This window comes from Deinococcus sp. LM3 (assembly GCF_002017875.1).
GTDB lineage: Bacteria > Deinococcota > Deinococci > Deinococcales > Deinococcaceae > Deinococcus.
Window position 1 is genome coordinate 25,001 of the sequence record NZ_MUFV01000006.1, and the last position, 57,671, is coordinate 82,671.

At 60.3% G+C, this 57,671-nt stretch carries 45 protein-coding genes and 1 pseudogene (2 of these 46 running past the window's edge); 24 read left to right on the forward strand and 22 right to left on the reverse strand.

The features are described 5' to 3' along the window. Window positions 1-1,239, forward strand: partial view of a Tn3 family transposase gene (locus BXU09_RS19120; protein ID WP_240501534.1) — the 3' portion only. The gene continues 921 nt to the left of window position 1, outside the view; only the last 1,239 of its 2,160 coding nucleotides appear in the window; the start codon falls outside the window, past its left edge; its stop codon occupies window positions 1,237-1,239. A gap of 39 nt (window positions 1,240-1,278) precedes the next feature. Here the strand turns inward: BXU09_RS19120 and BXU09_RS19125 are convergent, their stop codons facing one another. The 4 genes from BXU09_RS19125 to BXU09_RS20690 all read right to left on the reverse strand — a co-directional run bounded on the left by BXU09_RS19125 (window position 1,279) and on the right by BXU09_RS20690 (window position 7,512). Next, complete coding sequence (locus BXU09_RS19125) at window positions 1,279-4,302, reverse strand: Tn3 family transposase (protein WP_078305906.1); 3,024 nt, start codon at window positions 4,300-4,302, stop codon at window positions 1,279-1,281. A 5-nt stretch (window positions 4,303-4,307) separates the two neighbouring features. After that, entirely contained in the window at window positions 4,308-4,865 is a 558-nt protein-coding gene (locus BXU09_RS19130; RefSeq protein ID WP_078305907.1) for a recombinase family protein, read from the reverse strand. Window positions 4,866-5,469: 604 nt separating this feature from the next. Next, window positions 5,470-6,581, reverse strand: a protein-coding gene (locus BXU09_RS19135; RefSeq protein WP_144012423.1) for an IS630 family transposase whose coding sequence is annotated in 2 segments (ribosomal slippage) — window positions 5,470-6,155 and window positions 6,155-6,581 — 1,113 coding nt in all. Because the reading frame shifts where the segments join, the coding sequence is not laid out codon by codon here. A 307-nt stretch (window positions 6,582-6,888) separates the two neighbouring features. After that, complete coding sequence (locus tag BXU09_RS20690) at window positions 6,889-7,512, reverse strand: hypothetical protein (protein WP_144012407.1); 624 nt, start codon at window positions 7,510-7,512, stop codon at window positions 6,889-6,891. Between the two features lie 155 nt (window positions 7,513-7,667). Between BXU09_RS20690 and BXU09_RS19140 the strand changes: the two genes are divergently transcribed. Continuing rightward, complete coding sequence (locus tag BXU09_RS19140) at window positions 7,668-8,153, forward strand: winged helix-turn-helix domain-containing protein (RefSeq protein WP_078305908.1); 486 nt, start codon at window positions 7,668-7,670, stop codon at window positions 8,151-8,153. A gap of 746 nt (window positions 8,154-8,899) precedes the next feature. On the opposite strand, the gene BXU09_RS20695 is transcribed toward BXU09_RS19140, so the two are convergent. Continuing rightward, window positions 8,900-9,583 carry a hypothetical protein gene (locus BXU09_RS20695; protein ID WP_144012424.1) on the reverse strand — a complete coding sequence of 228 codons (684 nt, stop codon included), beginning with the start codon at window positions 9,581-9,583 and terminating at the stop codon, window positions 8,900-8,902. A 335-nt stretch (window positions 9,584-9,918) separates the two neighbouring features. Here BXU09_RS20695 and BXU09_RS19150 point away from each other — a divergent pair, with 335 nt between their 5' ends. Both BXU09_RS19150 and BXU09_RS19155 read left to right on the forward strand, forming a co-directional pair. After that, on the forward strand, window positions 9,919-10,470 hold the full coding sequence (locus BXU09_RS19150; RefSeq protein WP_078305857.1) for a recombinase family protein: 552 nt from the start codon (window positions 9,919-9,921) through the stop codon (window positions 10,468-10,470). Window positions 10,471-10,477: 7 nt separating this feature from the next. Beyond that, a complete protein-coding gene (locus BXU09_RS19155; protein WP_078305856.1) occupies window positions 10,478-13,423 on the forward strand; it encodes a Tn3 family transposase in 2,946 nt (981 codons plus the stop codon). Between the two features lie 198 nt (window positions 13,424-13,621). On the opposite strand, the gene BXU09_RS19160 is transcribed toward BXU09_RS19155, so the two are convergent. The 4 genes from BXU09_RS19160 to BXU09_RS19175 form a co-directional block, all read right to left on the reverse strand. Then, window positions 13,622-14,686, reverse strand: coding sequence for an IS4 family transposase (locus BXU09_RS19160; protein ID WP_078305910.1), 1,065 nt, complete (start codon window positions 14,684-14,686; stop codon window positions 13,622-13,624). A gap of 532 nt (window positions 14,687-15,218) precedes the next feature. Then, window positions 15,219-15,713 (reverse strand): hypothetical protein, encoded by a 495-nt coding sequence (locus tag BXU09_RS20700; protein WP_144012425.1) that lies wholly within the window; start codon window positions 15,711-15,713, stop codon window positions 15,219-15,221. Window positions 15,714-16,157: 444 nt separating this feature from the next. Continuing rightward, window positions 16,158-17,033 (reverse strand): thioredoxin fold domain-containing protein, encoded by an 876-nt coding sequence (locus BXU09_RS19165; RefSeq protein WP_078305911.1) that lies wholly within the window; start codon window positions 17,031-17,033, stop codon window positions 16,158-16,160. A 660-nt stretch (window positions 17,034-17,693) separates the two neighbouring features. Continuing rightward, window positions 17,694-17,969 carry an HNH endonuclease signature motif containing protein gene (locus BXU09_RS19175; protein ID WP_221587398.1) on the reverse strand — a complete coding sequence of 92 codons (276 nt, stop codon included), beginning with the start codon at window positions 17,967-17,969 and terminating at the stop codon, window positions 17,694-17,696. A 95-nt stretch (window positions 17,970-18,064) separates the two neighbouring features. Between BXU09_RS19175 and BXU09_RS19180 the strand changes: the two genes are divergently transcribed. Next, window positions 18,065-18,688 carry a ParA family protein gene (locus BXU09_RS19180; RefSeq protein ID WP_078305913.1) on the forward strand — a complete coding sequence of 208 codons (624 nt, stop codon included), beginning with the start codon at window positions 18,065-18,067 and terminating at the stop codon, window positions 18,686-18,688. Here BXU09_RS19180 and BXU09_RS19185 read toward each other — a convergent pair. Further along, complete coding sequence (locus tag BXU09_RS19185; protein ID WP_078305914.1) at window positions 18,685-19,992, reverse strand: RNA-guided endonuclease TnpB family protein; 1,308 nt, start codon at window positions 19,990-19,992, stop codon at window positions 18,685-18,687. The two genes, BXU09_RS19180 and BXU09_RS19185, sit on opposite strands and share 4 nt — an antisense overlap. Window positions 19,993-20,111: 119 nt before the next feature. On the opposite strand from BXU09_RS19185, the gene BXU09_RS19190 reads away from it, so the two are divergent. From BXU09_RS19190 to BXU09_RS19200, 3 genes are all read left to right on the forward strand, one after another. After that, window positions 20,112-20,435: a hypothetical protein gene (locus BXU09_RS19190; protein WP_078305915.1), complete on the forward strand. Its 324-nt coding sequence runs from the start codon at window positions 20,112-20,114 to the stop codon at window positions 20,433-20,435. Window positions 20,436-20,623: 188 nt separating this feature from the next. Next, on the forward strand, window positions 20,624-21,325 hold the full coding sequence (locus BXU09_RS19195; RefSeq protein WP_078305916.1) for a competence protein CoiA family protein: 702 nt from the start codon (window positions 20,624-20,626) through the stop codon (window positions 21,323-21,325). Between the two features lie 33 nt (window positions 21,326-21,358). After that, window positions 21,359-21,958, forward strand: coding sequence for a hypothetical protein (locus tag BXU09_RS19200; RefSeq protein WP_078305917.1), 600 nt, complete (start codon window positions 21,359-21,361; stop codon window positions 21,956-21,958). Between the two features lie 403 nt (window positions 21,959-22,361). Here BXU09_RS19200 and BXU09_RS21235 read toward each other — a convergent pair. Both BXU09_RS21235 and BXU09_RS20705 read right to left on the reverse strand, forming a co-directional pair. Next, window positions 22,362-23,361 (reverse strand): IS630 family transposase gene (locus tag BXU09_RS21235; RefSeq protein ID WP_205684195.1). Its coding sequence is split into 2 segments (ribosomal slippage): window positions 22,362-22,889 and window positions 22,891-23,361, totalling 999 coding nucleotides; the frame shifts between segments, so codons are not numbered across the junction. A 37-nt stretch (window positions 23,362-23,398) separates the two neighbouring features. Continuing rightward, window positions 23,399-23,602, reverse strand: a complete 204-nt coding sequence (locus tag BXU09_RS20705; protein ID WP_144012426.1) for a hypothetical protein — start codon at window positions 23,600-23,602, stop codon at window positions 23,399-23,401. 98 nt (window positions 23,603-23,700) lie between these two features. On the opposite strand from BXU09_RS20705, the gene BXU09_RS19210 reads away from it, so the two are divergent. The 6 genes and pseudogenes from BXU09_RS19210 to BXU09_RS19225 all read left to right on the forward strand — a co-directional run bounded on the left by BXU09_RS19210 (window position 23,701) and on the right by BXU09_RS19225 (window position 27,361). Then, on the forward strand, window positions 23,701-24,132 hold the full coding sequence (locus tag BXU09_RS19210; RefSeq protein ID WP_144012395.1) for a hypothetical protein: 432 nt from the start codon (window positions 23,701-23,703) through the stop codon (window positions 24,130-24,132). A 291-nt stretch (window positions 24,133-24,423) separates the two neighbouring features. Next, window positions 24,424-24,642 (forward strand): hypothetical protein, encoded by a 219-nt coding sequence (locus BXU09_RS21770; protein ID WP_240501509.1) that lies wholly within the window; start codon window positions 24,424-24,426, stop codon window positions 24,640-24,642. A gap of 69 nt (window positions 24,643-24,711) precedes the next feature. Further along, on the forward strand, window positions 24,712-25,233 hold the full coding sequence (locus BXU09_RS21775) for a transposase (protein WP_276205856.1): 522 nt from the start codon (window positions 24,712-24,714) through the stop codon (window positions 25,231-25,233). 86 nt (window positions 25,234-25,319) lie between these two features. After that, window positions 25,320-25,559: pseudogene (locus tag BXU09_RS21780) on the forward strand (IS5/IS1182 family transposase); the annotation flags it as partial. A 46-nt stretch (window positions 25,560-25,605) separates the two neighbouring features. Beyond that, a protein-coding gene (locus tag BXU09_RS21240) for an IS630 family transposase (protein WP_205684196.1) occupies window positions 25,606-26,605 on the forward strand; the annotation gives its coding sequence in 2 pieces (ribosomal slippage) (window positions 25,606-26,073 and window positions 26,075-26,605; 999 coding nt in all). A gap of 234 nt (window positions 26,606-26,839) precedes the next feature. Next, window positions 26,840-27,361 (forward strand): hypothetical protein, encoded by a 522-nt coding sequence (locus BXU09_RS19225; RefSeq protein ID WP_078305918.1) that lies wholly within the window; start codon window positions 26,840-26,842, stop codon window positions 27,359-27,361. Window positions 27,362-27,413: 52 nt separating this feature from the next. Here BXU09_RS19225 and BXU09_RS19230 read toward each other — a convergent pair whose 3' ends face one another. From BXU09_RS19230 to BXU09_RS19240, 3 genes are read right to left on the reverse strand one after another with little or no spacing between them, the layout of a single operon-like run. Next, window positions 27,414-27,641, reverse strand: coding sequence for a helix-turn-helix transcriptional regulator (locus tag BXU09_RS19230; RefSeq protein WP_168174691.1), 228 nt, complete (start codon window positions 27,639-27,641; stop codon window positions 27,414-27,416). Next, window positions 27,631-28,368 carry a DUF2442 domain-containing protein gene (locus BXU09_RS20710; RefSeq protein ID WP_168174692.1) on the reverse strand — a complete coding sequence of 246 codons (738 nt, stop codon included), beginning with the start codon at window positions 28,366-28,368 and terminating at the stop codon, window positions 27,631-27,633. Before BXU09_RS20710 ends, BXU09_RS19230 begins: the two co-directional genes overlap by 11 nt. Then, on the reverse strand, window positions 28,365-28,655 hold the full coding sequence (locus BXU09_RS19240) for a hypothetical protein (RefSeq protein ID WP_144012428.1): 291 nt from the start codon (window positions 28,653-28,655) through the stop codon (window positions 28,365-28,367). The genes BXU09_RS20710 and BXU09_RS19240 overlap by 4 nt, the downstream gene beginning before the upstream one ends. A gap of 1,211 nt (window positions 28,656-29,866) precedes the next feature. Here BXU09_RS19240 and BXU09_RS20715 point away from each other — a divergent pair. The 7 genes from BXU09_RS20715 to BXU09_RS19260 all read left to right on the forward strand — a co-directional run bounded on the left by BXU09_RS20715 (window position 29,867) and on the right by BXU09_RS19260 (window position 37,196). Continuing rightward, window positions 29,867-30,820 carry a hypothetical protein gene (locus tag BXU09_RS20715; protein WP_144012429.1) on the forward strand — a complete coding sequence of 318 codons (954 nt, stop codon included), beginning with the start codon at window positions 29,867-29,869 and terminating at the stop codon, window positions 30,818-30,820. 287 nt (window positions 30,821-31,107) lie between these two features. Next, window positions 31,108-32,907 (forward strand): hypothetical protein, encoded by a 1,800-nt coding sequence (locus tag BXU09_RS20720; protein ID WP_144012430.1) that lies wholly within the window; start codon window positions 31,108-31,110, stop codon window positions 32,905-32,907. Beyond that, a complete protein-coding gene (locus BXU09_RS20725; protein ID WP_144012431.1) occupies window positions 32,862-33,605 on the forward strand; it encodes a hypothetical protein in 744 nt (247 codons plus the stop codon). The genes BXU09_RS20720 and BXU09_RS20725 overlap by 46 nt, the downstream gene beginning before the upstream one ends. A gap of 312 nt (window positions 33,606-33,917) precedes the next feature. Continuing rightward, window positions 33,918-34,514, forward strand: coding sequence for a hypothetical protein (locus BXU09_RS21785; RefSeq protein WP_240501536.1), 597 nt, complete (start codon window positions 33,918-33,920; stop codon window positions 34,512-34,514). Continuing rightward, complete coding sequence (locus tag BXU09_RS21790; protein WP_240501541.1) at window positions 34,499-35,029, forward strand: transposase; 531 nt, start codon at window positions 34,499-34,501, stop codon at window positions 35,027-35,029. The genes BXU09_RS21785 and BXU09_RS21790 overlap by 16 nt, the downstream gene beginning before the upstream one ends. Before the next feature lie 641 nt (window positions 35,030-35,670). Next, window positions 35,671-36,453, forward strand: coding sequence for a hypothetical protein (locus BXU09_RS19255; RefSeq protein ID WP_078305924.1), 783 nt, complete (start codon window positions 35,671-35,673; stop codon window positions 36,451-36,453). 23 nt (window positions 36,454-36,476) lie between these two features. Continuing rightward, on the forward strand, window positions 36,477-37,196 hold the full coding sequence (locus tag BXU09_RS19260) for a hypothetical protein (RefSeq protein WP_078305925.1): 720 nt from the start codon (window positions 36,477-36,479) through the stop codon (window positions 37,194-37,196). Between the two features lie 277 nt (window positions 37,197-37,473). On the opposite strand, the gene BXU09_RS19265 is transcribed toward BXU09_RS19260, so the two are convergent. From BXU09_RS19265 to BXU09_RS19275, 3 genes are read right to left on the reverse strand one after another with little or no spacing between them, the layout of a single operon-like run. Further along, window positions 37,474-40,875 (reverse strand): DEAD/DEAH box helicase family protein, encoded by a 3,402-nt coding sequence (locus tag BXU09_RS19265; protein ID WP_078305926.1) that lies wholly within the window; start codon window positions 40,873-40,875, stop codon window positions 37,474-37,476. Window positions 40,876-40,905: 30 nt separating this feature from the next. Further along, complete coding sequence (locus tag BXU09_RS19270; protein ID WP_078305927.1) at window positions 40,906-42,144, reverse strand: restriction endonuclease subunit S; 1,239 nt, start codon at window positions 42,142-42,144, stop codon at window positions 40,906-40,908. Further along, window positions 42,141-43,607 carry a class I SAM-dependent DNA methyltransferase gene (locus BXU09_RS19275; protein WP_078305928.1) on the reverse strand — a complete coding sequence of 489 codons (1,467 nt, stop codon included), beginning with the start codon at window positions 43,605-43,607 and terminating at the stop codon, window positions 42,141-42,143. The genes BXU09_RS19270 and BXU09_RS19275 overlap by 4 nt, the downstream gene beginning before the upstream one ends. A 64-nt stretch (window positions 43,608-43,671) precedes the next feature. Between BXU09_RS19275 and BXU09_RS19280 the strand changes: the two genes are divergently transcribed. Then, entirely contained in the window at window positions 43,672-44,286 is a 615-nt protein-coding gene (locus BXU09_RS19280) for a hypothetical protein (protein ID WP_078305929.1), read from the forward strand. Here the strand turns inward: BXU09_RS19280 and BXU09_RS19285 are convergent. From BXU09_RS19285 to BXU09_RS19300, 4 genes are read right to left on the reverse strand one after another with little or no spacing between them, the layout of a single operon-like run. Then, window positions 44,247-45,353 (reverse strand): endonuclease NucS domain-containing protein, encoded by a 1,107-nt coding sequence (locus tag BXU09_RS19285; protein ID WP_078305930.1) that lies wholly within the window; start codon window positions 45,351-45,353, stop codon window positions 44,247-44,249. The genes BXU09_RS19280 and BXU09_RS19285 overlap by 40 nt on opposite strands. A 7-nt stretch (window positions 45,354-45,360) precedes the next feature. Next, complete coding sequence (locus BXU09_RS19290; RefSeq protein WP_078305931.1) at window positions 45,361-47,991, reverse strand: SNF2-related protein; 2,631 nt, start codon at window positions 47,989-47,991, stop codon at window positions 45,361-45,363. After that, window positions 47,988-50,840, reverse strand: coding sequence for a hypothetical protein (locus BXU09_RS19295; protein WP_078305932.1), 2,853 nt, complete (start codon window positions 50,838-50,840; stop codon window positions 47,988-47,990). The genes BXU09_RS19290 and BXU09_RS19295 overlap by 4 nt, the downstream gene beginning before the upstream one ends. After that, the gene (locus BXU09_RS19300) at window positions 50,837-55,351 is read right to left on the reverse strand and encodes a hypothetical protein (protein ID WP_144012433.1); all 4,515 of its coding nucleotides are present in this window, start codon (window positions 55,349-55,351) and stop codon (window positions 50,837-50,839) included. Before BXU09_RS19300 ends, BXU09_RS19295 begins: the two co-directional genes overlap by 4 nt. A gap of 444 nt (window positions 55,352-55,795) precedes the next feature. Here BXU09_RS19300 and BXU09_RS19305 point away from each other — a divergent pair, with 444 nt between their 5' ends. Both BXU09_RS19305 and BXU09_RS19310 read left to right on the forward strand, forming a co-directional pair. After that, the gene (locus BXU09_RS19305) at window positions 55,796-56,797 is read left to right on the forward strand and encodes a nucleotidyltransferase (protein WP_078305934.1); all 1,002 of its coding nucleotides are present in this window, start codon (window positions 55,796-55,798) and stop codon (window positions 56,795-56,797) included. Further along, window positions 56,794-57,671: the 5' portion of a ThiF family adenylyltransferase gene (locus BXU09_RS19310; RefSeq protein ID WP_078305935.1), read on the forward strand. It continues 817 nt past the right edge of the window; only the first 878 of its 1,695 coding nucleotides appear in the window; it begins with the start codon at window positions 56,794-56,796; its stop codon lies off the right edge, out of view. The genes BXU09_RS19305 and BXU09_RS19310 overlap by 4 nt, the downstream gene beginning before the upstream one ends.

The following is a 57,671-nucleotide window of genomic DNA, read 5'->3' on the forward strand; positions in this document are numbered from 1 at the left end:
ACCTCCGGTAAGGACCGCCTGTTCGAGAGATTGCTGGAAGCGGCACTGGACAACCCCGAAGGGACGGTGCGGGAGGTGCTGTTCCCCGTCATGGGGGAGGAGCGTCTGCGCGACCTGCTGCGGGAGTTCCGGGCCAGAGGGTCGTACCGCCAAGAGGTGCATATGCACCTCCGGTCCTCATACAAGCAGCACTACCGTCGCATGACCCCGGGGCTGCTCACCGCTCTGGAGTTCCGCTCCAATAATTCAGCACACCAGCCTGTCATTGACGCCCTGGCGCTCGTCAAACGCTACCTGAACAGCAAGGCGCTCAACTATTCCACTTTTGAAGAAATCCCCGTGCAGGGCGTGATCGCCAGGAACATGCAGGACCTCATCCTGGAGACGAACGAGGACGGCGAGGTCCGGCTGAACCGGGTGAACTACGAGGTCTGCGTCCTCGACGCCTTGCGGGACGCCCTGCGTTGCCGGGAGGTCTGGGTGGTAGGCGCCGACCGCTACCGCGACCCGGACGCCGATCTACCTGCGGACTTCGAGCAGCAGAAGACCGAATATTTCGCGGCCCTGAAGCAGCCCCAGGAGGCGACCCAGTTCGTGACGGGGTTGCGCGAGCGGCTCCATGACGCCCTGGTGCGTTTCCATGCGGATCTGCCGAAAAACGAGAAGGTTCGCGTCGTCTCCAAGGACGGGGGACGCTTCGGTGTGACGCCGCTGGACCCGCAGCCCGAGCCGCCCACCCTGGGGGCGATGAAAGGGGAGCTGGGGCGACAGTGGCCGGGCACCGGCCTGCTGGACATGCTCAAGGAGGCTGACCTGGACGTGGGCTTCACCGACCTGCTGCGCAGCGTGCTGACCCGGGAGATTCTTCCCCGGGCGGAGGCGCAGAAGCGCCTCCTGCTGTGCCTGTTCGGGCTGGGAACGAACATGGGCCTCAAGCGCGTTGCCTCCGGCGACACCATCACCCCCGATCAACTGCGCTATGTCCGCAAGCGGTACATCACCCGCGAGGGCCTGCGGGCGGCCAACGCCCAGCTCGTGAACGCCATCCTGGCGGCGCGCCGCCCCGACCTCTGGGGCGAGGGGACCACGGCGTGTGCCTCGGACAGCAAGAAGTTCGGGGCGTGGGACGGCAACCTGCGCACCGAGTGGTCGGTGCGCTACGGGGGCCGGGGCGTGATGATCTACTGGCACGTCGAGCGCAAGGCCACCTGCATTCATTCGCTCCTGAAGACGGGGTGACCTGAGATCAGGAACAGCGGATTACCCTAGTGACTCAGGCTACAATTTGATCTGTTCCAGATAGGCCTCAAGGGTGTTCGGATCGCGCAAGCGCCGTAAGCGGCCCTGCGCGATCTCCTCGGGCAGGCTGAAGTCGTATTTGCCGAGCATGTTCACATGCTCGTGCAGCAGTGGGGTCAAGCGAGCGACATCCTCCTCCAGCACGGGTGCACCGGCCTGACGCAGTTCCGTCAAAGCCACGTCGATGTAGCGGGTGTTCCAGAGCACGATGGCATTCACCACCAGCCCCAGAGCGCCGAGCTGATCTTCCATCCCCTCCCGGTAGCGCTGGCGAAGTTCCCCTTTGTGCCCGTGAAAGACCACCCGCGCCACTCCATGCCGCTGTTCCCCGCGATTGAGTTGCCGCAGGATACGCCCCCGGTACGCCTCGTCGTGGACATAGTTCAGCAGATACAGCGTCTTCTCGATCCGGCCCAGCTCCGCCACGGCGCGGCCCAGGCTGGACAAGCTTCCCCCGCGCTGCAATGTCCGCATCACGCTGGCCGCGCCCACCTTGCCGAGTTTCAGTGATCCGGCGAGTCTGAGCATGTCCTCCCAGTGAGCGGCGATCAGCCGCTCATTCAAGGTGTGTCGGCTCAGGTCATTCAGCGCTCCATAATCCGCATCCCGATCGAGCCTCCAAAAGCGTTGATCAGGGAGATCGGCCAGCCTCGGGCTGAACTTGTACCCCAGCAGGGCGAACAACCCGAACACCACGTCGCTGTAGCCGTGGGTGTCCGCCATGATCTCCCGCGGATCGAGGCGGGTCTGCTGTTCCAGCAGGCCCGCCAGGATGTACAGCGAGTCCCGCAGCGTCCCCGGAATCACGATGCCGTGAAAGCCCGTGAACTGGTCACTGGTGAAGTTGTAGTAGGTCACGCCGCGCTGAGCACCGAAATACTTTCGGTTCCACCCCGCGTGAATGGTGCGAACTGGGACGACGAACCGCAAGCCGTCGGCGGAGGCGACTTCGCCGCCGCCCCACGCTCGCGCGAGGGGCAAGTCGTCTTGCGCATTCACCAGCCGGGCATTCGCGGCAGTGATGGTATCGGCCCGCACGTAATTTTGCTGAATCCATGACAGCCGGGACAGGGTCAGCGCTGAAACGTCCGGCCTCGCCACGGCCTTCAGGCCGATGTTGCAGGCCTGAGCGAGCAAGACGGCGCAGATGCTCAGCGGCAGGTCCGTCACACGCGATTTCCCGTCGGCGACATGGGTGAACGCGTCGGCCAGGCCGGTGAAGGCGTGGACCTCCATCAGCAACTCGGCCAGATCGATGACCGGCAACCGCGCAGCGACCTGCGCCCGCAGGTGTTTGAGGCTCGGCGGCTCGTCCAGCGCTTCGGGTGCGGTCAACCTCACCTGAGGTTGACCGTCCTGCACCGTCAGCGTCAGCGCCTGATTCTGGGCAAGATGCTGTTCGACTTCGCGGTAGGCGCTGTCCAGTTCCAGTCGCAGCACGTCCAGTTCACCGCGCACCTCCAAGGAGCGGTCCAGCGCCCGGCACACGTCGGCACGTACGTCTTCCCAGGCGGCTCCCTGCAACAGTTCGGCCCTTGGGTCACCGTAGCTCTGACTCCGCTCCACGAAGACCTCGCGGCGTTTCAACGCGTGTTGCAAGCGGTCGAGGGCACACAGGGTGTACGCCTGATGGTCCACCTCGCCCTTGTGCGGAAAGACCCGGCGTTCCCAGGGTTTGGTGACGAAGCCCCGAGGGGCGTCCGTCCACTTCGGCTTGCCGCCTCCCGGTTCGTCCCTGCGCTTCAGGAAGGCCAGGGCGTCCAGCAGGGGTTTGGCTCCCGCCGTGCCGCTGAACCCCACGGTAAGCAGCAAACTCCGCAGGAAACGCCGCACGGCGGCGTAGGCACCGCTCAGGGCCTCCGGGGCCGGATCGTCGTCCGGGCTGGCGAGTGCCTGCACGGTCAGGGTGGCCGCCCGCAAGGGAGCTTCCCCGAAACGCTCAAAGGCCAATGAGCGCACTTCCTCGGGCGGAATGTCCGGATCGAGCAGCACCGCCACGGCTTCCCGGAGCAGCAACGCCGCGTGGTCGAGGTCTTTCAGGGAACGCAGGCGTTCCCGCCTGCGGTTTGCCTCACCCCGGAGGGCTAGGTCGTTCATAACCCCGCCGAACATGTCCAGCACGTCGTCGGTGGCACGGCGCTCCAGATGTTGCAGAAAGGCCAGCAGGGTCGCCAGGCGGCGATCCTCCCCCAGACGCTCGATCAATTGCACCCGCACCGTGAGGGCGTGACGCACCAGGATGGCCTGCCGGGATTCCGGCACGTCGCTCAGGTCAACCGTGCTGACGCCGATGTCCCGAATCTGCTCGATACGGTAAATGGCCTGATAGAGGGCTGCCGAGCTGATCCGAGTCGGCGGCGTCCGCAGACTCTCCAGCGGCGTTTGCCAGTTCTTTTCCGGCAGGACCAGCAGCGCATCGAGCGCGGCCTTCTGCGCTGGGCTGAGGCGCTGACTGAGGCCCTCGAAGGTGCGAGCGGTGAACCGCTCGCGGACACGGGCAATCAGGCGGGCCAACACCGTGACACCGGGCAGCACGACGCGCTGCTGGATAAGGTGGGCGGTCGCCAGGTCGAAGAGGACGCTGGGACGGCTGGCACTCAGCGCGAGTTGGGCATAGACCCAGCGGATCAACCGGAAAGCCTGGAAGCCGTCGAACTCGCGATAGTCCAGCGCGGCGATGATGGCCTGACGGTGGCTGTGGCGGGTCGCGCCGCGAACCGCATACCTCGTGAATTCGCTCGCTTCGAGACGCAACTGTTGGGCGAGGTGCGTCACCACCACCGAAGGCGTGTCGAGGGGCTGTTGCAGGAAGGTGCCCAGGAACCGCAGGGTGCCGAGTTGCACAGCGAACCCGAGTTCATTCTCCGGGCGGCGGCGCTCGGCAACGAGGTGCAGGTCCGCCTCGCTCAGAAAGAAAAACTGGGTGAGCTGTTCTGGTGTGGGATCCCCCTGATACCGCCCGTAACGCGCTGCCTGCTCATCGGTCAGGAATTCGACCGGCATGGCGGTCAGGTGGCCCGTTGCAGCAAGCGGGTGACGGTGCTGGGATGAACCCCGAACAGGCGGGCGCACTCCGCCGCCGTATGCCGCCCGGACGCGACGGACTCGCGGATTTCCTGCTCCTGTGTTGCGCTCAGCTTCCGCTTCCGTCCCCCAACCCGGCCTTCCAGCCGGGCCTGTTCCAGGCCCGCGCGGGTCCGTTCCCGGATCATGGCGCGCTCGAACTCGGCGAAGGCCCCGACCATCTGCATCATCATCCGGCCCGCCGGGGTGGTGGTGTCGATGGCTTCGGTGAGGCTGCGAAAGCCTGCCCCACGGGCCGCCAGATGCTCCATGATGTGCAGCAGATCCTTGAGGCTGCGGCTGAGCCGATCCAGCTTCCAGACGATGACCACATCGCCTTCCCGGAGCTGGTCGAGCATCTTGTGCAGCTCCGGGCGGTCCCAGCGGCCACCGGAGGCGTGTTCGGTGAACACGCGGTCTGCTCCAGCGTCCTGAAGCGCTCGAAGTTGGAGGGCGGTGTCCTGATCGTGCTGCTTGCTGACGCGGGCATAGCCGAGGTGCATGGGGCCTCCGGGTTGCGTTGAGCGGTTGCCATTCGTGGTGAATTTGCAATACCGTTCCGCAACTCGGAAAGCCGCGCTGGGTCAGGTGAGCCGCATCATTGCACAGACGCTCGTTTGTGCAAGCTTAGGCTACATGGCGACCCGCTGAAGGATGCCGCAAATCTGCAACTCTGGGGAGGATATTTTTTCTATCCTGGGACCGGGAGGAGGCCTTGCCACATTTCGCCTCCCTCGACTTGTCAACTCAGGAGGGTGTATGAAAAGAGTTAGCCTTTTGGTCATCACGCTGCTGCTTGCTGGATGTGGTCAGACAGATCTTGCCCCGACTGTGCGAGAGAGCGACTCATCGAGCGCCGTCACCGATTCTCGCCCAGAAGGGCCGACTTTTGCTGCACAGGACACACTAAAGTCTGGCGGCGATCTCACAGCACAGGACGTCACTGGTTGCACGAAGGAGGTTTCAAACCCTCACCAATCGGGCCACAATAACGCCGAGATCATCACCAAGGGGCAGTTAACCTGTGGGCCTACTAATCAGGATTTACGTGCGTACATTACCGTTTACATGTGGCACTCTAGTGGATGACCACAGGCATGACGATGGTTATTCATCGCAGTGGTAGTGACGTTTGAGCTTGTCCCGTGCCGCCGATATCGAAAACTGCCAATTCGCCCGCACCGACCGCGCATTGCGGTCGGTTTCCCACGCCAGCAACTCCGCTTCGACGGCATCCACACTGGCCAAGCGCTGCCCCAGACACTGTCGTTGCAGGACTGACCACTCCAGTTCCGCCATGTTGAGCCACGACGCATGTTTGGGCGTGTACACCCACTCGAAGCGTCGGCTCAGCCGACGCGCCTCCTCCGCCGGGAGATGTTGATACAGCGCGGCCGGACTGTGCGTCGACAACTGATCCAGCACCAGCACGATCCTGTCCGCTGCCGCGTACCGCATGTCCAGCGCCTGGAGCTGTGCCGCGAACTCGGCGTTGCCTCGCCGTTCCGTGACCGTCACGGTGCGCTGACCCATCAGCGGTTCAAAAGCCACGAAGAAATTCACTGTGCCGCAGCGCTTGTATTCATGATCGACCCGTGCCGGGTATCCCGGCACGGGTGGCAGCGGATCGCGCACGTGATCGAGCATCTGGTAGGACTTCTCATCGAAGCAGATCACCGGCCGACGGGCATCGTAGGGCAGGGCGTACGTATCCAGTACGGCTTCCATCCGCCACACGAAGTCTGCGCCTACCTGAGCGACACACCAACTCTCGACCTGCCACGGCTTGAGGACGTTTTTTTCAGCGTGCGCCGGACAGTTTCATCACTGATGCTGTCTACGACCCCCAGTGTCACCAGACGATCAGCCAGCAACTGCATCGTCCAGGTTTCGCGCCCGACGGGCGCAGAGCACACTTCGGCAATGAGGATGGCCGTCCCGTGAGCATCAAGTTTGGGCGGCTGTTTCGGCCGGGCTCTTTCGTACAGGGCGGCCTTCAGGCCGCCCTGTACGAACTTGCGCCGGATGGAGGCGACGGTCACGGTGCTGACGCCCACCCGCTCGGCGACGTTCCGATCCTTCAGTCCCTGGTCACTGAGCAGTAACAGGCGGGCGCGGGTCATGACCCGCGCACTGTGGACGCCTTTGCGGGTCATGTCCGTCAGTTCCTGCCGCTCGTGTGGCGATAACGCCACCACAAACTGTTTCTGTCGTCCCATCCCTCAGCTTAAATCAAGCCAAGCCTGTGGTCATCCAGCACTCTAGTGGGGCACTCTATCGTAAAAGCTCTACACAGATTCTTAATTTAAGCCGGTATAATCTGACCAAGTCTCCGTGGAGTTCTAATGTTGCTGCTGGACCCTGTGTGCCTGGATACTACTACGGCAGTATCAATGTAAAATACACTAATTTCAGTGGCGGTATCGTCAGCTATTCACCTGATCTCTATACTGGCACTATCTACGAGGACTGCATCTACTGAACGCTTAGAGGATAACGGGCTTAGCAAATCCTTGCTAAGCCCGTTTAAATAAATGTACACTTAAATGCATTTACAATCATAACATCAACTCGCCTGCCAGTACTCTCGACGCGTCGGAAAAGTGTTAATCCGGAATCTCGATCAATAATATACTGACAACTCAGGGAATTTTCCAGTAAATCATCTGACGTCGAACCGCGCAGAAGGGGCGGTACAGGTTGTGCTTGTACTTCAAAGGCTTGCCGTTCTAAGAATACGCAGTTCTCTACGCTGATCAGATAACATTGTGTAATTAGCTCTTTGGTTCTGCATATAACTTGATTCTGAAATCTAAAATTGGACAGGGTTGGCTGAAGGTAAGCGGGCGGAATATGCATTCCGATGAGTCCCTGACGTCTCTCAAGCTCCGCCACTTCCAATCGTGTGAATTCTTGCCCCTTTTGAGCGGTGTACACACCATCTTTGATATCAACAACTGCCGCAACACCCTGAGGATCGTTTTCGGGAGAAATACTCAGATGGAAGCTGTGATTGCGATACCAAGACAACTGTGTCTGGCGTGGGGCTGGGGACAATTCTGGCTGCTCCTGCACCTGGCTATAGGACACGTCGCAGGAGAGGAGCTGGTGGGGACAGCGGTAAGCTGCGGTGAGAAAAGCCCAATCCATAGCTGATTATCGCAATAATGCGTTGAGTTCCGAAAGAGGGGCAAGCAATACCAGCGGGGGAGCGGGGACTTCCTAAACGCGTGTCACCCAGTGCCAAGATTCAACACATTATTGATTCCTGCGTTGGAGCGTAACGAGAGGGGTAGGATGAGGGCATGCTGCCAGCCTGGCAACCCACCCGGTGGACCCGCGAACAGATGGAAGAACGGCGACTGTTCGCTGAACCGTATCTCCGCGCAGGGGAGCTGAGCTCCACCCAGATCGCCGAACGGTGCGGCGTCAGCAGCAGTGCCGTTCGACGATGGCGACAACGTCTGCGCACGCAGGGCTCTCTTGAAGCCACCATTGCTCCAGGCCGCACACCACGACTGACGGACGCTCAGAGCGCCCAGATCATGACGATCCTCAGCGCGGGGCCGGGCCCCGCGCAGGCCCCGAATGCCCGCTGGACGTGCCCACAGGTGCGCGAGCTGATCGGCCAGACCTACGACGTGTGGTACGACGTCGATCACCTCAGTCGGCTCTTACGGCAGTGGGGATTCACACCACAGAAACCGATGAGGCGGGCACGAGAACAGGATCAGGAGGCCCTCGTCAGCTGGGTGGACACCACGGTGCCCGAGTTGGAAAAAAAAAGTTGAGGCCGGAGAAACACTCGTCTTCATCGATGAGGTGGGCTTCAGCTTGAAGCCCACCGTGACCCGCACCTGGGCCCCCTGTGGTCAGACGCCCGTGTTGGTATCCAAGCACCGCTGGGACAGCGTGTCGACGATTGGAGCGATCGCCACGACGGGGGCTTAACCTAGCGAAAGCCAATATTTTGGCCAAGTCGTTGAAGTCTCCAGAGTGGAGCCCGGGAGTCCTCCAATCGACGGCATCGCTGCCCCTGAGATTAGGTTTTAGCTGCGAACTTCACCTTGAGCGCCACGTCACCAAGCGGACATAGGTGAGGGCACCATCGATGCGCCACCAGGAGGGGTCTTCACCCGGGATGCCTACATTGATGCGTAAGACCAACTGATATGCCGGATGACAGTACGCCAAAACCGGACTTGCTGGTGCTTGCTTGAGCTGAGACAACGGTTGCCATCCACAGGTTGCAAATGCCCCTGGGTCGGCTATGACACTCGGATCATTCGTCCCCAATAACACGATTGCTTGGTATGACTCGTTGACTGTTTGGGTCGAGTAAGCTCCCTGAAAATGCGCAAGTGCGGCTTGGGGAAGTGGTGCGGGGCAGTTGAAATCGGACGCGGCGGATGCGACGCACAGATCACCTCCAAGTCCACTAGCAACAGCAAGTAGATCCATCAACGCCTTCACATCAATCCCCATAGGCAAAACCATAACAGAGGTGCCATGAGGCACCTCTGTTCCTACAAGCATCTCAATAAGGTTGAAGCACGAGGGGCTGCACGACGCTAGCGCGGTTGGCGGCTACGCTCCAGATACTCTCGCCTCGACCGAAAGTTTGTGCGCCATCACAGGACGCCTCGAGAAAGTACGCGAATGCGTAGCGTCCGGTCGCTGTGGTGTTTCCGCCCATAAACTTGCGTGCTGTCTGAGCGAAGCCATACCCGGTGCCAGTCGTAGAAGTGTACGGACCGAAGGTACGGTTGTTTGGGCCAACGACGGAGATGCTGTGGGTGACGGTTGCTCGAGCATCAATGCCGTCAAATGGGCTGGCATCGACGCAGCTAATACTGGCTCGTGACCAGGCGTCCAGACGACCCGCAACGATGCCGTTTACTTCCTCGGCAATTCGTGGCACTCCCACCCCAAGTTGCTGAGCACCGAGCTTGGGGAGATCCACAACGGAGGTTTCCTGCACCTCGCCTGTCGGCAGGATCGTATAGAGTACATCCTTCTTCATATCCTGAATCGAGTTCAGCCCGAGTTTGCGAAGCGCTGACTGTACTTCGGGCCGCTGGGTAACAATTTGGTCGTAGGTGGCGTCAAGCTGCTGCTGCGTGAATTCAGCAGTGGGCGCTTCGACCACATCCTGGGACTGTCCACAGGCGGTCAGGGCGGCAGCGATGACTGCCCAGCACAGCATTTGTTTGTGTAGCATACGGCTCCTTTGAGCAACCAGTGAGATTTGGGGATGCTCGTTGGCATCGTACGGGGGCTTGCCTGGTACGGCACGCAGATATGACCGCCAGCCCTGAAAAAATATTCTGAGATTTCACAGCTTCAGCTCAGAAGGCTAGCCCTACATGGGGTCAATAGGTGAGGCGTCAAGCGAAAGCCACGATATGACTGGACCGCGACTGTGCGCCAAGCTTGCGGAAACGACCGTCTGTGCAATGTCTTGGACCATCTGATGGCAGGCTACTTCCCACATTGCGAAACTATGTTGCACAATGAGCTGAATTGGCAACCTGTTTTCGCAACCCTGGAGGCCCCATGCAGATTGGCTATGCCCGCGTCAGCAAGCAACACGAACAGGACACCGCCGCGCAACTGCGGGCGCTGAAGGACGGTGGGGCTGAGCGCGTGTTCACCGAACACGCTTCGGGGGGCCGCTGGGACCGGCCCGAACTCCACAAGATGCTCGACCAGCTCAGAGAAGGGGATGTGGTCATCGTCTGGAAGCTGGACCGACTCAGCCGCAGCCTCAAGGACCTGCTTCACCTGATGGAGCTGCTGGGAGATCGGGGCGTAGGCTTTCGCAGCTTGACGGAGGCCATCGACACCACCACCCCGGCGGGCCGAATGATGATGCAGATGGTGGGGGCCTTCGCGGAGTTCGAGCGGGCCATGATCCGGGAACGAACCCGCGCGGGCCTGGAACAGGCCCGGCTGGAAGGGCGTGTTGGAGGCCGCAAACGCAAGCTCTTGCCCCATCAGGAACAGGACATCCGCGAGTCGGTGGGGTCCGGGCGGCGGACAGCGGCGCAGTGTGCCCGCCTATTCGGGGTCCATCCCAGCACCATCACCCGACTGCTCCGGCGTTAGCTGGCGCGTGAAACACGACTGGTCCCCCGAAGAGCTGGCTGGGCAGTTCACCCTGACCCATCCAGAACGGGCGTTCCTGGGCTTCAAGGGCGAGGCGGCCTCGCTAAGTCTGGCTGCGCTGCTCAAGACCTTTCAGCTCCAGGGCGAGTTTCTGGACCATCCCCAAGGGGTGCCCGGTGTGGTCGTCGATTTCCTGGCCCAGCAGCTTGCGGTCTCCCCGGCATGCTGGGCGGAGGTGGACTGGTCCACCCGAACCGCTCGGCGTTACCGCGATGAGGTGGCACACTTCTGTGGCTTCCGGGCCTTTCGGGGGCTGGATGAAACCGCGTTGATCGCCCATCTCATGCCTCTGATCGCCGATCTCAATTCAGACTCGGAAACCTTGAAACAGCAGGGACGAGAGTTTTTGCGGGGAGAGCGCCTCGTTCCGCCCACGGCGGAACGCCTGGGACGTTGCCTGCGCGCTGCCGTGAACAGGCAGGAAGCCCGCTGGTTGCAAGGCATTCAGGCTCGCCTCAAGCCCCAGTCCTGTCAGTCCTTGGACGCTTTGATCAGCACTGACGCGGCGGCAGATGACCTGCAACCCCTTCTGGTCATCCGCTCCACGCTGGCCGCGCTCAAGGACACCGCCGGGCGGGTCAAGGTGGACACCGTCCTCGAAGAACTCGCCAAGCTCGACGAATTGCGCGCCCTGGGGCTGACTTCCGAGGTTTTCACTGGCGTTCCGCCCAGAGTCGTCGGGCAGTACCGTCGCCGGGCGGCCAGCGAACCGCCCCGCGAATTGCGACGCCATCCCGCCCCCTTGCGCCATGTCCTGCTGGCCGCGCTGTGCTGGCAACGCCAGACCGAAGTCACCGATGACCTGGTGGAACTGCTCATCCGGGTGGCCCACCACATCGGCACCCACGCCGAGAGCAAGGTGGAGGCGGAGTTGCTGCGGCAACTCCGGCGGGTCAGGGGCAAGAGTGCGCTGCTGTTCAAGCTGGCGAAGGCCGCCCGCGCTCAGCCGGAAGGAGCAGTACGGGAAGTGATCTATCCGGTGGTGCCGGAGCCGGTTCTCGATGACCTGATCCGCGAGATGGAGGCCGAGGGCAACTATGACCGCCAGGTGCGCCTGGTTACGCGCAATTCCTACGGCCACCATTATCGCCGGGCCATCTCGTTGCTGCTGGACGCCCTGACCTTCCGCTGCAATAACGACCGCCACCGGCCCATCATGCGGGCGCTGGAGCTGCTGGCGAAATACCGGGACCGCCGGACCTTGACCTTTCCCCTGAACGAGGACGTGCCGCTGGGTGGTGTCGTCAAGGACGACTGGCAGGCCCTGGTCCTCGATGACGTCGAGGGGCGCAAGGTCAACCGCGTCACCTACGAGATGTGCGTCCTGACCACGCTGCGTGACAAGATCCGCTGCAAGGAGGTCTGGGTCGAGGGAGCCGGGCGTTTCCGCAATCCCGATGAGGACCTTCCCGGCGACTTCGAGCAGAAACGGGCCGAGTACTACTCGGCCCTGGCCCAACCGGGTGAAGCTCAGACGTTTACCCGTCAGCTTCGCACCCACATGGAAACCGCGCTGGACGCACTGAACACCGATCTTCCCACCAACGCCAGAGTCAAGCTGGTCACGTCGAAGAAGGGGAAGGGGCGGCTGTCAATCTCGCCGCTGGCCGCCCTCCCCGAACCGCAGAACATCACCCGGCTGGCCGCGGCGCTGGTACAGCGCTGGCCGATGACCAACCTGCTGGATGTCCTGAAAGAAACGGAACTGCGGACCGGGTTCACCACCGCCTTCCATTCGGTGGCAGCCCGTGAGGTGCTGAGCCGTGAGGTGGTGCAGCGCCGATTGCTGCTGTGTCTGCACGGCATCGGCACCAACGCGGGCCTGAAGCGGATGTGCAGTGGGGGCGGGGAGGACAGCTTCGCTGACCTCCAGTACATCCGTCGTCGCTACGTCCACAAGGAACACCTCCGGGCAGCGATCAGCCGCGTGTGCAACGCCATCTTTCAGGCTAGGGACGCCACGCTGTGGGGCGAGGCCACCACCGCCTGCGCCTCGGACAGCAAGAAGTTCGGGGCCTGGGACCAGAACCTGATGACCGAGTGGCACGCCCGCTACGGCGGTCCCGGCGTGATGGTGTACTGGCACGTCGAGCAGCATTCGGTGTGCATTTACAGCCAGCTCAAAAGCTGTTCCAGCAGCGAGGTGGCCGCCATGATCGAGGGCGTGCTTCGGCACGACACCGAGATGGCGGTGGACAAGAATTACGTAGACACCCACGGCCAGAGCGAGGTGGGCTTCGCATTCTGTCAGCTACTCGGCTTTCAGCTTCTGCCGCGTCTGAAGAACATCAAGCACCAGAAGCTGTACCGCCCCAATAAGGGCGAGCCAGAAAAATACGTCCACCTGCAAGCGATCCTGACCCGCCCGATCCAGTGGGAGCTGATCGAGCAGCAATACGATGAGATGATCAAGCTCGCCACCGCCCTGCGGCTGGGGACGGCGGACGCCGAGAGCATCCTGCGGCGCTTTACCCGCCAGAACGTGCAGCACCCGACGTACCGGGCGCTGGCTGAGTTGGGGAAAGCGGTGAAAACCGCTTTCCTGTGCGACTATCTGCGCCAAGAGAGCCTGCGCCGCGAGATCCACGAGGGCTTGCAGGTGATCGAGTCGTGGAACAGCGCCAACGACTTCATCCTGTACGGCAAGGGTGGCGAGTTCACCAGCAACCGCATCGAGGAGCAGGAAATCCAGATGCTGGGCCTGCACCTGCTCCAGGTCAGCCTGGTCTACGTCAATACGCTGATGATGCAGCAGGTGCTGTCAGAGCCGGAGTGGCAGGGGCAGTTGACCGGGGCGGACCTGCGGGCCTTGACCCCACTGAAGTGGCAGCACATCAATCCCTACGGCACCTTCACGCTGAATATGCATGAGCGGCTGCCACTCAGGGTCTAGCGGGTACAGGCGAGTTGGACAAATTTTTGTCCTTCGCTAGGTTAAGCCCTACACCAAGAGTCATCCCCCGGAGAGTGGACACAGAGGGGGAGGTGGGGGTGCATTACGCGTGGACAGGCCGACGGAGTCGGCCTCGTCGTCCCCCACCCTGCGCCTGACCGTGCTCGATCTCGACGACCGCGTGACCCCGGACGCTGACTACCCCTCAAAACGGGGCATGAGTGTGCTCAAGGCGCGCCAGGATGCGCCGGACGGATGCAGCAGAAGATCTTGGAGATGATCAAGCCCGAGTCGAAACACGGACACCGCACGGTGTCCGTGTTTCTTTACTTTGGTCGCCGTTCGACGTGCTACGACCTCGCCCGTCACGCACGCCCAGATGAAGGCGACGCTGACGACCGTCAGGAGCGAAGACACTCGTTCGGCGCGTGTCAGACCCGTATCTTCCAGGTTGAACCCTCTGGTTTTCAACGCGGCGTGCAGATTCTCTGTTTGCCAGCGCAGGGCATACCGGCGCATGTTCGGCAGGGCGTGGCCCCGATACGCCAGGTACAGCATTTCACCGGCTGCGTTTTGCGTGGCCGCCACCCGCAGATTCACACCGTAGATGCGGGTCTGGCGATGCCAGACCCTGACTTCACCCACCTGAAGGTTCTTGAAGACTGCCCAGACCGGCATGCAGTACGCGCCGATCGTAGCGCGAGCTGGGAGACGAATGCAGGGCGCAATCCCGTGCTGGTCGAGGAATCGAAACCAGTGCTGCCCAATGAATTCACGATCCGCGAGCAGGCACCGGATCTCCCGATCTGGGCAGAGCTTCAGGAAGCGCTCCACGAGCGCTTCCCGGACACAGGAACGACTGGCCCCCCCGTGCGGGAGCAGTGTCCACATCAGCGGCAAACTGAACCCGTTCCACACGGCAGAGAGCAGGAGAATATTGACGTCCTGCTGTCCAAGTTTCCAGTTGGTGCGGTCGAGAATGAGGTCGACTGGGCCGGGCGGGAGAAAGGACAAGGCGAATCGGGGGAACAGCGCCTCAGGAAACGGGAACTGGACGAACCGGCAGAGCCGCTGATACCGAGTCGTCAACGAGCCTGGGAGAGCGACGTGTGTCTTCAAGCTGTACAGGACGACGGTGCGCGCCTGAATGACCGCCAGGATCAGTGCCGTGAAGACGACGAGGCGGCGGGCGTCCACAGGGAAAGCAGACCGCAAGGCGGTCTGCAAGGTATCGTGAGGTGGTCGGTTCCCAAGGGTTTTCATCGCAGAAATACCGTACAGGAGCCGACTTTCTGCTGCCTACTGTGCGTTTTGAAGGGTAGTCAGGTTGTTGACACTTAGGAGCTCGGGTGGACTGGAAGCCCCTCGCTCTCACAGGCGCTGTTTGCCGGTGGACACCGTACTTTCGGAAACGCTGGGCACTTGGGCGGGCCTTTTTGGAACTAGCTCGTTTGCGGTGAGAAGCTGCTGGGCACACAAACGCCGTTCTTGCGGTGGTTGATGGGTCAAGCTGAAGATTCGCCATACACGGAGTACTTCCCAACTCGGTCTTCCGTCGCTCGCTCATACCGGAATAAATAAGAGAGGGCCCCCACACCGGGGGCCCTCTTCGCCGTCAATTGCAATGAGACACTCCAACAATTCACCAACTGTCGCTTCGCCTCCAGCGTCTGGCGCTCAAACGCGTGCCCCAGTAAGGGTGGTCCGGCCAGAGCGTCTTGCGCGTGATCGAGCCTTCCGCACAGCGTGGGTGCATTATTTACCCCGAATGTTTGAGCCGAAGCGGCCCACGACCTCACTTCCGCCGAACAAGCTCCCACTCATTGACAATCGCTTCCTGGGGCCACTCGAAACGCTCGCGTACGATTCCGAGCCCAGCAACCCACCAGCGGTCGAAAGTGATCGCATCTGTAGCCGTACGAACTACGTAACACGGCCGTTCTTCCCACTTCGTCACGTCTAAGAGCGACAGTTGCCCATCTTCTAATCGGTCACTCTTGGCAACCGTCTGACCATGCTCAGCTGCTGCTGGCAACTCAAGGACAGGGCTAGACGATCGCACATCGTCGCCATTCTCACTGCGAGGAATCTGGGCTCCGTGGCAGTAAATTCCGTCCGGGGCCACCAAATACACTTCTTTGGTTTCTCCGGCTTCGGAGTCGCCCATTGAACTAATGACCTCGAATCGTTGGTCATCAATTTGAGAGACTTTTCGGTGCAATTCCTGTCCAGTCGCCATCTGGAAAACGAACTCTCCAGGAACCAAGAACTCAGTTGGGTTGATTTGCATTGTCGCCCACCGCCTCAATATTTTTTGAGGGGCACGAGAGGCCCCTCAAGTTACTCATCCAAAGCTATTGACTGTTGGCCTCGCACACTGCCGTACAAGCAATGTAGCACGCGGCAACAAGCGGCGGCGAAACTGCACGTGGGCACAGCAGTGAGCATCTCAAGAAACAATCCAAAAGGTCCTGCGGTTCCGCCTCACCAGCGTTTTCCTCTACGAGGGCTGCCCAAGCAGCATCAGCGGACACCGGGGTGGACGCGGCGCTGCCAGTGGTGGAGACGCTCACCTCCGGCAGGTTTGCCCCAACCAAAGCTCCTGCTGGAGCACTCGAAGCCGCGTCTCCAGCTTGCGCCTGCGCGACTGCCCCCCCACCCCACGACAGGGCCAAAAGAACGAAGACACTGACAAATCCTTTCATGATTTCTCCCTTCGCAACCTTTGTAGACATCACCTAATGGGTATCTTCTGCAAAGATGTGTTGCCTGTGCCTGATCCAGTAAGTCTCCATGTGATCTCCCCAAGTTCATTGATGAGTATGAATGTCGGCGTTGCTTTGACGTTATACTCATTATATATTTTTCGATTACTTAACTCATCAGATAAAATATCTATGTTGTTTTTTGCGCCAGCACTCTTAAATTGAGATTGCGTTTCGCTTATATTACTTGGAGCGATCACAAACATCCGCAGACTTGGCTTGTCATAGCTTAACTGGATGACTTTAGGCAATTCTTGCCTGCAAAATTCACAATCAAATTGATGGAAGACCAGCAATGTATACCTGGAGTCAATCCAAGCCACACCTTCTATTGGCGTAGCTCTGGCGCCGGGGGCACCTTTGGCGTACAACACAGTTTTCAAATCACCTTGAGAAAATTCACTTGCCAACTTCTCCAATTCCTCTAATGACAGTAGACCTTCGTAGAATCCCCGAATGACACTCCCTGAGTCGACAAATACGATTGCAGGGATGGATTTTAAGCCGTACTGGACGGCGATTTTGGCGTCCCTGTCCTCTTGTACTTCCGCAGTTATAGAGCTGCCAGCCAGCAGAGTTCTTCGAGCGACCGCTTCATCTGGAACGATGAGCGAAACTCGGATGCCGCCAAGTTGCTTCTGTATTACGGCCAAATGCGAGATTTGTAATGCACAGGATGAGCAGTCCGGTCTGACAAATAGATAGATGGTCGGCTGGACAGCCGAAGTACTCATGTCCTGTTTAAAGGATGAGCCATGTAGATCACCTCTCGTTATGCCAGTGAAAGCCTGTGCTGATGAGACAAGCAGGCAGACGAAGAGACAAATGAGCGCAATGGCACGCATTGAAGTACCCCCGATGTCTTGAATTTCGATGAGCGTAACAGTCTCAGCTTGACTGGTTGGCGCAAGTGTGGAGTCATGGCGGAAGTTAAATAAATAATTAATGTTTTAGAACATAACTTTAAACATTAAACTGTTTGAACTAAAGGAAGAGATATGGAAACGAAAAGGTGTAGAGTCGCCACTTTTGTGATCGCTATCACAAGCAGCCCTTTTGATTCTCGACTTTCAGATCGTCCAAAGGGTCGAGAGTGACCACTGGCACGGCTACCAGCGTTTGTTATCAGACTTGGTTCTGGACTCTTACAAGCGTTATTACCAGACGCGACTGCCCTGGTTGTAGGTGATCGTTGGCTGATAATGAATCTTCTCAGACATGCGCCTTTGCACTTCGCGCCTTACATCCTCCAATAAATCCGTGTTCTGGAGCGCCTCGGCTTGTAGAGTCTGCAGGTCATTTCACAAGCGTCACAAAGCTGGCGGCTCAGCTCCTTTTCGTTTCCATACCTTGAGTTGGCTGGAACCAGACCCTGTCGGCGAATTCAGAAGAGGACGCCAGGAACGCCTGCTCACCGACAACCACCAGTCGCCGGAAGGACCAAACCACGCTGAGTTCGTAATTCGCCAGCAAAGGCTGGTTCCAGCCAACTCCCCCCTCGCTTCTCATGCAGGAAAACAGGTTTTCAGGTTTTCGGGAATAGCATCCTGTAGGAGAAAGGGCTGGCCCTGACGCCAGCGCCGGAGCAGCCATTCCACCCAGATGTGCTCATCGGCCTGCAGGACCAGCAGGTTCTCTGGCCGGGCGTCTTTCTTGTCGCCATTGAGGTGGTGCACCACTTCGCCGGGCTCCAGCGGGCGCCCAAGCTGCTGCGCCGCGACGACTCGGTGCAGATACTCCATCCGTTTCGTTTCCCGGTTGTAGATCTGAGGATAGGACACAGAACCTCCTGAAAGACTGAATACCTGAAAAGAAGAATACCTGAAAACGGGTATAGGGGTATACCTGAAAACAGGTTTTCAGTACTCTGTAAACGATGTACAAAATTGCCATTGCCAACGACAAGGGCGGCGTCGGGAAAACCACGACCGCCGTCATGCTGGCCACGCTACTGGCCGAGCGCGGCCCGACCCTCCTGATTGACGCGGACGAGAAGACCGCGAGTGCCATGGAGTGGGCCCAGGCCGGACCCGGTCTGTCCTGCGACGTGGTGCCCATGGAGGCCTTCGAGAATCTGGCCCTCGACCCGTACAGCTACCTGGTGTTCGACACCAAAGCCGGTGAGGAAGCGGGCGACCTGCTGGCCCTGTCCCGGGCAGTCGATCTGCTGATCGTACCGACCAAACCCGACGCGCTGAGCCTGCGTGCCCTACCGAAGACCCTGGCGCCCCTGATGGAGCAGGGCGTGTCCAACTACCGGGTCCTTATCACCGATGTGCCCCCCGCCCCGAGCACGGACGGGCACGAGGCGCGGGTGGCCCTGATGGACCTGAACGTCCCGGTCTTCAGCCGTGACATCCGGCGGGCCAGTGCCTTCAACAAGGCCGCCCTGGCCGGCACGCGGGTGCGGGACGTCAAGGGAGATCAGCGGGCCAAGCTCGCCCACATGGATTACGACCTGGTGCTCAAGGAGATCCTGAAGTCAGTAACCCCGCGCTAAAGAGCGAGGCTTGTGTCTGGATTCCATCGCAATTCCGCGTATCTCGAAAGGCGAGCGGCTTTGACTTCAACATCCGACACATCAGGGCGCACTGACAACGCACCCGTACTCATCCAGTCCTGCCGGACGAGCATCGTTCGTAGGCCGATATTCACACTCGCCACCCGATCCGCGTGACCCCGATGACCACACACCTTACACACGAACTCCAGTCCAGCCCCAGGGCGGTTCCCCTTCGAGGTGTGGCCGCACTTGTAGCACGCTTGACTGGTGTAGTGGGCCTCCACCCGCACGGCAAGAGAACCGTGCAGTGGAGCCTTGTACGCCAGCGAAGACTGGAGTTCCGCGAACGACCACTGAGAACGGCGACGCTTGGCCCGCTTGGCCTTCTTGCTGGCCTTCGGGTTCCTGCGTCCCTCGGTACGGTCGTGGATGTTCGTGAGGTCTTCCAGACCGAAGATCGAGCCTGGAAAGCGGGTCAACAGCATCTTACTCAGAAGGTGGTTGCGATCAGCGACGAACCGTCTTTCCCGACTGCTGATGGCGACAAGTCGCCGCGTGGCAGAACGGGTGCCTTTGCGCTGGAGGGACTTTCTTGTACGAGCGAACTGGTCTTTTCGCTGGCGGACTGCCGCCCCCTTCTCGAACAGGCTTTGCCCGTCCTTATCGGTGGCGACGAAGTGATACCGCTGGCCGACATCCACACCCACCACGTTCTTGTGATCGGTCGGTCGGGGGTCGGGGAGATCAAGGTTCAGGGCGACGATCAGGAAGTATTGCTTCTTGGACTTCTGGTAGGAGAGCTTGGCTGCCCCCGTCTCGCAGCCCTGCGCGATGTACTCCAAGTGCTTGGTGTAGCCGTCGAACTCCAGAACGATACGGCCCGCCAGCGTGGAGATGCTGACTCGGCCATCCTTCTTCCACGAGTAGTCGCGCTGGTACTGGTACTCCAGCGTGCGGGAGACGAACCTGGGCGCAGCGTCCAGACCCTTGTATCGGCGCTTCGTGAAACCGCGTTCTCGGGCCTGAATGTTCTGCTTGAGCTTCGTCCACTGGGTCTTGTAGTTGGCCGCGACCTGCCGTTCCACCGTGCAGGCGAGTTGCGCCCCCAGCCCGAAACGCTCCCGCAACACTGCGTACGTCTCTTTGTGGAGCTTGGGGGCGCTGCTGGTCTTGTCCATCTCGAACGCCTTCTCGGAGGCGAAGTTCAGAGCGTCACGGTAGGCCAGAGATACCGCGTCCAGCATCGCCTTCTGTTCCGGCGAGTGGCGCAGTTTCAGCTTGGCGCTGATCGTGACCCTCATAGGAGAATTCTTATCACTATGAAGAAAATGACTCAAGAGGCTTCGGCCTCTGTAGCGCCGCCTGCGGCGCCGTCTCCATTTCTGCCCGCGCTGAAGCACGGGGTCTCCCGGAGTTTCCTATGAGCAAGTTCGGCGGTGCACTGAAGAAGCTCCAGGCCGTCCAGCAGGAGGACAGCGCCGGAAAACCTGAAAACCCGAATACTGGTAAACCTGAAGCGGTAACTGCTGCTGGCGCTCCAGCCGAAGCCCCCAAGCGAACCGGAAAACCTGAAAACCTGAAATCAGGTGAGTTGCCCGTAGCCGGTATCGAGCGTGAGAAGTACAGCACCTACCTCGACTCCGAACTCGTTACCGCCCTCAAGCTCCACGCCGTCCGGCACAAGATGAAACACCACCACGTGGTCGAAGCGGCCCTCCGCGCGTACCTCAAAGACCAGGAGTGAAGGGTGGCTGCGTGAAGGCGTTTCACGCAGCCACCTGCTGATTCTCCAGCGTTCCCAGGCCCCGGAGATCAATCGTGTGCTTCTGAAGACGCGGGCTTCTGGACGTTTTAGGCTCAGGGCATGTCTTCTGACGGTTCACCGGGGGTCGTGATCATGAGCGTCGTCCTGCTGTCATTCAGGTGTCTGGCATGGCCATGAAGCTCGCCGTTCCGTTCGCCGTCGATGAGCAGCAGCGTCTGATTCGACCGGCTGACGCGCAGCGCCACCACGTGTACTGGTGCCTGCAGTGTGGCCACCGGGTGCACTTCAAGCCGGGTAAGGTCCGGACCGCTCACTTCTTCCACGCGCATGGGAGCCAGTGCTCCGGCGAGAGCGTCCTGCATCTGGCGGCCAAGCGCGCCTTGGTCGAGGTCCTGCCGGGCCTGACGGAAGTGGGCCTGCTGCTGCCCTGCCGCCACTTCGATTGTCGTGAGGCAGAACTGGTGGTGTATCCGCTCCCCACCTTCGATCAGGTGCAGGCGGAAGAGACCCTGGGAGAGTACCGGTTGGACGTGGCCCTCCTGCAAGCGGGGAAGGTGGTTCTGGCCATTGAGGTGTACCACACGCACCGGATCGGCGAGGCCAAGGGCCGGGACCTGCCGGTGCCCTGGATTGAGGTGCCAGCCCGCGCGGTGCTGGAGAACATGCAGGTGTTCCAGCCGCTGGTCGAGGAGACCGTCACGAAAGCGGATCTGAAACGGGTCAAACCTGCAACGCCGTCTCTGCAGTGGAGTGCGGTTCAGGTCTTCGATCTGTTCACCCGCTGGCAGGACCTGCTGTTTCAGGGTCGCCGCTCACAGCAGACGGTGCTACCGGACCCGCTGTGTCAGACCTGTGAACAGACATGGTAGAAGGAGATGGAGCGTCGAAGCATGCGGTCCAGAGTGGCTGAGCTCGAAGTGAAGCGCGTCGCAGGCCTTGGTCCTGTCGCCTGGGTGACCCACCTCACCGTGGAGGAGCGGCGCCTGGAGTCGGCTGCCCGGTTGCGGGCGCTCGACGAAGACCGTGAGCAGCGGGCCAGAGATCACGCAGCCAGGCGGGAGGAGGATCTCCGTCGGCAGCGGGCGAAGTACGATGCCCGGCTGATGGAGCCACTGAGCCGGGCGGCGGAGCGGCTTCTGGATGAGCAGCCGCGCGCGATCCGGGAGGCGCTGACGTACCTCCGGGCGGAACTGCGGGACTTCAGCGTCCTGGAGGGGCGCATGCTGGTCGTGAAGGACTGCCAGAAGTGCGGAGTCAGACTGGTGCACATCGATACGGCCGAGTACTTTGGCACACTCGGGGTGTACGGCAGGTTGCTGAGGTACTGGAAGAAACCGGGCGCGGGCCGGGGCTGGGTGTTCAACGTCTGCCAGGCGTGTGGTGAGTGGCAGAAACGCGATACGGATGGACTCTCCTGGCGCTCGGCCATCAGCATTGACGGATACGTGTTTGTGGAAGTGCTGCGAGCATTCGGGCAGCTGCCAGCACCAGAAAGAAGGTAGGCTGGGTTTCAAAAGTTTTCGAGACACGGTCAGGCGTTCGAAGCGCGCCTGGCGGGTGTCGCGGCCTCCAGGGCCTGTACGATTGCCGACATGCGCGCCGGCGCTGCCTGCGCCGATGCCCTTCGCAGGCAGCGGCTGACCCTCCGCGCCGTCGACGTGCAGGTGGACGCCCACAGCTTCCGCGCCCGTCAGGGCGGACTCTGGAACACTGTGGAGGTTAGACGCGTCCTGGACGGAAAAAATCCAGCTCACATGGGAGGGGTCCGGATAGCGTTGACGGATCCTGCATACCGCGCTATAGTTAAGGAATCAAGGCGACCTCCGGGTCGCCTTCTTCCATTTACCTTGCGATCTCCCTTCCCGCGCCTGCGGACAGCTCTCGCGCCGCTTTATTGACAACGGCTTAAATTGAAGTCGCCGCCATGAGGCGCTGTGGCAACTGGATGTACCGAATCCTCTGCCATCCCGCACGCAGTCGTGTCCTCAGTTCCTTTGTCGTCCTAGCGCAGAAATTCCCCAAGACATTCCGCTTCACGTAGGCCCAGACCTTCTCAATCGGATTGAACTCCGGTGAATACGGTGGCAGGTACACCAGCGAGAGCCGATCCTGCGTCTCCACGAAGGCCGAGACGGCCTTCGCACGGTGAATCGCGGCATTGTCCAACACCACCACCAGTTCGCCCGTCACGTGCTTCAGAAGGTGGTTCAGAAACGCCAGCACGTCACCCGTCTTGACCGCTCCTGTCTGGGTCCGCTGGAGAAATTGCCCGTTCGACGTGATGGCCCCAATCGTTGAAAGCTTCTGCCAACTGGCCGGAAGACGCACCACGGGCGTCTTCCCCCGTTTTGCCCATGTCCGTCGGAGCACGCCCTTCAGACTGAAGCCCACTTCATCGAGGTAGACGAGCGTGGCGCCCTGCGCGATCTTTTTTTTCGACACCCGGACGCGTGGTCTGCACCCAGGTCCGTACGGCCTCCTCGTTCTGTTCCAGCGCCCCTTTACCGGGTTTCTGGGGCGAGAATCCCAGGCGATGGAGCACCTTGCGAACGTGGTCGACGTGGTACCACACGTCCAGGTGCCGCCCGATGACTTCGCGGACACGAGCGGTGGTCCAGGTGGAGTCGGGAAAGCCGTGTGCCAGGGCACCCTCCTGCAGGAGGGTGCTGATCTTCTGCTGCCCCTCCGGGGTCAGGCGGGCGGGCCGACCCGTCGTGGGGGTGGCCTCCAGGCCACCCTGGCGTTTGAGCCGCTCTTTCCAGGTGTAGACGGTGTGGATCGAGACGCCGAAGTGATCCGCGATCTGCTGGTTGGTGTGTCCACCGGCCTGAATCATGTTCAGTGCGGCGAGTCGCCGTTCTTCGAGCTGGGCGCGGGTGTACTTGGAGGGGTGCCACGGTGCCATGTCATAGCCAGTCTAGCAACCTAAATTTCTACCGTTATCAATAGATCCCAATGGAGAAGCGAAGTTCAATACCGCCTTCGGTTTCGGAAACAATCGTCTGATCTTCGTCTCGAGTGATCAGAATAAGCCTGCGGTCGAGCTGAAGGCCTTCTGTGACGTCTTTCTGGGTTTGAACGCGACGGCAGGCGCCCAGTGGACGGACGGGGCGAGTGCCGCTGGCCTGGTTTACGCCGGCGATCATAAAAATCCGACGAACACACCCTTCATGGATGGTGCCCGGAAGGTGCTGACCGGTCTGGGTGTCACGAAAGAATAAGGGTGGCGAACTACAGTGACGACATGGAACAGGTCATGAGGCAATCATCCATACAAGACGTCCCCCTAGCACTGCGCCGGGCGCTGACGTACACATTGAGTAGCGTCATCGTCTTCTTGTTGGTCCTGCTCGCCCTTCGGTATGGCGAAGCGTTCCGTTTGAATGAGGCGTGGTACAGTCCTCAGGCCTTGTGGCGCAACATAGAAGCCACGTGGCCAGACTTCCTCCGCCTGGGCCTCCTGACCTTGTTCCCAGCGGCGTTGCTCAGCGCATTTGGCCGCACGGCCTGGACACAACACGGCCTTGCTGCCCTGGTGACGGCTGCACTCCTGACTTTGTGGAGCACGCTGGGTGGATTCGGGGGAACGCTCGCCCTCCTTCCAGCGGCGCTCGGTGGCATTGCGCTTGTCGCTGCTGCAACGGCGCTGTGGCATGCTTCGAGACGCTTACACTGAGGATCAAACGCCTCGAAAGGCATGAAGGAAGGTACCTCATCAATAGTGCGGACAGGTTCAAGCGGCTTTAACGCCAAGATCCAGCGGCCTGGACGGATGTTCCTCCAATTCAACGAATCGCTGTGACAAACCCAGATTGGCCATCATTCGCGAGGCGAACAGCCGGTTAAACGCGCGTCGTTTCACATCCTCGTACGGGTAATAACCTCGGGTGCTAGGGGTTGGCGACGAGACAGAAAAAGCGGAAGCTCCGGTATGCCTACCAAAGAACTTCCGCTGCACCAGTCTACTGTGACCGACCTCTTCACGATCATTTACGTCTACGTCGACGACTACCTCAAGGCCGCTGCCCGCAGCGGCCTGTTCACATTACCCGACGAACCCAACCAGAAGGCCAGTTACGCCGAGCTCATGACCATCGCACTCGTCGGTGAACTCCTCCACCAGCCCTCGGCACAGCAGTGGTTCGCTCAGGTACGCGTCACCTACACCTTCCTCTTTCCCTCCTGACCCGATCGCTCCCGGTATCTCCGCATCCAACTGAACCTTGAGCGGATCTATGCCGACCTCGCGCTCCGATTGCCCCACTTCGATGACGACACCGTCTATGTCATCGACAGCAAACCGCTCGTGTACTGCGTTGGAGCCCGACACAAACGGCCAAGGAGCATGACCACCGCGACGAGTGGCCGCGGCGGACACGGTGGATACGGCAGAACCGGCTTCTTCTACGGGTTCAAGCTGCATGCCGTGATCGTCGATCACGGCATGCTCGTGCGCTTTGCTATTGTCCCTGGGAGAGAGGGAGACCCACCCGTGGCACGGGCGCTCTTGGATCCCCAGGAAGCGGCGTTGGTCCTGGGCGATCGAGGGTACCAGGGCTGTGGCGTGTATGCCCAGCCGAAGAAAAACTTCAAGAAGCCACGCCACTGGTGGGGGGCGATGCGATGGGTGAGGAAAACGATCGAGACTGTTTTTTCACGTCTGGATCGTTCTTTTCACTTGATGTTGCCACAGTTGAATTCGGAGAGATCCATTCGGGCACACGTGTGTCGCAAGATCGCCGCCCACAACTTGGGCCTCTATTTCGGAGGCTACTGAACCCCTAGCACCCGAGGTTAATAACATTCGGCTTTGTTGGCGAATTCGGGGATCGTCAAATTCATGACTCGGGTTCACACTGAGCCATGAGCCTACAACCAAAATCTGTCAGTGAGGTTCCCGCCGAAACGGCTCGTGTCGCTCGCGCTGCCTTTCGCAAAGGGAATCCATACCTGCGATTTCGGGATGAGTTCGGTTCGCTCTTCACCGACCAAGACTTCGTTCAGCTCTACCCGCGTCGGGGACAACCCGCGTTTTCCCCCAGTCAGCTCGCTCTCGTGACCCTCGTACAGTTCGCAGAGAACCTGACTGATCGCCGGATGGCCGACTATTGATAACGGTAGAAATTTAGGTTGCTAAACTGACCTGGACATGGCACCGTGGCAACCCTCCAAGTACACCCGCGCCCAGCTCGAAGAACGGCGACTCGCCGCACTGAACATGATTCAGGCCGGTGGACACACCAACCAGCAGATCGCGGATCACTTCGGCGTCTCGATCCACACCGTCTACACCTGGAAAGAGCGGCTCAAACGCCAGGGTGGCCTGGAAGCCACTCCCACCACGGGTCGGCCCGCCCGCCTGACCCCGGAGGGGCAGCAGAAGATCAGCACCCTCCTGCAGGAGGGTGCCCTGGCACACGGCTTTCCCGACGCCACCTGGACCACCGCTCGTGTCCGCGAAGTCATCGGGCGGCACCTGGGCGTGTGGTACCACGTCGACCATGTCCGCAAGGTGCTCCATCGCCTGGGATTCTCGCCCCAGAAACCTGGGAAAGGGGCGCTGGAACAGAACGAGGAGGCCGTACGGACCTGGGTGCAGACCACGCGCCCGGGTGTCGAAAAAAAAGGTCGCTCAGGGCGCCACGCTCGTCTACCTCGATGAAGTGGGCTTCAGTCTGAAAGGCGTGCTCCGACGGACATGGGCACAACGGGGGAAGACGCCCGTGGTGCGTCTTCCGGCCAGTTGGCAGAAGCTCTCAACGCTTGGGGCCATCACGTCGAACGGGCAATTTCTCCAGCGGACCCAGACAGGAGCGGTCAAGACGGGTGATGTGCTGGCGTTCCTGAACCACCTGCTGAAGCACGTGACGGGCGAACTGGTGGTGGTGCTGGACAATGCCGCGATTCACCGGGCGAAGGCCGTCTCGGCCTTCGTGGAGACGCAGGCTCGGCTCTCGCTGGTGTACCTGCCACCGTATTCACCGGAGTTCAATCCGATTGAGAAGGTCTGGGCCTACGTGAAGCGGAACGTCTTGGGAAATTTCTGCGCCAGGACGACAAAGGAACTGAGGACACGGCTGCGTGCGGGATGGCAGAGGATTCGGTACATCCAGTTGCCGCAGCGCCTCATGGCGGCGACTTCAATTTAAACCGTTATCAATAATGCGCGCCCGGGCACTTCCCTGGACCTGTGAATTGCTCCAGTACGGGGCTGTGGCCTGTCAGATGACCCCTTCAGTATCCAGCCCTTGCTGACGCCTCTCTTCAGGAATCTATTCACGTCAAACGCCTGATCTGTTCAAACCATCCGTGGCGCGTTCCGGCGTAGGCTGAGGGCAGTCATCGCTGGATGAACGCCGGTCTCTCACCATCAGGAGTTGCACATGCCTGCCACTGCCATCCGTTCAACGATTCGTGTCAACGTCCTGCAGGCCAGTGCGCGTATTAATCCCGGCCTGATCGAGACCGTGCCGGTGGTAGTGCGTATGCTCGATACACATGGGATTTCCCGCGTTCACCAGTCCATTCTCCTGGGGCTGTCAGTCGGAGCGGTAGCCCGGTCGCTGAAAGGACAGCTTCCGAGGAGGCTCAATCAGGACCAGATCACTCGCCTGAGCCTCGCGGCCAACGTGCATGTGCATCTGCACCGTCTCTACAGCGAGCATGCAGCGTCGCAGTGGATGACGCGTTCCAGCCAGCGCCATCCGTTCCTGGGGCTCTCCCCTCTCGCATACGCTCTGGAACGCGGCATTCCGGGTCTGGTGACCATCTATGAAATGCTACTCAGTGATATGACGGACTACCCCACCACCACGCTGGCTGAACGGGAGGCCGGTGAGCGGTTCACCCTGGTGATCCGCGCTGATCTGGACCGACTGACACGCTCCGTGGAAGGTTCCGGCTGACCGCTGATGCCGTGTCTCTCCGGACTGTTGACGGCCTGAGTCGATTGCGTGCTCAGCTCTCTTCCGCGTCGATCAGACCCAGGAGCCAGCGGGCGTCGACGTTCAACGCAAGGGAGAGGGCCACCACCTCGAAGTCGTACACGCTTCGGGTGCCCTGTTCGATGCGGGTCAGGGTCGGCTGGCTCAGGGAAAACCCGCTGACGGCCTCGATCCGTTCATCCAGCGCCTGAAGGGTCAGGTTCTGTTCGGAGCGCGCCTGGCGGACACGGTCACCGATCACGTTGCCCCTCGGGAGGCCGCTGCTGTTGTTCTGTCGTCGCAGCGCCGTTGGCTTCCGCATCACTGGACAGTAACACGGAGACTGGCGGCGCGTCGGGCAGAAGCAGGTGCGTGAGGGGGGTGTCGATCAGGTCGATGCGTCCCTTCCACAGGCAGTCCAGGGCCGTGGTGCCCTGCGCGGCATGCCGGATGGCGGCGGGCCAGGGGCGGCGCAGCAGGGCCGGGATGAGGTCGCCGGGCAGCAGCAGTTGCAGAGCGAGATAAACATCGCTGAGGCGCGCGAGGCACAGTTCAGGCGCGGCTGGAGCGTGACTGTGCAGGAATTGCTTGACGTCGCCCGGTTTGAGGCGCAGCTGTTCCCGGAGGACCTGTTCCGGTCGCACATCCAGGTAGGAATGCACGTGGATTCCCTGGTGACGGAGGAGGGGGGCGAGGGGACGGTAACGCTGCGCACTGGGACTCAGGCCCAGCAGACCAACCGGGAGTGGGCCGGTCGGGGCGTGCGTGATGGAGACGACGTCGAGGTGCGCGCCGCCCGGCCAGTAGAGGTGACGGGCATCATCGGTGATGCGTGGAGAGCGGCTCAGCAACGGCAGGCGCAGTGCGTGGTGGGTGGGCAGGCGGGACAGGGGGCGCAGGTCGATCAGGCGGGTCAGACCGTCATCAAGGGTGACCCAGGCGGCATGTTCGCCTTCCGGGAGAACTTCGGTGATGCGCGGGCCGTTCACTGATGATCCGTGTAGACGCGGGTCAGGGCGCGCCAGAGGTGTTCCGGGACGCAGGCCCATTCACCGGTCAGCTGGAGGGTGGTGGCGCGCGCGGGGCGGAGGGCGTGCAGGTAGCGTACGCGGCCGCGCTGGTCGTGTGCGAGGACCGCGTCGCGCAGCGCGTTCAGCAGTCGGCGCGGGGGATGGTCGATGGTGGGTGGCAGCAGGATCAGCAGCACCGGCAGGGAAGCGTCATGGGTGATGCACCATTTGTGCCACTTGCTATCTGACGCTGTCCCACCGTTCATATCCACATATTATGTTAAATAAGCATAGCGGCTTCCTGACTGAGGGGTAGCGGTTCAGGCCGCATTAAGGGACCATGAAGAATTTCGACTCGATGGTGAGCGTGGCCCTTGACCGGAACTCAGTATCACCAGAGTTGCGTTGGACCAAAACCAGCGGAACGACCTTGCTTTTGCCAGTCGGTAGTACCACGAGGCAGCATCGCGTGGAAAACGAGACTGCCGCTAACTGCGCATCAACTGAAAAATTTTCCGGGAGTAGGCGTCTCCACTTTTCCACGGACGTGCCAGATATTCGACAGGCGAGTGGCCATCCAGTTTATTGTTAGCCCTATGCCACCAGCGGTGAATTTGGTGCGGAGTGCGGGATGTGCGCTGCTCCACCAAAGCTTCGCTCAGGGCGGCCAGACGTTGCAGAACCGCTGGGCTGAACGTATTTGATCTCTGTTGTTCGGCAAACGAGATCCACGTGAGTCCCACGATCCTACTGACGGTCTCCTCTCCAGCAGGGCCACGATTTCGCTGACGGATAGGTCTGGACTGGATACCCCAGAGTCGTGTGGAGCAGTGTCTGCTACAGCGGTAGTTGCGTCACGTACCGGCGTGAGCTGAGCGATGATGCGCCCATCCTGTACCAGCACAAAATGTTCCCCCTGTTCCAGGGCACGCAAAATTTTCTGCGCCTCACGGCGCAATTGACTGACTGTTACCGGACGCGACATCACTCTACTCTCCTGCTATGCTTATTGAACATAGTGTTGCATTGAGGCATACTCCAGCTCATAACCATCAACAGGCAGAGATGCGCAGGAGCACCGCACATGGCCAATCGAAATTCCGCGGACCAAATGGTCTTTCTACAACACACGGACGTGATGATTGTATACGTTGCACGCGCCCCGGACCTGCAATTGACATTGATCTACGCATACATACAGAGTCAGCAGAGCTCTCAGGTTGCTCGCGAATGCATTCGACATCTGTACTGGCTGCAGGCCAATGGGGCCCCACTCACAGCGCCTGTGCCGCAGATACGGCAGGCGGTGGAGCGAATGATGACGGCCCTATATCACGTGACGCTGCTGTCAGCCCTCCACCAAACGCGCATACTTTGCCCACCTGGCGTCAGTGTCGATACGGTATCAACAGCGTTGGCGCGTCTGCGAACGGCATTTCGAACTGCAATCGAGCTGAAACTACGGTCTGATCAGCCCATGGACACCGTAACGCTTAAACCCGGTCAACTACGACGGTATAGAGAGTTTCAACGTAACAACAGTATTTACACCATTCGTCGGAACCCTCTATACTATTACAAAGTTGAAGCCCGTGGTAATCATATCCCGGTCAATATAATAGATAATCCTGAGTTGCCATCTCATATGAGGCAGGCTATCCGTCAGGCATGCTGGAGCGAACGGGACTGGGCCGTGTTCGAGGTGCTGATCAGCTCTGGCGCGCGTGTCGCTGAGGTCTGCGAGGCCACCTGGGCTGGTGTGAGGGCAGAAGGATTTGAAGCCGGCCTCGCATTACATACCAAAGGTCAGGGGCGGCTGCCATACAAATCGACGTCATTGACACCAGAGGCACTGACGGCACTGACACGTTATTGCGCCACCGAACGAACAGCGTATGACCCACTGCATGTACAGTTCCATGCATGGAACCGTGGCCGATCATGGACATCCTCGCGATACTTGGAGTTTTTAAAAAAACGGAAGATTAATCCCGCGACAGTTCCAATTTTTATTAATGAGCGCAGGAAACCTTATAATCGGAATGCTTTTGATAAAAATCCGATAGCAAAACTCCGGAACCGCGCTAAGGATTCGCGGAATTCTGGTTTGCGACTACTGGTGTCCGCTCACCATTGGCGACATTGGTACATCAATCTACAGTTAGATAAAATTGCCGCCTCTAGCCAGAATGTTGATGAGCATACTGATATGCTTGTAAAATTTGTAGATGATATGGGTTGGAAACATTGGAGTGGGCTCAGTCATTATGATCATCGGGGGCAAGCAACGAAGCTGCTCAGGGCACGGGAGGAGGGTGTAAAAGAAAGTCATAAATCTGATTCGAAAAAACAAAGTTTTCGAGTTATTGCCGAAATGAAGAAGAAAAAAATTATTCCAGAGGAAAACCCATATAGGCAGACCGTTACGTGATAGAAGAAATTGCGATGGGCCTAGATCCTATGCTAGCCGCACGCGTGCGAAAATGGGAAATTTCGGATTGTCCACCATCCAAACTATTAGAGTTGCTGCTTTCTAGTATCCAGGCCAGGGAGCCTTGGTCTCCTATTGCGACTCTGGTTATTCTAGAGGCGGCCCCAGAATCATGGAAATCTCCGGCTTGGTTAACTAAGTTCATTTATTTGACTCGCCAATGGCGCCGATTTTGGCATAAATCGGGTTGTCCATCCTCTTTGTTAGATTGCGATTACACAGAGCTCATGAGCGTGAAACAACGACGCAAGATTTTTTTAAGTGCCGGGTTTGTGTTGAGTAAAGCATTGGCAGAAGGCAGAGCACCTGAATATTTGAGAGAAAACCTGACAATTTTCTCTCAAAGCAGATACTTAGATGCACTTGGCTGGAATAATCTCAATCACCTTCCGCAAGTAGTATTACAGTTACTCATAGAACGCAGTAAATCGCATGAATTATTTATTCCTAGCGAGTACAGGAAGATCGCCGTTGCTCTGTTCGGTTACAGAGAGCAGCCATTTGGGGTAACTGTTGGGTTGGTTGCGGCCGCCATGTTAGGGGAAAAGGTTGACGGCTATAGGGAGCGCAATGCTCCTCTCAGTATCCTGGGGGTCTTGTACAGTGTAGCCGCTGTCATGAAAGCTCTTGAAAAGAAAGATCCCTTTGCTTCCCTCGACACCGTAAATGCCAACGCATTACTAGAGGAATATTTAGACGGTCAATTAGATTCAGGCACCCTTCGAAGCTCTCGTATAGAGAGAGTCAACAACTATCAGCTAGCGGTGGATGCTCAAAAAAGATTACTGGAAAGCAAGCCTCATATAACCGATAGGCTATCTCGGTGGCTGCTGCCTATACCTCAGCAACCCATAGACCATGCTCAGCTTGCGAATGATATGCAATCATTACGCAAGAATCAACGATCCGTGGAAGTCAATGCATTGATGAAAAATTTAACGACGCGGCTGTATGTAATCGCCACACGTGCAGAAGTGTTCCATCATTTTTATGAATTATCAAAGAAGGCTCGACAGCAATACGTTCAGGGAGATGGATCACCAGTAGTTTTTCACCAGCATCTTCATGATGGATCTGCCATTTTAAAATGGCGTGTGGTTTCAGCCGCGGCTGTGGACTGTGATTTACGTGGTGTTACGACGGCCCGTCGTTTCACGGACGGGCATATTCTGACTGAATATCTGGGGGCGACCGACGGTAGCGGCAGACATCTACCAGAAACCTTCTTGACAACTGTCTATCACGGCTGCTACGCCCCTGCGAGATCCTCGCGTACTAATTTACCGCGCGGAGTTCTCAGGCCGGCCGGACAAATCAATAAACTGCTCAGAGAATCCATCGCCGCAGATCTACGTGAGCAGCGTCCCGTCAGGGTATATGTGGACGCGAACGCCTTTTCTCTAGGGATTGCGTACGGTTCGCTGGCCATACTGATCATTATTACTATCGGCATGCGGCAGCATGAGCTTCAGCAAATCAGAATAGACTCAGGATTTTCAGAAGACGTCGATGACATCATAGAATTTCAGATATATCCAAAAGCACGCAAGAGAGATAGAAAGCAGAAGACTTCTTACGCCATTCCTCCTGAAATCCTGACCTATTTTTTCCGTGTATTTGATCTTCATGAAGAAATTTGGCCACGCTGGGCTGTCGGATTCCCGAAAAACGGTTCGGAATTTCAATTGGAATCTGGAGAGTACCTCTTTTATGGCGAAAGGGCACCATTTAGTGGGTCAGATATTATTAACCTAATGCACTGGACGGCCGTAGGCGTTCCGCTAGAGTTTGATAATAAAGCCGTAGAACAGACAGCTCAGCTTATGAGGCATGGAAACGCTCAAATTAAAAAGGAACTTAAATTCACTCTGAATGAAATTCAAAGAGGATTTGGACATAGATCCGGGAAAACCACCCGTACTTATACAGATATTGAAACTCAAGGCAATCATCTTGAGACGCCAGTTTTGGTGCGAACAGCATGGGAAGCAATTTCGGCAGTGCTGCCAAACCCAGAGGAAAAATGAATCAGAAATTGGATGTCTGGGTGTCTCGAGCACTTAAGTTTCTTGAATCTTCTAAATTGCCACTAAGTGAGAGATTATCGACTAAGAATATTATCTCTACTATACAGATTCTCCAGATAGAGGATTTGAGAACTAGTAAACCAGAATTCCCTCTGGATAAATTGCCAGACGTACCATTATTATATCCTTCTACTCTCCTTAGAAATACGGCAGCTCAGAAATTAATTGAGCAGGCACGTGGAGAAAGCGCCAGCCTTCCAGATTTTCAAAATTTTGGTGGATGGCAATCACCTCAAAGCTTTACCAAGAACGCTCAACGCGAACGGCGCAACAAATTGGAATCACTTTCGCTCAAAGAATTGGCATACGAAGTTGTGGGATTGGAAGAAGTAATTAGTCATGCAGAAAATCGACGGAGGCAACTTGAAATATTAGCGGGCGATTCCACTAATCCGTGGCCATCCGATAAAACATACCCATTAATCCCGTTTGAGCCGTCAGCGACGGCACTGGGGAGATATGAAAAGTACTGGAAGCGTTCCACCAAAGCCGATTTGATCCAATTGATCATTTCATTAAACAGAACTGCAGCAGAACACGAGCAACAACTGCTGGCATGGGATGCCAACTACGCACTCACGCAGCTCGTACTCCTGCAGCCCGTGCCCCCGCAATCGCAGAAAAAACCAAAAAAATGAAATTGCAAATTTGCACAGAAAATTTGTCGTCTGGGACGAAGTTTGTCAGAAAATACGCCGATTACAACTAAGGATGTAATAGCGGAAGATGGCATTTTCGTGTTTGAATGCGACTGACACGATGTCTATCGGTGCGCAACGTGCCCATTCGTGTGATCTGGAAGGCGTTTTTATGGGTGCTCAGGCGTGGGCGCTGCTCCCACCAAGCTCACCACTGCTCCCGCCAAGCTCGCCAAGACCGAACTGGTTGACTCACATCTTGCAGTTTGAGAAAAGGACGTCTGGCACGACACTTTGGCGTCAGAATGAGGTGTGAACCCAAAGAATGCACGTGCCAGACGGCTCTATTCTGACATCCTCACCTGCTTCTCGCGCAAACAACATCGCGACTCTTTTCAGGTCTTCCTGGACCTCCTCCTCGACGGTTCCGGTCGTCCCCTGCCCACTCGCGCAACCGTCAAATCGCCCTCCGCGATCAGTCGATTCCTCAACCACACGATCTGGGATCTCCGGACACTCTGCCGCTTCATGCGCCAGGCTGCACTCCAGCTCTTCAATGACACCTGGAAACATGCTCCACACCAGCGTCCCCGGGTCGAATTCCTGGTCGACCTGACCAGCCTCGAAAAGGCAGGAAAGTTCCCCGGACTCTCCGACTGGATGCACGTCCTGAACGCCGTTCACGGCGTTCACCTGATCGTCCTGTACATCTGCTGTGGAGACATGAAGCTCCCCTGGGCCTTTCAGATCTGGCGTGGAAAAGGCACGTCCTCACCCGCCGCGTTAGCCCTCAAACTGCTCCGCAGTGTTCCACCCGTCATGCTTCAGGGGAAGCGCCGCCCCGTCTGCATGCAGATGGGGGCTTCGAAAGTGCGGAGTTCATTGAGGCGGTCCTGGACAGAGGAATAGACATCGTGATCGGTGTCCGGCGCAACAGAACGCTCGCGAATGGGACACCCATCCACGAGCTGATGACCCGCGGGTACAAGGCACAGCTCCAGGGTCTGAAACCCACCATGTACGTCTCGTGGGCATGGCTATACCGGAACAAAGAGCCAGAGCAGCGCTTCGTCATGTCGAACATCAATCTGGGCGGCAAATATCTGGCCAGAGTCGGGAAACGACGCTGGCGGATCGAGGGCTTCTTCAAGACCATCAAGGGGCGGTTCGGCCTGGAGCGGTTCGCGCAGCACAGCAAAACAGGTGTGATGCGGTGGTGGTGCCTTTCAGGGCTGGCGTACCTGCTCTGTCACCTGGCGGATCAGGATGTGCCGCCCAGACCACCGGGAACATGGCCGGATTGGGGGGCGTTAGCGAGAACCGTTCGGTTCTCGTTCACCTCGGAAGTGCGTCTCAGAGCGCTTCAATTGGAAATCGATGAGGTTTTCGCTTTCCAGGACGCACTTTCTGCCCCTGTTACCTAAACTGCAAGATGTAAGTTGACCGGATCGCCACTCAGACTGGGCTGACCAGGAAGCAGGCCGGTGACGCGTTCGACGTCCTGATCGAGAGCGTGGTGATCAGCCTGAAGAATTGTTAGAGCGTTGGCCCGGGCACCCTGCATGTCCGCGCGACGGCCGCCCAGAACGGCGTGAAGCCGAGCAACAGCGAGAAGATCCAAATCCCGGCCGACAAGAAAGTGGCCTTGCTTCCCTCCCGTGCGCGCCGCCTGCGAACCGTCCTGCCGACCAGAACAGTGAGGCTGAGGCTCCTTCACCGTACGCCATCACGGAGACCCGGCATCACCCTGGGACGGGACACGCTGACGGTCACGCAGTTCACCTTCTGGCCCTACTGACCCTTGGGCTCCGCGGCACGCCAGGACACAATTCACGCTATGCTGCATGTACCCCGGAGGTCACCCAAGCATCTGACCAATGGGAACACCCCCCGCGCGGCTTGCCGGCCGTTGTTCGCAGAGGGTGTACGCAGATCACAACTCGAAGTGTTGTGCGGATTGTCGAGATCCGCAGGCATCGGCCTGTGCTCAGGATACGCGTCTGAGCACGCCCGGTCAACGGACCGGGCAGGGAAGTCATACCCCAGGATGCGTTGGAGCCTCTCCATGAGCACCGAAGACGTCATCATCAGTCAGCCCGCCGGAACCCGCACCCTCGCCCTGCGCGAGTCCTACCTCGCCATCTGCGGCGGCGACAAGTGCGAAGCGCACCTCCTGAACAGCCTGGAACGCTGGTACGCCTACAAGCTCAAGAACCGCCGCCAGGCCCGCCACGCCAACCGCACCGCCCAGGCCGGAGGCGAAGCCCCCACCGCCGACGAGGGCCTGTGGGTCTTCATGAGTGCCCAGGAGTGGGTCACGGAGCTACTGAACCAGTACGACGAGAAGACCGTCCGCACCAAACTGACCCGCCTCGTCGAGCGGGGGTTCGTGGACCGCCGCAGCAACCCGACCCGCCCCTGGGACCGCAAACCCCAGTGGCTGTTCCAGCGCTCTGCCGTGCAGGCCGCCGTGGATGCCTGGGACGGCAGCCGCGGCCCGCAGGACCTTGACCCGGAAGGACCGGACGGACCCGAAACCGGGGAAAACTCCCGCCAGGACGAGTCGGGCATCGACACCGGGACCACTCGGGAAAATGCCCGGATGCAGTCGGGCAAAGTTCCGGATGCATCCGGGCAAATGCCCGCGTCCATCCGGGCAAATGCCCGCAGCAATACCACAGGGATCTCTCACAGGGGTCCTTCCCAGGAATCAATCACAGGTGGTGAACACAACATCACTGGTGACGCGCGCGCGCACGCGCCTATCCAACCCACCGCGCCTGTGGCCGAACAGACCCCGCGCCGGTCACCACCACGGTCGCTGCGCGAGAAGACTTCGGGGGCCTGAGCACGCCCATCGCCAGCGTGGCGGTGGTTTCGCCTGACGGCGAGGCCGCTGACGCGGCCATCACGGACACGGAACTGGAGTTCCTGTTCGGGAATCAGGCTCCGGCCACGCAGGAACCGGGAACGGTCACTGAAGTGCAGGAGGTTCCGGGCGGCCCGGCGGCCCCGCGCGGCGCACAGGAAGCCCAGGAAGGGCCCTCCGGCTCCGATCTGGCCCCGCACGACCCGGAGAGCACCCGTCGGGTGCTCATGCCCGCCCTGGGAGGCCCGAAGAAGTTGACGGCCCTGATGACCGAGACCCCCCCCGGCCTGAAGGCCGGTTCCCGGCAGGACTGGGTGACCCGCATCCGCCCGGAGCGCGCCGGGCAGATCATCGCCGCCGCCCGTATCGAAGCCGGCGCGGACAATCCCTGGACGTACATCATCCGGCACCTCGACCAGGAGATCGGCGCGCAGATCCGGCGCGGAAGTGCCGGGCAGGGCCCCGTGGCCGTCGTTCCGAACGGTGCCTCGCTCGATCCGGCCGCGCCGCTGGAAGTCGTGGCGGACGTGGCGCCGACGGACGCCTACGGCGTGGGCGCTCGCTGGCAGTCCCGCAGTGGCGGTGAGGTGGTCACCATCGCCCGGACCAGCCAGACCCCCACCCGCAACGGCAGCGTGACCCTGTACCACCTGAGCAACGGACAGGAGCTCAAGGCCTTCGAGCTCATGAGTCGCTACGACCAGCTGAAAGCCAGCGCGTGAATAGACCTCCTGCGAAAGCGCCGGTGGTACCACAGGACATCGTGGAATTGCCCGTAGTGGCATGTTCGACTGATTCTGGATCTATACCCCGTATCCACCCACTTCGTACTCAGGTCGCACTTGCCATCGAGGATTTTTGGGACGAGATTCAAACGATCAAGCGGCCTTCGATGATGTGGGCGAGGTAGGGGACGATCGGCGCATTTCGGTGACTTCTTGTCTTGCTGCCCTGTCCCCCACTCCACGCTGTCTTGCCGTCCTGCCTGCCCCCTGCTTGCTATGCCTGTGCGGGCGAGGTAGCCCGAGCTAACCTCCGCACCAGGGTGACGAGCCGATCAGCGTCGTCCTCCTGAAAGACGCCATCAATGCCCTGCGGATGGGCATTCGTGAACGGAGGTTCGTAAAGGGCGGAGACCGGAACGCTGCCCTTTCGGGTGAGCATTTCGACGAGGTTCTCGACGAAGCGGATCTGCTTGGCGTTGAACACCTGCGTGTCGAGGTAGTGGGCGAATGCTTGCCGGGCAGCTTGTCTGTCGAGGCCCACGAGGCTGCGGATAAAGGTCGCGAGGTTGTCTTGCTGACCGTACACTTCCTCGAACACCTCACGTGACTCGATTTCGCTGGCTTCGAAGAGCAGCACTTCCAAGGCCTCGAGGTCCGCTGCGGTGAGGGATTCGGCGTGCCGAACCTTGCGGATGACCGGGTGTGCCTGCTGGCCCTGCAGGAACGCCTCCACCTTCTTGCGGTACTGCGCCTCGTTGACCTGACCGGCCAGATCGGGGAACACCGTGAGACCGCTGCCGACAATTTCATCCTGGAAGTCGGTGTAGATCACAGTCCGGTCGTTCCGGTCAAGCAGGGCCACCAGGCCACGCATCCGCTCACGCACGTCTTCCAGGGCGGATGGTGTCAGGCCAGCCCAGGTCGCCTCCTGTTGAAGTTGGTTCAGCAATCCGGCCTGGGCCGCTACGTCGGGGATGCTGGTCTTCGGGGCGAGCCCCTGCGCGATGGTCTGTACTCGGCGCTGGAGCCGGGCCGCGTCGTGACTTCCCGTGAGTCGCGCAAGGTGCAGCTTCGCAACCACCTCGTCGAACCGGCGGGCGCCCTCATCCCCCGTCTGCACGCTGGACGGCAGTCCACTCACGTGGCGGACCAGATCGACGTGATCGACTTCTGTCAGGGCATCCCACCGCGCCCGGTCAAGGTACGGTTCCACCAGATCGCGGACCGGCCGCACCATGAAGCTCTCCAGCGGGATGCCCTTCACTCGCTCGTGGAGGACGTCCGCTGTCTTCGTGTAGAGCTGCCGGGCTTCCTCATCCGTCGCTCGCAGGGGGGCAAGGGCGCGCAGCAACTCAAGGTGCACCTTGAACGTCCGCTGGAGCACGGGCTCGGCCACCTTGCTTTCCACGCCGTCGGGCTTCAGGGAGAAGAACTTGAGGTTGCCACAGTAGTCGAGCACGTTGAAGTGCGTCTTGTGCTGCCCGGCACCGAACAGGTCCGGGCGCAGGCGCGTGCCGCGCCCCACCATCTGCATGAACTTCGTCTTGGAGCGCACCACTTTGAACAGCACGAGGTTCACCACCTCGGGCACATCAATGCCCGTGTCGAGCATGTCCACACTCACGGCAATGGTGGGCTGCCCGGACGGCTTGGAGAAGTCATCGATCAGTGTTCCCGCGTAGCGGTCGTAGTTGTCGATCACGCGCGCGAAGTTATGGAGGTGGGGAAAGTTCGCCTCAAAGCGCTTGACGATGTACAGGGCGTGCAGGTGATTGGCCGCAAAGATGATGGTTTTACCGAGGACATCCCCGCCCTGCACTTTGAGCCCGAGGGTCATCAGATCCTTGAGCACCTCATCCACTGTGCTCTGGTTGAACAACCACTGGTTGATTTCTGTCGCGTCGATCTCCTCGCGCCGGCCACCCACCTCGTCCCATTCCAGGGCGTCGAACTCTTCTTTTTCCTCCTCGCTCAGTTCGGCATAGCGGATGCCGCGTTGCAGGAACCGGGGCGTGCGGTCCTGTCCACGCGGCGGCACGAGGTACTGATCGCGCACCGCCTCCTCCAGGCTGTAGGCGTACAGGGGCACGCCGTCCTCCATGCTGAAGAGACGGTACGTGTTGCGGTCCACTTCGTCCTTGGGCGTAGCGGTCAGGCCCAGCAGGTACGCGTCGAAGTAACTGAAGATCGCGCCGAACTTGCGGTACACGCTCCGGTGAGCCTCGTCCACGATCACCAGGTCAAAGTGCCCCGGCCCGAACACCTTCTCGCCGCCACTGAGCTGCCCGGACTCGATCATGCCCAGCATGGTCTGGTACGTACTGACGACCACCCGCGCGTTCTCGGCGTCCTCCTTGCCCTCCAGCAGGTTGTGAACCCCGCCCGGAATGAACTTCCCGAACACCCCGACCGTTTGCTTCACCAGGGCCTGACGGTCAGCGAGGAACAGCACCCGCTTGACCCACCCGGCCCGCTGCAGCAGCTCAATGATGGCGGCCGCCGTGCGCGTCTTGCCTGTGCCGGTCGCCATCACGATCAGCCCCCGGCGCTGCCGCCCCGTGAGCCGCTCCGTGAACGCCCGCACCGCCAAGTGCTGATAGGGCCGCTCCACGATCTCGTTCTGAATGGCGTGATCCGCCAGCGGCAGGCGCGTCTGCCGACGCTGGATAGCCAGTTCCAACTCGTCCGCCGCGTAGAACCCGGCTACCTCCCGCGGGGGATACCCACCGTTCGGGGCGAACGCGGCGTCGTCCCACAGGAACGTCCGCGTGCCATTGGTGTAGAAGATGACGGGACGACGCCCGAACTGCGCCTCCAGGCGGTCGGCGTACAGCTTGGCCTGCTGACGCCCGTCCTCAGCATTCACGCTGGTCTTCTTGGCCTCCACGACTGCCAGCGGCCGCCCATCCGCGCCCCACAGCACGTAATCCACGTACCCGTTCCCGCTGGTCGTCGGCATTCCCGTGACTGGGTACTCGCGGACGTTGTCGTCATCCGGTTCCCACCCGACCTCCCGCAGGAGCACGTCAATCAGCCGCTCGCGGGTCGCCTTTTCACTGCTGGCCATGGAAACGGCGCGGCCCGAGTTGCGGCTCTTCCGGGCCCGCACCTGCACCCGCAGGGCACTGAGCTCCGCCTCGTACCCTTCCACCCGGCGGCGCAACTCCTCCCTCTCGGACTGTTCGCGAGCAAGGCGGCCCTCCAGCTCTTCTAACTGCTTGCGGGACAGCCGGGCGGCGTCCGCTGCGGGCGCGGGCACGAGCGTCTCACTGAACGCCTCAGGCAACGCGGCGTTCTCATCAGCCCCGTAGTTCCAAGCGAACCAGCGGGCGACATACCACAGGTCACGCACGGTCCCCATGGCCTGCCCGGACGTGACCTCCCGCGCTCCGTGAACCGCCTGATTCCCCTCACGCCGCACCAAATCTGCATGAGGTTGCACCTGCGAAGGCACCAGTCGCGTGAATGCATCCGAACGCAACAGTGCATTCAGGCTGGTGTCATAAGGCTGCGGGCTGAACTCGGGGTCATTGGTGAACAACCACCCGACCAGGCCCTCCAGCGCGCGCCGAGCGTGAAAGCTCGCCGTGCGCGGATCGCTTCGGACGTAGTTCTCGGCCAGCGCCGCCGCCTGAAACAGTTCAGGCCACTCCTGCAAGAAAGCAAAATTCGACAAGGGAGTACCTCGGAGGTGGGAGGAGGAAGATTACAGCAGGGCTTCGAGGTCCCGCAGCGCAAGTTCGCCGGAGAAAGCACGGGTTTGGATGGATGAGAGCAGAGCATCTTCAATTCCCCTTGCATGAAGTGCTTTATTGTTTAGCGAATCAATTTCGGCAAAGACTTGCTGAAGTTTGCGTTGGTTTGATATGTCAGGAAGGTCAAATTCCAAACCCGAGATAATACCCATGTTGAGGCCGTCCATGATCGCTCCCCGTGCAGAAGCCCCCATTTGTTTAAGCACGGAATGATTGTATGTCAATGTTGCATGAAGATACTCAGGCAAGCACCGCTCATTTAAAGTCATTGCACAAAGGTGCTTTGTGTTGATAGCAGTCGGGATGTCACTTGGAACAATGGCAGCCCTGCCGCAGGTTCCCATGATGGTAACCAGAACATCTCCTGGATGAACAGTGTAACGTCTGAGTCCTTCGTACTTCTCAGGTGTGATGAATCGCTCACCGGTATAGCGGAAACGATTCTTTACGGCATTGTCGATTCCCAGCACCATGATTCCGCCGGGGTCGTCAACAAACTCTGAGTGGAGCAATTGGCTGCCGAATGGTCCCGTTCGCATTCCGCCTCTGTGAGGATCTATGAGTTCACTCACTCTTACTCGTGTGCTTGAAGCTTGATTCTCTGACAAGTGAAGTATGTATGCAGACTCTCGAAGGGCTTCCAAAGAATTAATACTCCGATCCCGCTTTTGCCGAAGCGCATCCACTTCATCCAACACCGCCGCGATACGCTGCTGGACCGGGAGGGGTGGGAGGGGAATCTCAAGGTTATTAATGTGCTCATTTCTAATATTGTTGATATTTGCGCCTTGAGCAAGAGAGGATATTGTGCTCCTATACTGTTGACTTTGGAAGTAATGAGCGAAGTAGCCGAGGTCAACTTCTCCGTGATTAGGGCGGATAACCTTACAGAAGGCGCCGAAGGCCACATCCATACCCTTCCGAACTCGCGCCGCCTTGCCAACCGCAGAAAGGCTCCCGCTCGATGCGGCGATCAGCACATCGCCTTCACGCAAGTATTGCTGTGGGGAGAGTTTCTTCGTGCTGACGAAGACAAGATCATCCAGCACAACCTCTCCATCTTGGATGTTGTTTGCCCTTACAACCGCGTGGTGTGTTTCCGATGCGTCAGGGGACAGATCAGCTTTATCGTAGGCGACTCCTCGAACCTGCTTGCTGATACTACCAACCTTCACTCTTTCCCACGTCATACCAGCATCTCCCGTAGACGCTTCAGCCCAGCTTGAATTTCAATTTCCAATTCGTCTAGTGTGTCAAGGATCTTCTCGGGCGCGTCATATTCCACCGCTTCATGCTGCGTTTCCTTGTAGCGGTTGATGCTGAGGTCATACTTGTTGGTCACAATCTCGGACTTGGGCACGAAGAAGCTCTGTTCGGTGCGTTCCCGGCCTTGCTCCTCATCGCGGTGATGCCAGCGGTGAACGATGTCGGGAATGTCGTTCTCGACGGTGGGGTTCCGCCTGTCGTCCAGGCTGAAGCCGTCAGCCTTCATGTCGTAGAACCACACGCTATCCGTGCCGCCACGACCGGTCTTGGTGAAGATCATCAGCGCGGTTGACACGCCCGCGTAGGGTCGGAAGACTCCACTGGGCAGGCTGATGATGCCGTCAAGCTTGTGGTTTTCGACGATCTCTTCCCGAATCTGTTTGTGCGCCTTGCTGCTGCCGAACAGCACGCCGTCGGGGACGATCACAGCAGCCCGCCCACCGGTTTTGAGCAGGCGCAGGAACAGGGCCAGGAAGAGCAGTTCGGTTTTCTTTGTCTTGACGATGCTGGTGAGGTCTTTGGCGACGCTGTTCTCGTCCAGGCTGCCTTTGAAGGGTGGGTTGGCGAGGATCAGCGTGTAAAGCTCGCTGTCCTCACTGTGGTCACTGCTCAGGGAATCCTTGTTGCGGATGTCCGGGTTGGGGATGCCGTGCAGCAGCATGTTCATGGCGGCCACGCGCAGCATGGTGTGGTCGAAGTCGAAACCGTGGAAGGCGGCGTTCTCGAAGTGCTCCTTCAGCGCCGGGTCACTGTAGATCTCGTTCTCGTAGTGCTCGCGCAGGTATTCCTCGCTGCCCACCAGGAAACCGGCGGTGCCGCAGGCGGGGTCGCAGATGGTGTCCTGCGGGGTGGGGCGCATCAGGTCCACCATCATCTTGATGATGTGCCGGGGCGTGCGGAACTGTCCGTTCTGCCCGGCGGTGGCCAGCTTGCTCAGCAGGTACTCGTACAGGTCGCCCTTGGTGTCGCGGTCCTGCATGGGGATCTTGTCGAGGCCGTCCACCACACGGGCCAGCACGCCTGCCTTCTCGGGCGGCAGGGTGAAGCGGGCGTCGCGCATGTGCTTGGCGAAGGCGCTGTGCTCCCCACCGAGTTGCCGCATCCAGGGGAAGATGCGTTCCACGAGGATTTCGTACATCTTGGGTGCCGGGAAATGCTTGAAGTACTTCCAGCGGTATTCCAGCATGTCGTCCGTGAAGACGGGGTTCTGAATTTCCTCGCCGAGGCGCGTGGCGCGGGCCTCGCGGGCGGTGTGCGTTTCGTCCAGGCCTTTGAGGAACAGCAGGTAGGTGAGCTGCTCGACCACTTCCAGCGGGTTGCTGATGCCGCCCGCCCAGAATGCGTTCCAGACGGTATCTACTTTGCTTTTGACTTCACCGGTGATCATATGGTCCTCAGGGTAGTGCGTGTGCGTGGTGATCGGGGCGTAGGGTGCGGAGGGGTGAGTACGCATGACTGTTCTGGAAGACCTGACGCAGTACGACCTTGAGCGGTACCTGTTCGGCACGGTGCACCGGAAGTTCGTTCAGGACGAGCAGGTCACGACCTTCGACTTTTTCTGCATCGTCATCTGGAAATCGAACCGGGCGAAGTCGAGGGTGGCGGCACGCCTCATGAACAGAAACGCTGATCTTGACGCGGCGGTGCAGCAACTGATTGGTGACATTCGGGGCGCGGCGGATAACAGAGCGAAATTGAAGGTGCTTCTCCAGGACTGGCAGTTGCGGCTGCCGATGGCGACGGCCATTCTGACGGTCTTCTACCCGGATGACTTCACCATCTACGATTTCCGCGTCTGCGATCAGGTGGGGGATTTTGCCCGGCTGGGCGAGTACTCGAATGTTGACCGTACATGTGAAGGGTACGAGGCGTTCGTTGCTGCGGTGCACGCTGCTGTGCCCGGCGAATTGAGCCTGCGGGACAAGGATCGCGCGTTGTGGGGTCGCTCCTTCAGCGAGCAGTTGAGACTGGACATACGACGCTGGTCTACCAGTGGAGACGGAAGGGAAAGCTCCCGGGTACTGCATCAGGATGAGGCGGTGTCCCCTGTCAGGCTGCCTTCTTGAAACGCCTGCGGGAAGCGCTTGGCCAACTCCTGGAGAGTGTGGGGGTCAGTGAGTTTGCAGGCGATATAGGGGTTTGAGAAGAGTCCCTGCCCGAACAGGGCCTGCTCTCTGGGCAGGGTTTGTTGCCACTCCACGCCGACCAGCCACTCGGACAGGTCCGGGTCGTCGAAGTCATGTAGGGCGTCCGTCGCTTTGAAGGTCAATGTCTGCGCTTCCTGGTCAGTGCCATCGATCACGAATTTGAAGTCCTTGATGGGAACGGCGGAGGCCGTCACTGTGCCGACCCCGACGTATCCAACCTGCGGGATGTACGCGGCGACCCGGTGCCCCGGCTGAAGCCGCTGCAGCATGCGGCTGTACTTCCGGCCCTTGCCGGCGCTGATAAATCCGTATTTGACCGCGTCGTCCCAGTTGCGCCATTCCTGTTCTTTGAAGGTGACGTAGAAATCCTGCCCATTCCAGGGTTCTTTCTTGGCTTTCGTTGCGGGTGCTTCGGTAGTCACGTCGTCCGGGTCGATCAGCCACGACCGGACCAGGAACTCCTCCCCGGCAACCTGGAAATGCTTGAAGGACACCACGTTGATCGGCACACCGTACTCCACGAGGTACTGCACGATCCGCTCCGTGCCGGGGTCGATATCGGAGGCCACGATGGTGATCTGGTGATTCTCGTTCACGGTGTCCGGCAACGGCGCGTCGAAGGTGGCGGTGAAGTCATCCGTGAACTTTTTTCCTGGCTGGAGGCTGGCGTAAATCCCTTGAATGTCCTCCAGGCCAAGCTTTCTGACCCAGGCGGCGTAATCGAGGGCCTGCGCGACGACGTCCCGGGGAGTGACGCCTTTCTTGAGTTCGATGACGTGCAGGTGACCCTCGTCGTCCACGGCGAGGAGGTCAATGAATTTGTTGTTCTCGGTTCGTACCTGCCGCCCGATGAGCATGAGGCCAGAGTCGAGGATCTCCAGGTTCTGTTCCAACGCAGCTTGAAGTTTGCTTTCCAGGGCCAGGGGGATGAATGGAACCTTCTCGACGGACTGACTGATTTTCCAGATTGAGGTTTCGACAGGCATGGCGTCCTTACTGCGGGAGTGGGGCGAAGATGGCGTACGGCTCGACCAAGGGCGCGGCGTAGTCGAGATTGAAGTCGGGGAGTTGCTTGGTGAGGACTGAGGTTTCGTCCTCGAGCATGTCGGCCAGGGCCTGCATCAGGCCGGGATTGGCCGGCGCGTCTGGGCCTGCCTTGATGTCGTTGAGCAGTTGCAGCAGTTCCCAGTCACGCAGCCAGCGGGGTTCTGCGCTCATCAGCCGGCCGATGAAGGTCCTCCGAGCGCTCGGGCTGGTGGTGACCCGGTCGGCGACGCGGAACACGTAGAGGGGCGCGTTCAGTCCGGTCCAGTGCGTGAGGGCCACATTCGCTTGCAGCCCCCGGCTTTGCTGGAGCGCCGCGTCCACGACCTTGTGACCGACTCCGGCGACGTCCCCCCGGTCGCCGCCCCGGAAGAAGGCGAGGTTCTTGTACTCCCGCAGTACTCCGAGGCCCATCCACTGCTCGGGGGTCTTGAAGTGCATCAGGTCGCCTTCCTCGCGCAGGAGGCGGCTGTTGTGGCGCAGCGCCAGCCGGAAGAACGGCAGCAGGTCGGGCAGATCCACCCGGGGGATCAGGGAGCTCGTCTGCTGGTAGTCGAAGCTGGCGCTGTGTCCGATCAGGTCGCGCACCGTCTTGAGGACGTCCTGACCGCCGAACTGGGCGGTCTGCTGGTCGAACCAGTCGCCCAGGTTTGACCGGCCCACGCGCTGCCCCTCGCTGAACAGCCGGTCGAAGAGCCGCGGAGAGGTCATGCCCAGTACCAGTTGCAGCAGGTCTTCCGGTTCGTCCATGACAGCGTCGAAGGCGCGCATGATGTTCTGGATCTTGCCGTTGAGCTTGTCCCAGATCAGGGCTTCGACCGTGCCGGGATTGCGCAGGGACAACACCTCGACGCGGCGGGTCTGGCCGTAGCGGTTCAGGCGGCCAACCCGCTGGTGCAGCCGCATCGGGTTCCAGGGCAGGTCCACGTGGATCAAGGTGTGGCAGGCTCGCTGGAGATCGATGCCTTCCCCGGCGGCTTCCGTGGATACTAGGAAGCGCACCTTGCCGTCATTGAAGTCCTCTGCGGCCTGCGCGCGGGACACGGTGATGGATTGCCCCAGCACGTCGTCGGCGCGGCCGTCTCCGTTGATGAAACTGACGCAGTCCCGGCCGTACTTACGGATCAGGGCGCTCAGCAGCAGGCTCTGTGTGGCTTTGTACTCCGTGAAGAACAGGACGGAGCGGCCGTTGAAGCGCGTTTCGAGGGTGTCCATCACCGTCTGGATTTTCGTTTCCTGCGTGACGCGGTCGGCGAGGTCCAGCAGTTCCTGAAGGCGCTGGCGTTCGTTCGTCATCAGCGTCAGGCCGCCGCCCCACTCCCCTACCAGCTCTTCGAGGGCACTGACGGCGTCCACATCACCGTTCTGCAGCAGGTCCTCGTAGGCCTTGGTGGCTTCCTCGGCGCTGCGGATCAGTCCGTCGACCTTCGCGGCCCGGCCCCGCAGGGCGCGGCGAACGGCAGCAACAGAGCTCGAGGCCAGTTTTTGCAGGGCAATCAGCACCAGCCAGATCACGCTCTGATCGCGGGCGCTGGTCAGGGTGGCGGCGTAGGCCTGGCCGGTGGTGATGAACTCCGTGAGCTTGTCGTAGAACTGGGCTTCCTCAGGGGAGTAGACGTATTCCTCACTGCTCACCAGAGGCGGCTCGAACAGCCGCCGCCCCTGCAAGTCGGTGACGGTCTGCTTGTTGTTGCGGATCACGGCCTGCGGGAACTTCGTGAGTTGCGCGCTGAGGTCGACCTCGGTACTGAACAGGTCCGGGCGGAGCAGTTCGAGCAGCGCCGCGAACCCATGATCTTTACCGCGGTGTGGTGTGGCCGTGAACAGCAGCAGGCCGCCGATCTTGCCGTGCTCCTGGAGCTTGGCGAGGAGTTGGTACCCCAGGGTCGCACCGGTCGCCTCATCCACGTTGAGGTGGTGGGCCTCGTCGACAATTACGAGGTCCCATGGCTCCGCTTCTAAGAGTCGGGCATGCCGTCCTTTGCGGTCGTCCCGGAGGGTCTGCATGGAGGCGATTACCTGCTGGTGAATGTCCCAGTAGGTCGCGCCGGACTTGGCCGTGGGGGCGTCCTGCTCGGGGCTGTACACCGTGAGTCGGATGTCGAACATTCGTTTCATCCGGTCCTGCCACTGCCCGGTCAGTGAGGCGGGCGCAAGGATCAGCAGGCGGGTCACCTGACGGCGGCTCAGGAGGGGCCAGAGGATCAGCCCCGCTTCGATCGTCTTACCAAGCCCGACGTCATCGGCGATGAGCCAGCGGGGCGGCCAGGTGTTCAGCACGCGGTGGCAGACCCACAGCTGATGCGGCAGCAACGCGATGCGTGAGCGTGAGAAAACGCCCCACGTGTCATTCAGGGCCGTGATGAGCTCCGCTTGAATGCGGAGCTGCGCTTCCACCGGGGAAGAGAGCTGGCCGGTCCGCAGAGCTTGCAGAGCGGTGGTGCGACTCCAGAGGTCCGACAGGAGGACTTCCTGCAGGCCACTGTCGAACCGGACGACGGCCGTCGGGTCGTCGACCATGACCACGGTGCCCACGCCGTAGGCCGCGTGCGAGACCTGATCGCCTTTCCTGAGTGTCATTCAGAACCTCCGAACAGGGGGCGGCCCAGCACCCGATATTGCAATGCCAGCGCGGTCGTGTCGTCCCGTCCGCTGCCCAGCAGGATGTGAAGCGGCAGGTCATAGTGGCCACCGAAAGTCGCCTGGGCCTCTCCGAGAGTCTGCGCCAGATGGGTGTAGATGCCGCGCGAGGCCGCCTCTACGTCGTCCCCGGGCAGGGGTCGATGTGTCAGCTCGGACATCAGCAGGCGCACGCGGCGGGTAGGCACGTAGGCCAGTGGGGCCAGCTTGGGGTTGCTGAGGACGCCTCCCCGCAGCAATTCACGGACGACGAACGGCGCGCCCATGCCCAGCGTACGCGTGAGCGGTGGGGCTTCGATGCCGCTGCCCTGCAGGTCGGGGTTCACGTTGGGCGCCAGCAACAGCCGCAGTGATCGCGACTCCGCGTACTCCATCTGGAGTAGCACCTCCACGTAGGTATCGAGCCAATGACCGAGCTGGTAGAAACCCACGAAGCCGCGCATCCACTGGTAGTACTTGAGCACCTCAGCGTCCCCGGTAAGGTAGGTGCGCAGCGACGCCATCCAGTGGTCATCCGTCGCCACCGGGCCGCTGTAGGCGTCCAGCCACCCTTTCTCGGCGCACAGGGCCAGGAAGTTGCGGTGGGCTTCGGGCATGGTGCGTCCCATGCTCTGCAGGCTGCCCAGCATCAGCAGGGAGAGCCAGGACCGGCGGCGCACCGGGCAGTCACTGTCGTACTCCGGTGCTGTCACGAAGGGGACGCCGCTGGGATACAGGCGTTCGTTGTACCGCTGGATTTCGGCGGCGCTCTCCTGCCGCCACCAGTTCGCCAGGCGGTGAAGGAAGTCAGGCGGGATGCGCAGCGCCTGCTCGTTGTCCTCGTCCTCGTCCGTCGCCTGATCTGGCGGCGTGTGCGTAGGGGCATCGAACACTATTTTGGTCTGGCGTAGCGCATTGAGTACGTCCCGCTGCTGCGACTCCTCGAGTTCGCTCCACTCCGGCAGCCCGAGGAGTTGCGTGGACTCCAGCCAGCTTCCCGTAAGGCGCTGGCGGAGCATCATCAGGATGAGGCCGCTCGGCACCTGGTTGGCGATGTAGTTCAGCGCAGCAAGTCGGGCTCGGCTCTTGGCTGCGAGCAGCCAGTTCACCGTCTGTTCGTGACTGGCGTCTCCGCGCAAGCGGCGGAAGAGGACAACGCCAGCCGCGTCGTAGGCATCGGCGAGTTGTGCACTGGCTGGTGCGAAGGCGAAGCGCGCCGCCTCATCGCCGTCTCTGGCCGCCATCAGCAACTGTCCCGGAGGGGCGTACCCACCCGCCCGCGTCTGGAAGGTCAGGGTGTCCAGCCAGTCGGAGACGGCTTCGTCCTCTCGCAGATCATTGGCTATTTCCTCGCTCAGCACAGGGGCAAGCCACGAGGCCTGCTCAGGCCCCACCCGACGGTCGGGAAGCAGTGTCCTGAGCACTTCCGGCAGAGTCAGTTCGTCTTGTGGAACGGGAAGACCCAGCCGCTGCAAGACCCGCACCGTGTCCGGGCTCAGCAGCCCCTGGGTCGGGTAAGCCTGGCGGAAGGCCGCGTGTCGGCCCAGTTGCGCCAGCAGCGCTGGGGAGAAGCCGAGGGTGCGCGTTCCGGCCTGACCGGCCTGAACGGTCGCCGCGTGCTCATCAGGAAGGCCGTTGGGCACGATGGCCTTCCGGAGGGCAATAGACCCGTAGGCTCCCTCGCGCCCCCAGAACAGGTCCCGCAGGAGTCCGATGGCCGGGTTGCTGTCCTCCCGGCTGAGCGGAACAGCGAGGGCCTGCCAGAGGAGGGACGGCAGGTCAACCTTGGTTTTCGCGGACCAGCCGAGCTGCTCGTTCAACCCGCCTTTGACCTCTAGGTTGAGCAGGGTCTCCAGGGTGCGCTGAAGGTCAGGGCGAAGCTGTCCGACGAGCTCGGAGAGTCCAGTCTCGTTGCGAGCCAGCTGAGCGCGGCCCGTGTCGAGCGGGAAGGCCGCGTGCAGCAGGAAAGGCAGCCCCAACCGCTCGGCAGTCGGTGCGGTCACCCATAAGTTAGGCACGTCACCCTCCACTTTCCCGAACCCCCGCGATCCCAACGGCAGCAGGAGCTTGAAGTCAGGAGAATGCAGCGCCAGTCCCCTCCACGCCTCGGTGCCACCGTGGAGGGTCATCACTGTGACACCGGGTGCGACCGCCTTCTCCTTCCACTGGTAATGCCGGGTCGTGGTTCCTTGGCGGAGTTGGACGTGGCGCAGAGAGCGAGTAAATGCGAGAGCGAACGGGACGAGCTTCGAGAAGTACTCGAAGGTGGCCGCTGCGCCCGCCTGATCAGTCAGAGGAAGTTCGACGAGAGTCGCGTCCTGCAGCTCGGCTGGCACCACCCGCTCCAGGTACCTGCGCATTTTCTGCACGTGCTGTTCATCCGGAGTGACGGGATAGACGCCGCCCTTGACGGTGAACGCCAGTCGGTCACTCTTCACGGTGGGCCGGTCGCTGAGCAGGAACACGCTCTTGAAGCCCAGTCCAAATTTCCCGGTGACGCCCGCCCCTTTATCCGAGGACATCAGGGTGAGCATTTTCTCGAGGTCTCCGTCAAATCCGCGTCCTCGACCGTCAAATTCACCGTAGGAGAAGAAGTTAACCGGGCGGCCGTGATGAATGAACCGCAGGACGTCCGGACCCAGGTCGGCGTGGAAGGTGCGGCGTACATCATCAACGTGCCCAGTCATTTCTTCCCACTCGCTGAGGGCGTCGTCGGCGTTCTGAAGCAGTTCGAACGGCACGCTCTCTGGCGTGTACTGCATATCGGTGATCTTGCCCCGAACCCCCTGCAGCAGAGCCAGCTGCGTCAACCGGTCCTCCTCAACGAGATGCTTGAGGTGGCCCTGAAGTTCACGAATCCGGCTCTCGGCGTTAGCCTGTACCTGCTTGGCCCCCTGGTCGCGGGCCTGTTCGGCATTGCGGTCCGCAGTGTCGATCTCGTGGAGGAGTTCGCGGATGGCGCTGCCCGTGCAACCCCAAGCTGACGCCCCCAGGTCTGCGAAGCCACCTTGATCAAGCGGTTCTGAGTGGCCGCCACCGTGGCCTGGGTACTGTTGACGACCTTGTCGAACTCCTCCCGCAGGTGAGGCGGCGTCACCTTGAGGTAGTGGTTGAGTACCCACTGGAGAGACTGGAAGAGCAAGGCCGGGTAATCGATATCGGCAGCGCGTAGGTTGATGACCTTGAACTCAACCGGGTAGATGAAGTGCGCTCCATGTCGGAAGGGCCGCTGCCCGGCAGTGGGCGTCAAGAGACTGGTGATCTTCTGATCATCCTTGAATGCCACGTCAAGCGGCTCGCCGAGAAGGTTGAGCGCCCGCGTCGTCTGACCCTTATGCAGGGTCACGAGCAGGCGGATCTGGCCATGCATCTCCTGGTAGGACGTGAAGCCGCGGGGAAGGCTTCCCGGAGGAACATCCCGGAACGCGTTTTCCCTGAGGACATTCAGGTCGAACGTCACCAGGTAAGGCTGCGCAGCGCGGTGAAGCGCCGGATTGCCGTCCAGCAGGCCGAGAAAAGCCCCGATCTGTTCCCGTGGCATGGATGTCTGCTCCCACTCGCTGAGGTGCCGCCGCAGTTCCTGCGCCCCATTTTTCAGGCGAAGGTCGATGGACACCGCCCCCTCGGCGTGCCCCTGAACCGGAAGGCCAGCTTCGGCCTTCTGCTCCGCTCCATAGAGGGCTTCTGCCTGCGCGGCCGCCAGAACGGACTTCGGATCGAACTGCGCTCCGAACGCCACGAGATCTTCCGCTTTGCGCCACTGCCCCGTCTCGCTCAGGAAATGCAGGCGGCTGAGGGCACTGGCAGGGACGTGCTGGAGGCGCAGATCCCTGAGCAGTCCAGGGTACACCCGCTCCACGGCGGACCGAACCTCCTCACCTTGCGTAAGAATCTGCTGGTGCAGGCGCTCAAGCAGGCTCAGCAGCTGCTCAGCTGGCACCGGCCGCGCTGCAGCATTCAGCAACGCCGTCTGAAGGTCGCGCGACTTCTCGAACGCACCAAGCAGTCCAGCAAGCGGCAGCGCATCCCGGTCGACACCCTCGAAGGCTTTCAACCAAATCTCAGGCGGCACCACGACACTTCCGACATGGTACGTCCGGGCGCGCTGCACAAGGTCCAGCAGGGCTTCCCGCTGCTTGTCTTCCAAAGGCGACAGACGGAGTAACCCGGGGAAAAATTGCTGATTGAAGTCGGCCGTCAGGTCTTCCTGCACAAAGACCTTAGCAGCGGCCGCGTCGCGCAACCGCCGAATCTCCCCACGACTGTCCTGATGGGCGAAGAGCAGCACGTCCTTGGGCGCCACGCCACCCCCTGCCTGCAAGGGCCACCAGGGGAGTTCGCCGGCACGTGCTGGCTGGATCGTTCCCATCTGCCGCAGGGCCTCAGACAGGATCTCCCAGTGCTGCCAGGGCTCAGGTTCGTTCTGCATGAAATCCCAGACGCTGCGGTGGGACAGGGGTGGTGCCAGTTTCCTGAGGCGGTCCTGGAGAGGCCTCTGCTCAGGCTTCCTCAGGAGGGTCATTCGACAGACGAGGGTATCGACCTGCAGGCCCCCCTCAAGGTAAACCCCGTCGGCGATGGTCGTGAGTTGACCGTCGACCGTGGTGAAGATAGGAAGCCGCTGCAACAGGGCGTCGTCTGCGAGTTGCAGCATCAGGTCGTCACGCTCCTCAGCAGTGAGCTGATGGCCTGGGAACTGACTGCCAGCGGCGTGCAGGAGAGGCACGACACTCTGCACGTTGGCCTCAACGACTCCCAAACGCTTCATCTGACTGGGTGAGAGGAAATCCACCCTGGGCTGCACGACGGTCCAGCCCAGGGTGGAATGTTCTCCTGCAAGCCGGGCAACCTTGCCCCAGAGCCCCTTCGGATCGCTGCTGACGAGCAGGGTCTGCTCCAGATCAATGGCATGTTCCGGATGGCCGTGCAGCAGCAGCCGCAGAACTCCACGGTTCTCCACTGCGTCTGTTACGGACGAGGAGTCCACCAGGATGCGGTTCAGTAGCTTCAGACGGTGTGTTTCCGCACCGAGTTGCGGGGCGTTCCGCAGCGTGTCGAGCACAGCCTTGGTTGAGAGGCGCGGAATGACTGCCTGATCCACATCCAGAGCTGTCAGGACATTACCAGGCACAAAGTGCACGGAGGTTTCGCCCAGCACATCCCGCAGATGGGTGAGCATCACGCTCTGTTCTCGCTGCTGACGGAAGATGCGCGATTCCTCGGCCAGTGCCAGGGCCTCCCGCAGGCTCAGCCAGCGGCCGGCCCCCTGCGAGCCCTGGTTCGTGGGTAGCAGGGGGCGATTGAGGATGAGTTCCTCAAAGTCAACGTCCTGGTGGAGGTGACGTTTCACGAAGCGCAGCACGGGCGCAATGTCATCCACGTCCTGAATGCATTCGAGGATCGTGTTGGCCTGATCGGCCCTGAGTTGACCGATCTTCTGAGGGTCAGCAAATCCATCTGGTACGAGCACGACCTGGATGTCCAGTCCAATCAACCGGTCCAGCAGGGCCTTGCTCATGCCTTCAGCGGGTAGGCTCAAAACATACGAGCCGAGGTAGCTGCTCAGCAGCGATGAAACCTCTTCCTGCAGTTTGGTCAGCGAGGCGAAGCCAACCTCCAGCAGGGCGCTGCGAAAACGCGCCACAACGGCCCGGCGGTGTTCGGCAACGTGCAGGTACGGCCGAAGGGTCATCAGGAGGCGCATCCCCTCCGGATCCTTCAGGACAGAGCGGAGGTCATACGCCGCCAGGAGAGCGTCAAGGTAAGCGGTGGGCCAGTGCTGTTTCTCCTCACGCACGAAGGCCGGCTGACCCGCGTCGCGCAGAATCATCGGCGCAGTCAGTGCCTCGAGGGTCGCCGCGTGGAGGGTCGTTTCCGGCGTCTGGACCAGGGGCAGCACCGCTGCGTCGGCAGGCAGCAGCTTCCACTGGAAGTGACCATCACGAATCACCCGGGCCCACTGGTGATGCGCCGTCAAGCTTGTGCGTTGACTCTGACCCAGACGGACCTCGGCCAGAGCCCGCGTCAAGGCCGCAATCACTGACTCTTCAGCCGCAACAGTGATGTCGGCCAGGCCTTTCAAGACGTTCGGCAGCACCGCGTGTTTCGCGAGACGGCCGTTCCACTGTTCGCGCACCCACTCCTCACTCTCAGTGTTGGTGACGGCCTGACGGTGCAGCCCGTAGATCGATTTTCGGTCGGGCCGCAAGAAGAAATACCCATGCAGTGTCAAGGCGTAACGGTCCGGGCCGGGCAGGGACACCGTGCGGTTCAGGGCGTCCTCGACAGGCAGGAAGACTGACCAAGTGACCTGCAACCCCGGCGACGCGGACGGGGTACGCTCCCACACCACAGCCCCATGAGGAACGGAGGGGTCCTTCCGGAACTCCTCCCCGTACGCCGTGGCGACTTCGGTAGTCGGCCAATATTTACTCTCGCTCAGCTCAAGCAGATCCCGGCCCGCGCTCAGGACTTCCGTTCCGACGTACACCGAAGTTGACGAGCCGGGAAGGTCGCGGATGGCGCCGCTGAACCCCTTCACGAAGGGTGCCGCGTCCCCAAGCTCGGCGGTGCGTCCTATACCGGCACGCTCGAACCACCGAACGGCCGCCGTGGACTCCGGCGTCGCCTTGACGCCAATCGCCTTGACGTGCCCCATCATGGGCAGCATGCCCCTGATCTCGCCTTGAATGCGGTCGGGGATCAGGAACGGCTTGTCGCCGGGATAATGCCGGACCACGATGGCTGGCCGCTCTTCCCCCACCTTAAGGCAGTCGGCCTCGCGGCGCAGCGGAATCCACACGATGAAGCCATCTGGAAGCCCCAATGTGGCCAAATGGTCAATGATCAGGCGCCGATCTTCTGGCGTGAACTGCACCCAGTCCGGGCGGTAGGGCTCGTCTCCTCCAACCCAGGGACTGAGTACATCAAAGTGGGGTTTACGCCAGGAATCCGAAGGATCCAGGCGACTGTCCATGAAAAAGAGCGCCTCTGCCAGATAAAAAGCACTCTTGAGTCCGAGTCCGAATTTCCCGACGGTACTCGCGTCTCCCCCTTTAGTGCTCAGTCCCAGGGTGACGATGGCGCGGGCGTCCTCAGGACGGAACGGTCCGTCGTTGATGGAGAACAGAGCAGGCCCCCGCAGCAGTGGATGTGTGGCGGTGGGAAATCCGTCACTGCAACCGATGACGGCGCGGGTTGCCCTGCTGTCATCGGCGTTTTGAAGCAGTTCCTTGATGATGAGCAGTTCGTCCGTCTGATCATTGAATAAGTTACGTAGAAACTTGAGGACGGTTGCTGGACTCTGCTCGATGCCTGCCAAGTGAACTTCCTCCAGGGCATGGGAGGCCCGCCCTTCCTGGGCAACAGGCGACACCCACAAGGTTGCGGTGACTGAAACTGCTCGGCAGTCTATCTGGCCGCCTGCCTGGACGAGAGCAAATTTGCCGCACTGGGAGAGTTGTCTTCGTGAGTCAGACCCTGCGCTTCATACGCGCTGGTGAGTAGCGGAGCCCCGGAAGCGGGTGAACGGCGCCTCTTGTCCGGAAGGCTGTGAAAGACGCGTGTGCAGCCCGGCGTCTCTCCCTGAAGACTTGGAGCCATGTGATGGGACCTACGCTGGGTATGCAAGATTCGCGTGCGTGAGCATGATTCAGTAGGAGCAGGCCCACTCTTATGAGACTCGTCCTCCAAGCGGTGAGGTTCTGGCGCATGGTGTGACCCACTCGTGTAGAATCTGTTTAAGGCGAATTACTGAGGAGGGGTTATGCTTCCGAACGCGCGCTTCAAGGAACTTCTAGCTGACATCGAACCCAGTGCCACCACGACTGCTCAAGCATCACTGGCTCATCAAAGTGTTCGCGACCATTTGTGTAGTCACAGTGAATTCAAAGAGCGCTGGGAAGGCAGTTTCCTAGCTGGAAGCTACACGCGGGACACCGCTATCAGGCCCAAAAGAACAGCCGATGGGCACGAGCGACCTGACGTGGACATCATCATCGAAACGAATTTCAGTACGACGGATGACCCCACCGATGTCCTCTGGGAAGTCAATGACGCTTTGGAAGACCAATTCACGGTTGAACGGGTCAACAAACGCTCTGTCCGCGTGATCACGGCAAACGCTGAAATTGATGTCGTGCCTGTCGTGGCCTCCGGCACCGGCTACATGCTCCCCGACCGGGACCTCGGGTATTGGAAGTCGACCAATCCACCCGCACACACCACCTGGAGCGCAAACCAGAACGCCCGTTTCGGTGGCCGCTTCAAACCGCTCGTCAAACTCCTGAAGTGGTGGCGCCGTGAGAACAAAACCGGGAAGCGGCCCAAAGGCTTCGTGCTTGAAGTTCTGGTCTCGCTGCACGCCCCCACCGACGAGACCCACTACGGTGAGGCCTTCGCCCAACTGCTGGAAAACATCCACGCCGCGTACGCTGACCTGGCAGCGCTCGATCTGAAACCAACCCTTGCTGACCCCGCGATGCCGGGCAACGATATCCTCTCCAAAGTCTCCATCACGGATTGGAAAAATTTTCTTGATCGCGTACGTGTGCATGCCGGGTACGCCCGGAAGGCACAGAGTCTGAACGCAGATGAGATGGACGAGGCCACCCGCCTCTGGCGGATCCTGTTTGGGAACCGACTCAAAGCCACAGAGAGCGCAGTCAAAGCCTCCCACCTGGGCTCGACGGCGACAGCCACCGCCAGCGCTGGGTACACCTTCCCGGATGTGAACGCGACCCCGACGAAGCCCCGCGGGTTTGCGTGACGCTCTGGTGGCTCAACCAGTGGACACGACTCGGTCAGGAACGAGCGGCCGTTGAGGCCCTCGCCGCAGCAGAACCCTGGTTCACGCTCACCCGCTGGACCGTCCACAAATTTCGCCTCGCGGCCGAAGGAATCATCACAGCGCACGGCGCCGACTACCTCGTGCGACTGGTCTACCCGGATTCCTTTCCCGACGTTCCCGCCTGGGTTGAACCTCAGGAGGACACCGCACAGTGGAGCCACCACCAGTACGGCGCCGGCGGCGCCCTCTGCCTGGAATTACGGCCCGACAACTGGCGAGCGGACGCCACCGGTGCAGAGGTGCTCCAGAGCGCGTTCAATCTGCTCTATAAGGAAAACCCCCAGGGTCACGGCGAGTCTGGCGTGGTCCCCTCGGCGCACAGCGTGGGTAGCGTGCAGGCCTACGCCTGGCGCAAACCACCCGCCCTGATCGGGTTGTCCTGCCTGCAACGCCTGTTCGAAGGCCAAGCCACTGAACTCCAAGCCCTGTACTGGCAGGCCCAACCAGGTCTCTGGCCCATCCTACTAACGGACCGGCATGACCGTGAATCGGGCAATGCACCAACTACCGATGATCTCGGCAGTTACCGCACCACCCTTCCCGTGCTGATCTCTCAGAGCGAGGCCCCTCACCCCCAGCCGGGCAACCGTGTGGAACTGCTGGCTGGATTCGGCCTGGAGGAGAGCAGCACCCCCCCGTATGTCGTGATCGTGGCCCTTGCACCCGACCGGTCGGCCCTGACCGTCTACGTCTGCCTGACACCGGACACCGTGCAGATCCGGTCTCTGGTTCTCCTGCCTGAAGAAGCAGGCCACCGGTCTGGGCGGGCGGCAACTGCTGCTGAACAGAAAGT

Bases quoted from the DNA above. Each gene is read 5' to 3' on its own strand.
- BXU09_RS19125 (WP_078305906.1), bottom strand. From the start codon at position 4,302: ATGCCGGTCGAATTCCTGACCGATGAGCAGGCAGCGCGTTACGGGCGG.
- BXU09_RS19255 (WP_078305924.1), top strand. From the start codon at position 35,671: ATGAGCACCGAAGACGTCATCATCAGTCAGCCCGCCGGAACCCGCACC.
- BXU09_RS19140 (WP_078305908.1), top strand. From the start codon at position 7,668: ATGCTGCCAGCCTGGCAACCCACCCGGTGGACCCGCGAACAGATGGAA.
- BXU09_RS19190 (WP_078305915.1), top strand. From the start codon at position 20,112: ATGAGCAAGTTCGGCGGTGCACTGAAGAAGCTCCAGGCCGTCCAGCAG.
- BXU09_RS19290 (WP_078305931.1), bottom strand. From the start codon at position 47,991: ATGACACTCAGGAAAGGCGATCAGGTCTCGCACGCGGCCTACGGCGTG.
- BXU09_RS19285 (WP_078305930.1), bottom strand. From the start codon at position 45,353: ATGCCTGTCGAAACCTCAATCTGGAAAATCAGTCAGTCCGTCGAGAAG.
- BXU09_RS19160 (WP_078305910.1), bottom strand. From the start codon at position 14,686: ATGAAAACCCTTGGGAACCGACCACCTCACGATACCTTGCAGACCGCC.
- BXU09_RS20725 (WP_144012431.1), top strand. From the start codon at position 32,862: ATGGGAAGCAATTTCGGCAGTGCTGCCAAACCCAGAGGAAAAATGAAT.
- BXU09_RS19150 (WP_078305857.1), top strand. From the start codon at position 9,919: ATGCAGATTGGCTATGCCCGCGTCAGCAAGCAACACGAACAGGACACC.
- BXU09_RS19195 (WP_078305916.1), top strand. From the start codon at position 20,624: ATGGCCATGAAGCTCGCCGTTCCGTTCGCCGTCGATGAGCAGCAGCGT.
- BXU09_RS19270 (WP_078305927.1), bottom strand. From the start codon at position 42,144: ATGACGTGGGAAAGAGTGAAGGTTGGTAGTATCAGCAAGCAGGTTCGA.
- BXU09_RS20705 (WP_144012426.1), bottom strand. From the start codon at position 23,602: ATGATCGCCGGCGTAAACCAGGCCAGCGGCACTCGCCCCGTCCGTCCA.
- BXU09_RS19305 (WP_078305934.1), top strand. From the start codon at position 55,796: ATGCTTCCGAACGCGCGCTTCAAGGAACTTCTAGCTGACATCGAACCC.
- BXU09_RS20720 (WP_144012430.1), top strand. From the start codon at position 31,108: ATGAGCGTGAAACAACGACGCAAGATTTTTTTAAGTGCCGGGTTTGTG.
- BXU09_RS19280 (WP_078305929.1), top strand. From the start codon at position 43,672: ATGACTGTTCTGGAAGACCTGACGCAGTACGACCTTGAGCGGTACCTG.
- BXU09_RS19185 (WP_078305914.1), bottom strand. From the start codon at position 19,992: ATGAGGGTCACGATCAGCGCCAAGCTGAAACTGCGCCACTCGCCGGAA.
- BXU09_RS20695 (WP_144012424.1), bottom strand. From the start codon at position 9,583: ATGCTACACAAACAAATGCTGTGCTGGGCAGTCATCGCTGCCGCCCTG.
- BXU09_RS20690 (WP_144012407.1), bottom strand. From the start codon at position 7,512: ATGGATTGGGCTTTTCTCACCGCAGCTTACCGCTGTCCCCACCAGCTC.
- BXU09_RS19240 (WP_144012428.1), bottom strand. From the start codon at position 28,655: ATGAACGGTGGGACAGCGTCAGATAGCAAGTGGCACAAATGGTGCATC.
- BXU09_RS19275 (WP_078305928.1), bottom strand. From the start codon at position 43,607: ATGATCACCGGTGAAGTCAAAAGCAAAGTAGATACCGTCTGGAACGCA.
- BXU09_RS19165 (WP_078305911.1), bottom strand. From the start codon at position 17,033: ATGCGTGCCATTGCGCTCATTTGTCTCTTCGTCTGCCTGCTTGTCTCA.
- BXU09_RS19210 (WP_144012395.1), top strand. From the start codon at position 23,701: ATGGAACAGGTCATGAGGCAATCATCCATACAAGACGTCCCCCTAGCA.
- BXU09_RS19180 (WP_078305913.1), top strand. From the start codon at position 18,065: ATGTACAAAATTGCCATTGCCAACGACAAGGGCGGCGTCGGGAAAACC.
- BXU09_RS19130 (WP_078305907.1), bottom strand. From the start codon at position 4,865: ATGCACCTCGGCTATGCCCGCGTCAGCAAGCAGCACGATCAGGACACC.
- BXU09_RS20715 (WP_144012429.1), top strand. From the start codon at position 29,867: ATGGACACCGTAACGCTTAAACCCGGTCAACTACGACGGTATAGAGAG.
- BXU09_RS20700 (WP_144012425.1), bottom strand. From the start codon at position 15,713: ATGCAAATCAACCCAACTGAGTTCTTGGTTCCTGGAGAGTTCGTTTTC.
- BXU09_RS19225 (WP_078305918.1), top strand. From the start codon at position 26,840: ATGCCTGCCACTGCCATCCGTTCAACGATTCGTGTCAACGTCCTGCAG.